This window comes from Nocardia barduliensis, from assembly GCF_013315795.1.
Taxonomy (GTDB): Bacteria; Actinomycetota; Actinomycetes; order Mycobacteriales; family Mycobacteriaceae; genus Nocardia; species Nocardia barduliensis.
On record NZ_JABLTE010000008.1, the window covers coordinates 1 to 55,967 of the forward strand.

Here is a 55,967-nt window from a genome sequence, read left to right on the forward strand (position 1 = left end):
ACGCACCTCCGGTCTAGGCGTCCAGGTGGACCGCTACTCGCTCCAAACGGCTTTCGGTGTAGGAGGCGATCTGGTCCACGACGACGCGCACGCGGGCGGTGTCGTCGGACGCCGCGTTCCAGAACGGCAGCAGGAGCGGGTCGAGGCTGTGCGGGGCGGTCGCCAGCAACCGGTCGGCCACGGCGAGGATGCGTTCGCGCTGGGCGGCCTGCCGCAACCGGTGCGCCGAGTCGGACATCACGTAGCGCAACGCGACGGTCTTCAGCAAGGCCACCTCGGCGGCGACGATGCGCGGCACCTCCAGGTCGGCGGCATAGCGGGACAAGGGTTCCTGGCCCGCCACCTCCCGGGTCGCCATGATCGCGGCGGTGGCGAAGCGGCCGACCAGCTCGCTGGTGAGACGCTTCAGCGCGACCGAGGCGGTGAACGTGCCGTCGTAGCCGGAGGCCGCCGCGACCACCGGCAGTTCCGACAGCCGTTGCGCGGCGGCGATCAGCTCGTCGGCCGCCAGCGAGTGCTGGAACTGCCCCAGCGCCGCGAGCGCGTCCTGTTCGGTGGGGTCGGCCAGCGCGCGTAGATCGATCCGGCCCGCGAGGACGCCGTCCTCGACGTCGTGCACCGAATAGGCGACGTCGTCGGACCAGTCCATGATCTGGCATTCGAGGCTGCGGCGCCGGTCCGGCGCACCCTTGCGGATCCACTCCAGGCGTTCGATGTCGACTTCGTAGGCGCCGAACTTGGTGCCGGGACCCGTTCGCCCCCACGGGTATTTGATCGCCGCGTCCAGTGCGGCGCGGGTGAGGTTGAGGCCCGCGCTGGTGGCGTCGGGTTCGAGCACTTTGGGTTCGAGGCGGGTGAGGATGCGCAGGTTCTGCGCATTGCCCTCGAAACCGCCGTATGCGTCGGCGAAAGTGTCGAGTGCCTTCTCCCCGTTGTGACCGTAGGGCGGGTGGCCGATGTCATGGGCCAGTCCGGCCAGGTCGACCAGGTCCGGGTCGCAGCCGAGGCCGTCTGCGATGCTGCGGCCGATCTGGGCGACTTCCAGGGAATGGGTGAGCCGGGTGCGTGGGGTGTCGCCCTCGCGGGGGCCCATGACCTGTGTTTTGTCGGCCAGCCTGCGCAGGGCCGCGGAGTGCAGCACGCGGGCGCGGTCGCGGGCGAACTCGGTGCGGTGGCCGGTCTCGAACTCACTGCGCGGCGGGCCGAGTCCCGCGGTCTTGGCGCCCTCGACGACGAGGCGTTCGGTGTCGTGATCGGTGTACCGGGCGCTCATCGGTCTCACTGTCCAGCCGTGTAGGCGAAGTCCGCGGAGAAGTGGGTGAGCTGGTACCAGAGCAGGGCGCCGGTCTCCCTTGCGATGCCGTGCGCCTGGGATTCGCGCGTGTAGACGGCGGGGCCGGTCCTGGTCGGCGCGGTCCACGCGGCCAGTCCCTCGTCCCTGGCCATGGTGCGGGTGCGCAGCGAGTGCCAGGGATCGCTGACCAGCACCGCCGAGGACATGTCCCGTGCGCGCATCGCCGTCGCCACGGCCTCGATGCTGCGCAAGGTGTCCGATCCGGTTTCGACGGCCAGGATCTTGTCACCGGGTACGCCGCGCGCTTGCAGGTAGTTCTTGCCCGACGCGGCTTCGGTGAACAGATCGCCCTCCTGCTTGCCGCCCACGGTGATGACCCGAGGCGCGACGCCGGCACGGAACAGCCGGTAGGCCCGGTCGAGTCGCGCTTCGAACACCGAGGACGGCGTTCCGGAGTACTGCGCCGCGCCGAGCACGACGATCGCGTCGGCCTTCGTGTAGTCATCGATGCGCGCTACCTGCCACACCCGAAACGCGGTCCCGCCGACCAGCACCGCCCCCATCACCACCGAACCGATGACCAGTCGCCGTGCCCAGCGCAGCAACCCCGCGCCGAAGCCGTGCGGCCGGGCCGGGTCGGGAGCCGGGTGAGCTCGGGTGCGCATCGTTGGCAAATCCACTCCCCAAGTCTGCCAGTAGCGGCATCACGGACCGGTAACCGTCGGAGCCCGCTCGATACCGGTTGCCGGCTCAGCGCCCCCTGCGACGCCGACGGTTACCAGCCGCGGGCTCGCCAAGCCGGAAGGTCGGGGCGCTCGGCACCTAGCGTGGTGTCGTCACCGTGGCCGGGGTAGACGACGGTGTCGTCGGGGTAACGGTCGAACAACTTCGTGGAGACGTCGGTGATCAGGGAGGTGAAGTCCTCCGGTGCGGTGGTGCGGCCGACGCCGCCGGGGAACAGCGAGTCGCCGGTGAACAGGTGGGTGCGGCCCGCCCCGTCGGTGAGCGCGAGGGTGATCGAGCCCGGCGTGTGGCCGCGCAGGTGGATCACCTCGAAGACGAGGTCGCCGACCGTGACGGTGTCGCCTTCGGCGAGCAGCCGGTCCGGGCGCACCGGCAGCGGGGCGGCGTCGAGCGGATGGGCCGCGGTGGGGGCGCCGGTGGCGGCGGCGGTCTCCCGCAGCGCCATCCAGTGGTCCCGGTGCTGATGCGTGGTGACGATCAACTCGACTCGCCCCGGCGCCTCCTGCTCGAGCAGGGCGGCGATACGCGGCGCCTCGTTGGCTGCGTCGATCAGCAGGGCGGCGCCCGTGGCGGTGCACTGCACCAGGTAACAGTTGTTGTCCATGCCGCCGACGGACATCTTGACGATGCGGGCGCCGGGGACGTCGCGCTGTTGCGGGTTCGAATCCGCTGACACGTGGCCGCTGTACGGGCGATCGATGGTGATCACGAAACGATGCTAGCGAGCTAGATTCGTGCCATGTCATCGCCGCCGCGGATCAGCCTCGCTCGCATGCTCGCGATCAGCGTTCTGCTCGCCGTGTTCGCCCTGGCCGTGGCTCCTGCGGCGGGGGCGGAACCGCCGCTGCGGATGGACACCTACGTGGAGGACCAGGCCGGCGCGCTCGACCAGGGTCAGCGCGACCAAGTGCGCAATGCGGTGAACCAGCTCTACGCCGATCACCAGATCCGGCTGTGGGTCGTGTACGTGCGCGACTTCGACGGCCTCACTCCGCAGGACTGGTCGGCGCGCACCGCATCGATGTCCGGGTTCGGCGGGCGGGATCTCCTGCTGGCCGTCGCCACCGAGGATCGCGCGTATTGGCTGGCGGGTGAGCTGCCCAGCGGCGTGAGCGAGTCCGAGCTCGACGACATCGCGATCCGGGAGGTCGAGCCCGCCCTGCGCGACGGCCGCTGGGCCGATGCCGGGGTCGCGACGGCCGCCGGACTGGACGCGGCCATGCGCGGCGGCGTGGTGAGCGTCCGAGCGCTGCTCGTCCTCGGCCTGCTCGTCGTCCTCGGCGCGGGCGGCCTCGTGTGGTACGCGCGCAAACGGCGGCGGGACCGGGCGGAGGCCGAACTCGGGGCGGCGCGGCAGGTGGACCCGGAGAACACCGCGGCGCTGTCGGCATTGCCGTTGGACGCGCTGCACGCCCGCTCGCGCGAGGCGCTGGTGGAGATCGACAACGCCATCCGCACCAGCGGCGAGGAACTCGACCTCGCCACGGGCGAGTTCGGCGCCACCGCGACGGTCCCCTTCCGCACGGCTCTCGACAACGCGAAAGCCGCTGTCGCCGAAGGGTTCTCGATCCGGCAACGCCTGGACGACGCCATCCGGGAGACAGCGGACGAACAGCGCGCACTGCTGGTCGACCTGATCGGCACGGTGGGGCGCGCCGACCGGGAACTCGACGCGCAGGTCGCCGCCTTCGACGCCATGCGCGATCTGCTGCTCGACGCCCCGGTGCGGCTGGACGCTCTGACCAGGGACATCGTGGACGTCACCGCCCGGGTCCCCGCCTCGGAGGGCGAGCTGAACCGGCTCGCCGCCACCCATCCGGCCAGTGTGCTCGCGCCGATCGAGGACAACGTGCGGATGGCGCGGGAGCGGATCGCGTTCGCGGAGCAGAGCGTCGACGCGGGACGGTCCGCCCTCACCGAGCCGGTCGGTGAGCAGGGCGGCGCGGTCGCCGCCATCCGGTCGGCCGAAGCCGCGATCGGTCAGGCCCGTGCCCTGCTCGACGCGGTCGACAACGCGTCCGGCGCCATCCGGCAGGCCCGCGACGGCCTCCCCGCCGTGCTGGACGAACTGCGCCGCGACATCGCCTACGCGGCCGAACTCTCCGGCTATGGCGGGCCGGAATTGGCGCAGGCCCGCACCACCGCGCAGTCCGCGCTGGACAAGGCGACCGAAGCGGCGGACACCGACCCGCTCAGCGCCTTCCACGACGCGGTCACCGCCGACGCCGACCTCGACCGTGCCGTCGCCGCCGCCACCGACCGCAAAGAGGCCGCCGAGGACCTGCGGCGCAGGCTCGAGCACGCGCTCACCGACGCGGGTGCGCGGATCGGTTCGGCCGCCGACTACCTCGCCACCCGGCGCGGGGGCATCGACGCCGAAGCGCGCACCCGGCTCTCGGAAGCACAGCGCAACCTCGACCAGGCGCGGCGGCTGAGCGCGAGCGACCCCGCCACGGCGCTGCGTCATGCCCAGGCGGCGACTGATCTGGCCGGGCGCGCGCTACAGGCGGCGCAGGCCAGCGTGCGCGCCTGGGAGTCGGCGCGGGGTCCCTCCGGCGGCGTCCACACCGGGGCGGTGCTCGGCGGCATCCTGCTCGAAGGGCTGCTGCGAGGGGCGGCGGGCGGCGGGCGCGGCGGCTGGAGCCCCGGCTCGTTCGGCGGTTCGTCGGGCTCCCGGCGGATCGGCCGCGGCGGACGATTCTGACCGCGGCTTGACCCTGACACCGTGTGAGGCCATAGACCAGGACTCGTCATGTTGAGTATCGGAGACTTCGCCAGGCACGGACAGGTGTCGGTGCGCATGCTGCGCCACTACGACGCGATCGGGCTGCTGCGGCCCGACCGGGTCGACGCCGCCAGCGGTTACCGCTATTACGAGGCGGGACAGCTGGCACGGCTCAATCGCATCGTCGCGCTGAAGGATCTCGGCTTCACCCTCGACCAGGTGCGCCGGATCTTGGACGAGCGGGTGGGCGGCGCCGAACTGCGCGGCATGCTCATGCTCCGCCGCGCCGAGCTCGAGCAGCGCATCACGAGCGACCGCGCCCGCCTGAGCCAGGTCGAGACGAGGCTCCGCGTCATCGAGAAGGAGGGCTTCATGTCTGCCCACGATGTGGTGATCAAATCCGTTCCCGCTGTTCGAGTAGCCGAGTTGTCCGGTGTGGCGGGCGATTTCGAACCCGGTTCGATCGGCCCGGTGATCGGTCCGCTGTTCGAGGACCTGTGCGCTCGGCTGGCGCGTGCGGAGGTCACACCGGTCGGTCCCGGGATCGCGTACTACGAACAGCGCGAGGACGGCACGATCCTCGCCCACGCCGCGATGCCGGTCGACCTCGATCCGGACGGTGGGCACGATTTCGCGGTGGTGGATCTGCCCGCCGTCGAGCGGGCCGCGACCGTGGTTCATCGCGGCAGCATGGAGCTGGTCCTTGAACCCTGGCAGGCGCTCGGACGCTGGATCGATGACAACGGCTACCGCATCGCCGGGCCCAGCCGCGAGGTCACCCTGGTCTATACCGAGGACACCGCGGGCTGGGTCACCGAGTTGCAGGAGCCCGTCCAGCCGAAATGAGACCGGGCCGCGGCGGCGGCTCGTCCGCCACGGCCCGTCCCAGCGGGTTCAGTTCACGCGGACCGCCGACAACGCGGTCAGCTCGGTCCGCACCTCCTGCCGCAGGTCGTCGGTGCGCGCGCCGCCACCGAGCACGCCGACGGTCAGCTCACCCGCGAAGGTGTAGGCCAGATAGGTGACCGCGGCCGACGCGCCAGCGGAAGGGCGAGGATGCGCGGAGAGGTAGACGATCTCGTAATCGGTCGGTTCCAGGCCGGCGGGCATGCGGAACGCGGGAACGACTCCGGTGTTGGTCACCGCGACATGCCCGGCCAGCGAGTGGATCCTGGTGGCGCCGTAGTAATCCGGGAAATGCAGCACGGACTGCTGCACGACGCCTTCGGCCAGATCGTGCGTCAACCGGGCGGAAACGCGCTGTGCGAGTTCGACGACGTTCGCCTCGGGATCCACCTCCGCCGCGAAGGCGGCCATCCCCGCCATATTGGTGCCCGCCGCCGTGGCGACCGGTGGTCGCAGCCGAGTGCGCAGGTCCACCGGGTACAGGCAGCCCAGCGGCGTGGCTCCACCGGCGGCCACGCGTGCGTAGGCCCGCAGCAGCGCCGCGGTGAGCAGGCCGTTCACCGTCACGCCGGTCTTGCGGCCCAGATCCACGATCCTCGCGGTCTCCGCTCGGTCCAACCGCACGCGCGGCGGGCGGGCGAGCGTGCTCGGCGCGGGCTGCGCGCTGTCGGGCGGCACTGTCCTCTCCTCGGGCGGAAGCGGCTTGGTCACGTCCTCGAATCCGGACACCGCGGCTTCGGCGATGCCCCGCGCGGCGACATGCCACTCCAGCGATTGCGGAATCCCTTGCGGGGCAATGCTCGTCGGTCGACCTTCGACAAGGCCGGTGTAGCAGTCCCACAGCCGTGCCAGCAGTTCTACGCAATGTCCCGCGTCGGCGACGCTGTGGTGGGCGAACAGCGTGACGCGCCACTCGTGCGCACCCGCGCCGACCACGTCCAGGTAGGCCAGCTGGACCGCGGGGTCCACGGCGGGGGTGCCGATCGCCGCCACGTCACCCTCCCGCACGAGCGCAGGCACCCATGCGCGCTCGTTCGCCTCCAGCAGATGGCCTTGTCCCGCATCGTCTTCCGCGATCCGGCAGCCGATCACCGGATACGCGCGCCGCAACGCCGCGAATGCCTCCCCCAACGCCGTCACCTCGAGCGCGCCCCGCACCGACACCGACCGGCCCGTGTAGGTGCCGTGCCGCACGAACCGCTGCTCCGACGGCGCCAACGGCCGGATCGGAGCGTCCTCATCCCACAACATTCCGCAAGAGTGCGGCACCACCGGCACGGGTGCAAACCGACCGGGCGGACGGATGCGGAAGACTGCCGGTATGAGTCTCGCGGCACATCTGGAGAAGATCGGTCTGCCTTCGGTGGAGGAACAGCTGACCCACCCCACCGTGGTGGGTATCGCCGAGGGCACGCTGCCCGAACCGGTGTTCCGGTCCTGGTTGGAGCAGGACTATCTGTTCCTGCTCGACTACGTCCGGGTCTTCGCCCGCCTCGCGTGGCAGGCTCCAGCCGCCCATCTGGGCGACCTGGTCGACCTCGCGCACGCCACCTACCACGAGGAACTGTCGCTGCACCGCTCGCTGGCCGCCGAGTTCGGCGCCGACCTCGACGGCGCCGCCAAAGGCGCACCGTGCGCGGCGTACACGGCGTTCCTGCTGGACTCCGCCGCGTCCTACGGCGAGGGCCTCGCCGCCCTCTACCCGTGCATGTGGGGATACTCCACGCTCGGCGCGCGGCTGGCCCAGCGCCCGCCCGCCGAACCGCGCTACCGCCGCTGGGTCGACACCTACGCCGATCCGGGATTCGCCGCACTCACCCGCCGCTGCGCGCAGATGATCGACGAGTCCGGCGCGGATCCGGCACGCGCGGAGGACCTTTTCCGCGAAGGACTGCGGCACGAGCTGGCGTTCTGGGACGTGCCGCTGAATCCTGTTGGCACGGATGGTCATCCCGCACCACAGCCCCGGTGACCTACGCTGACATCGTGAGTCAGGATCACGTGCGGGCGTCCGACGCCGATCGCGAGAAGATGATCGACCAGCTGCGGCAGGCGATGAACGAGGGCAGGCTGACGCTGCCCGAATTCGACGAACGGCTGCAACAGGTGTACGCCGCCAAGACCTACGGCGAGCTGACGCCGCTGCTGTCCGACCTCCCCGCGCATCGGCAATCGCAGCAGGCGCGCACCACCGGCATTCCGCAATGGATCACGATCATGTGGATCCCGTGGGTATTCGTCAACGTGTTGTGCGTGGCGATCTACCTGGCCACCGGCGCGGGCTACTTCTGGCCGTTCTGGGTCGCCGCGCCCTGGGGGTTCGCGCTGCTCATTCCGACCACGATCGGCATCATCACGCGGAAGAAGAGTTGCTGAACAGCGGCGTCCCGCGGCCGCTCGGGACCACGGGACGCCGCGGCGAACTCAGGCGCCGATCAGGTGCTGGGCGAGGTAGCCCTCCACCTTGTCCAGCGCGATGCGCTCCTGGGTCATCGTGTCGCGCTCGCGGATGGTCACGGCCTGGTCGTCGAGCGTCTCGAAGTCGACGGTGATGCAGAACGGCGTGCCGATCTCGTCCTGGCGGCGGTAGCGGCGGCCGATGGCGCCCGCGTCGTCGAACTCGACGTTCCAGTTCTTGCGCAGCCGTGCGGCCAGATCCTTCGCCTTCGGCGTGAGATCGGCGTTGCGCGAGAGCGGAAGCACCGCCGCCTTCACCGGCGCGAGACGGCGATCCAGGCGCAGCACCGTGCGGGTGTCCACGCCGCCCTTGGCGTTGGGCGCCTCGTCCTCGGCGTAGGCGTCGACCAGGAAGGCCATCAGCGAGCGGGTGAGGCCCGCCGCGGGCTCGATGACGTACGGGATGTAGCGCTCGTTGGTGGTCTGGTCGAAGAAGCTCAGCTCGGTGCCGGAGTGCTCGGAGTGCGTCTTCAGGTCGAAGTCGGTGCGGTTGGCGACGCCCTCGAGCTCACCCCACTCGTTGCCCTGGAAGCCGAAGCGGTACTCGATGTCGGTGGTGCCCGCCGAGTAGTGCGAGAGCTTGTCCTTCGGGTGCTCGAACAGCCGCAGGTTCTCCGCGGCGATGCCGAGATCGGTGTACCAGGAGAACCGCGTCTCGATCCAGTACTTGTGCCACTCCACGTCCTCGCCCGGCTTGACGAAGTACTCCATCTCCATCTGCTCGAACTCGCGGGTGCGGAAGATGAAGTTGCCCGGGGTGATCTCGTTGCGGAAGCTCTTGCCGATCTGGGCGATGCCGAACGGCGGCTTCTTGCGCGCGGTCGTCATCACGTTGGCGAAGTTCACGAAGATGCCCTGGGCGGTCTCCGGGCGCAGGTAGTGCAGGCCCTCCTCGGACTCGATCGGGCCGAGGTAGGTCTTGAGCATCATGTTGAAGTCGCGCGGCTCGGTCCAGCGGCCGACGGTGCCGCAGTTCGGGCACGCGAGCAGTTCCATCGAGACCGTGTCCGGGTCGTCGATCTTGTTCTTCAGCGCGTACGCCTCCTGCAGGTGGTCCTGCCGGAAACGGTGGTGACAGTTCAGGCACTCCACCAGCGGGTCGTTGAACACGCCGACGTGGCCGGAGGCCACCCACACCTGGCGGGGCAGGATCACCGACGAGTCGAGGCCGACGACGTCCTCGCGGCTGGTGACCATGGCGCGCCACCACTGCTTCTTGATGTTCTCCTTGAGCTCGACACCCAGCGGACCGTAATCCCACGCCGACTTGGTGCCTCCGTAGATCTCACCGCACGGGTACACCAGACCCCGGCGCTTGGCGAGGTTGGCAACGGTGTCCACCTTCGACTTGGGTGCCACGCGAGAATTCTCCATCCACTGCGAGTCGGATTCTTGTTGCCTCGACACGATAGTTTGGCGTCGACGCTGCGATTGTGCCCAGCCTATCGGCAGGCCCGGCGCCGGTTTCAACCGCACGGTTCGGCGCGCCCGTTTGACATGCGCACCTGTGCATACGCAAACTGGTAATGCTTTCCATTAAGGAGTTGGTGACATGACCGCCGAGACCGCCGCGGCACCGCCGCACAACCCGTATCGGTCGCCCGGCCCGGCGCCGGTCCCCGCACGCACCGTGCTGGAGGACGCGGGTGAGCTGTTGCGGGCGCTGGCAGCGCCGGTACGGATTGCTATCGTGCTGCAGTTGCGCGAGTCGCCGCGTTGCGTCCACGAGTTGGTCGACGCGCTCGGTGTCACGCAACCACTGGTCAGTCAGCATCTGCGTATCCTCAAGGCCGCCGGTGTCGTACACGGTGAGCGTTCGGGTCGCGAGGTGCTCTACGAACTCGTCGACGACCATCTGGCGCACATCGTCGTCGACGCCGTCGCGCACGCCGAGGAAGGGTGATTCGTGCCAGACAACACGGCCGCTCCGCAAAAACCGGTCGGTATCCGCAGCACCAGGCAGCGCAGCGCCATCGCCGCGCTGCTCGGTGATATCGAAGAGTTCCGCTCCGCCCAGGATCTACACGACGAGTTGCGCAAACGTGGCGAGGGCATCGGCCTGACCACGGTCTACCGAACGCTGCAGTCGCTGGCCGACGCGGGCATGGTGGACGTGCTGCGTACCGACTCCGGCGAGTCGGTCTACCGGCAGTGCTCCACCGGCCACCATCACCACCTGGTGTGCAGGCATTGCGGCCGCACCGTGGAGGTGGAGGGCCCGACAGTGGAGGCGTGGGCCGAGGCGATCGCGCACGAGCACGGCTTCACCGAGATCAGCCACACCCTGGAGGTGTTCGGCACCTGCACTTCCTGCGAGACGGCGCGTCGGCGCACCAGCAGGTGATCGAGCCGCTTTCCGGCGGGTCCGGTCGATGCGGCCCCGCAGGGCGGCCGCGCACCGGGTTTCGGTGTCATCGAGACACGCGAAAGCGACCCGGCCGCATGGTGGCCGGGTCGCTCGGGGCGGCGGGCTTCGAGCACCCGCACCGTCCTGCACCGAGGGCGGGCCGCTCTCGTTCGAGGGCGGCTCGCCCAGTGACCGAATTCAGCTGACGGGCACCGCGTTCCGCGCCGGAGCGTGGGCCGGACGACCGCGCAGCGTGCCGATGCCCAGCAGGGTGAGCGCGATCGCGCTCCAGACCAGCAGCACCACCAGCGGGCCGGTCGCGGCGGCGCCGTCGAAGAACGCCACCGAGCGCAGCAGTGACGCGGCGGCTCCGGGCGGCAGCAACTGTCCGACGACGCCCCACGGCTGCGGCAACAGCTCCGGCGCCGACGTGGCCGCCGAGAACGGGTTGCCGATCAGCAGCATGGTGAGCGCGGCGAGGCCGACCCCCGCCGTACCGAGCACGGCCGCGAGGCCCACCACCGAGCCTGCGACCGCGAACGACACCAGACCGGCGACCGAGGCGAGCACCAGGTACGACCCGGGCACCACCGACATCCAGCCCTGAATGATCGCCATGCTCAGCAACCCGCCCGCGACGCCGAAGGTGACCAGACCGATCACCCTGCCGCCGAACGCGGGAATCAACAGTGCCAGCAGCACACCCGCCGCGATGCCGGACATGACCAACGGCAGCACCATCGCGCCGAACGCGGTCCCGCGTGGATCGTCCGAGTCGGCCGCGACCACGTCCTCCACCCGGGCGGCGGGCGCGCCGGAGAGCTGCTGCCCGATCTGGGTGAGCTGCTGTGCGACGGCGGGACTCGCGCCGGAGGCGACCAGCACGCGCGGCGGCCCGTCGCCGGTGATGACGGCCCCGTAGACCTCCCGGTCCTCGATCGCGGCCCGGGCGGCGGCCTCGTCCGCGGGCGTACTGATCTCGAAGGCGCCCGGACTGTGTTCGGCGAGCTTGCCGGTGACCATCGCGGCCTGTGGACCGGTGACGGCCAGCGGCACGTCCCGTGGCGCGATATTGGCGGCCGGCCAGGCGAACGCGATCAGCATCAGCGCCTGGAGCAGTGCGGCGCCCAGACCGAGAGCCAACGCCCGCTGCGTGGTGTTCATGGCCTACTCCTAAAAATCGAATGCTCGTTCTTTTTAGTTGCGCCTACCGTCGCACGCGGCCCGGCGGTTGTCAAGAACGAACATTCGTTTTACTTTGGTAAGCATGCCCCGAGTCAGTGAAGAGCACCTCGAACGCCGCAGGCAACAGATCCTCGACGGCGCGCGGCGCTGCTTCACCCGCAAGGGGTTCCACGAAACGTCCATGCAGGACGTGTTCGCGGAATCCGGGCTCTCCGCCGGTGCGGTGTACCGCTACTTCAAAAGCAAGGACGAACTCGTCACGGCGCTGGCCATGGAGACGACGGTGTCGCTGCGGATCGCCATGGGCCAGGCGATCAACCGCGAGCCGCTGCCCACGCCCGCCGAACTGATGTCCATGATCGCCGAGGAGGTCGTGCGGCGCAGCGGGCCCGACGGGCCGGTGCGGCTGGCGCCGCAAGCGTGGGCGCTCGCGCTGGTGCATCCCGGCGCGGCGGTGATGGTCCGCGAGACGATGAGCGCGATGCGCGCGCTGTGGGTGACCTACGCCGAACGCATGCGCGACAAGGGCTGGCTACCCGAAGACGCCGACGTCGACGCCGTGGCCAAGGCGATCATCGGACTGCTGCCCGGATTCATCCTCCAGCACCTCATCCTCGGCGACCTCGACCCGCAAACGCTGGCGCGCGGCGTGCGCACCCTGCTCCCCTACGGCGAAGACACCGACCCGAACGAGGACTGATCGGGGCGAGCAGCCGCCGGGCCCCATGCGCCGCCGAACTCGGAATCGCCGTGGTCGCCGAAGTCATGCCGCGAAGGTCGCGGGCACTCGCCCAGGCACCCGCACGACTGTCACGACTCCGGCAGGACACGACCTCAGGGCAGCAGGCCCTTCCTGGACCGGCTCGCGTTGGACAGCACGAGCAGCAGCATCGTGGTGAGGGCCTGGTCGTCCAAGCCCGCGGCGGGGAAGGTGTAGCGCAGGATGACGTCGGCGAGGTTGCCGCGGCCGATCACGGTCAGCGAACCGAATTGCAGCGCGTTGTTGCGCTCGGCCACGCGCTTGTGCAACTGCGGCTTCAGCGGCCGGTCCCAGGCCAGCACGCAGGTGAGGCTCAGCACGTCCAAGCCGGGCGCCAGGTTCACCGCGCGCAGCGAGGACAGCGCGCCCTCGTACTCGAAGCCCAGCGAACCCTCCGGGTCGACGCGCACGTCGATGCCGTAACTCGACAGGCAGGCTCCGGCCCGCGCCTGAAGCTCCCGCTCCGGGGTCACCGCTGCGTCCATGTCCGTGCCGCCGTTCACTTGGTGCCGCCGAAACGGCGGTCCCGCGAAGCGTACTGCAGACACGCCTCCCACAGGTTGCGCCGATCGAAGTCGGGGAAAAGCGTGTCCTGGTAGACGAATTCGGCGTAGGCCGACTGCCAGATGAGGAAGTTGGAGCTGCGGAACTCACCCGACGGACGCAGGAACAGGTCCACGTCCGGCATGTCCGGCTCGTCCAGGTATCTCGCCACCGTCGCCTCGGTGACCTTCTCCGGATCGATCTCGCCCGCCGCCACCCGGCGCGCGATCTCCCGTGCCGCGTCGGCGATCTCGGCGCGGCCGCCGTAGTTGACGCACATGGTCAACGTCATCACCGTGTTGTCCTTGGTGAGTTCCTCGGCGATCTCGAGTTCCTTGATCACGCTGCGCCACAGGCGCGGGCGGCGACCCGCCCAGCGCACCCGCACGCCCATCTCGTGCATCTCGTCGCGGCGGCGGCGGATCACGTCACGGTTGAAGCCCATGAGGAAGCGCACCTCCTCGGGGCTGCGCCGCCAGTTCTCGGTGGAGAAGGCATAGGCCGACAGCCACTTCACACCGATCTCGATGCAGCCCTCGACGGTGTCCATCAGCACCGCCTCGCCGCGCTCGTGCCCGGCGGTGCGGGGCAACCCGCGTTCCTGTGCCCAGCGCCCGTTGCCGTCCATCACGAGCGCGACATGCGACGGCACCAATTCCGGCGGCAGTTCGGGCGGCCGAGCTCCCGACGGATGCGGCGAGGGCGGGCGGACGGCGCCCGCGCGCTTCGGCTCGGTCGCGGTAGCGGAGTCTCGGCGGAGGATCACGGCCTCCATCCTGCCTGATCGCCGCCACTGCCCTGCCGCCGCGTTGCTTCCTGATGAATTCCGCGGTTCCCACCGGCGCCGGTGACTTATTCTTTTCCCTAATCGTGATACTGGGGAGGGGTTTCTCGGACGTGACCGATTTACCAGGCACCGGGACCGCGGCGGGATTCCGGGCCACTCGCGAATTACTCGGCCTCCCGGTCCCTTGGTGCGCGCGATTCTTCGCGGTCGCGGAACGCACCGTCGAGCGATGGGAGAAGGGCGCCTTCCAAATCCCCGACAGCGTGGCACGCGAACTCGCCGCCCTCGCGGACGAGACCGAACAGGTGGTGGAGGCGATGGTCGACGCCATCGACGCCGGGGAGATCTCACCCCGCCTGCACACTTATCGAACCAACGACGATTACGCCAAACACGAGCCGGATACCCGCTACCCGGCCACCTGGCATCGCGCGGTGTGCGCGCGCGTCATGATCGAGCTACCTCAGGTAGAACTTCAATTCGTGGAGTAAGCGGCTGACTCGCCTCCGCTCGATTTTCCTGCGGCTGCTTCTCCTGCGGCGCCCCGGACCGCTCGATCAACGGCAGGGTGCGCAGTTGACGTTCCAGATGCCACTGCAAGTGCGCCGCGACCAACCCGCTGGCCTGTCTGCGCACCGCGTCCGGCGTCGTCTCGACGCGCTCCCACTCCCCGCGCAACAACGCGACCAGCAGATCGAGCACGCCGGGGCCAGGTGTCGCCGCGCCTGGCGGACGGCAGTGCACGCACACCGCGCCACCGGCCGCGACATGGAAAGCGCGATGCGGACCCGGCGTCGCGCACTTGGCGCATTCGTCCAAAGCGGGCGCCCAGCCCGCGAAACCCATGGCGCGCAACAGGAACGCGTCCAGGATCAGTTCGTGCGGCCGCTGCTTGGCCGCGATGGCGCGCAAGGCGCTCGCGGTGAGCGCGTGCAGCCGGGGCGCGGGCGCGTGCTCCTCGCCCGCCAGCCGTTCGGCGGTCTCCAGCACGGCGCACGCGGTGGTATACCGCCCGTAGTCGTCGATGATGTCGGCGGCGAACGACTCCATCGTGTGCACCTGGGTGACGGTGTCCAGCGTGCGCCCCGGATACAGCTGCACGTCGATGTAGGAGAACGGCTCCAACCGGGCCCCGAACCTCGACTTGGTGCGCCGCACCCCCTTGGCGACCGCACGGACCAGGCCGTGCTGTCGCGTGAGCAGCGTGACGATGCGATCCGCCTCACCCAGCTTGTGCTGGCGAACCACTACCGCCTCGTCCCGATACAACCGCACGGGGGTCAGCTTAATTGCCGCGCCTGCGGCGCGGCGTGTTCGCGGCCCCATGGTGGCTCGCGTTTGCGCGGCCGCCGCTTGCTCCTTCGTCGCTTGCGCGGCGGCCGCGCAAACGCGAGCCGGGCCGCGAACGGCGCATGCTCGGTCTCGCTTCGCTCGAAAGACGTGGTTGGGGTGAGCTGGGCACGTTGGAATGTGCACTTCCGACACACCGCACGCCGTCCCGCACGGACGCATGGACGCACGGCCGGATAGCACCGGCAGCGGCCCGCGTGATGCGGAAGCGTCGGGCGCGTGGGGTTACCGGGCCAGGAAGTGCCAGCCGAGCCACGCCCACACCAGGACGGCGGTGATCTTCGTTGCTCGGGTGCTGGTCAGGTACTCGATCGTCTCGCTCAGAGACGCGATCAGGTCCCGGCGTAACCAGGTGACCGCGGCCGCGGCCAGCGCGACTGCCAAGAGCAGGCAGAACCCGGCGATGACGATGGCGCGGTCGCTCATCGCGACACCAGCCACCATCCGGCGCCCAGCCAGACCAGCCATCCGGCGAACCGCAGCGGCCACTGTTCGAGCGCCGGATCCAGCAGCGTGGACAAGCTCGGATGTTCTGGGCTCGGCTGGTTCAGGGCCGGTTGCCGCAGCAATGCGTAGACCTCCCAGGCCGACGCCGCCACCAACAGCGCCGCCCACACGGCAACGCCACGCCCGAGCCGGGCGGTGCGCGCAGGCCGCTCGATTCGCACGCGGAAGGCCGGCACCATCGCGCCCAGCGCCGCCACCGCGACGATCGCGGTCGCGGGCCAGCTGAACGGCCGGGTCGCGGCACCGCACACCGCCAGCACGAGACCCACGGTCAGCGTCACGCGCCACCGGAATCGACCTGCTGACCGTGCCGGTTGCTCCGTCATATGCGCAGGATAAGGCCCCGAATGGCCGGAAACGGGCAGGCTGGCGGCGCAACATGAGCAGCTGTCGATCGCCGAGTCGACGCGCCGGGCGCAGGCGAGCCGTCAGCCGCCGCTGCGCAGGAGACCGGAGATCAAGAGCAGCACCGACTGCTGGGTTTGCGCACGCGCGAGGTCTCGGTCGGCGGCGTGCGCGACGATCAGGGCGGCCTCGCTGACCACGCTGACGATCAGCTGGGCCAAGACGGGGACCGGGGCGTCGGCGATCAACCCGGCGGCGCGGGCGCGCTCGAGCTGCGCGGTGATCAGGCCGAGGCCGTGGGCGGACTCGAATTCGCGCCACGCCTGCCAGCCGAGCACCGCCGGGGCATCGGTGAGGCCGATGCGCAGCATCGCGGGGCGCTGGCAGACCTCCAGGAACAGACCGAGCCCTGCCGCCATGCCTGCCATCACGTCATCGGGATCGACCGCGGCGATGGCCTTTTCGATCTCCTCGGTGGTTTCGACTTCGATCTGCTCCAGCACCGCCAGGAACAATCCCCGTTTGTCGCCGTAGTGGTGGTGCAGCGCCCCGCGGGTGACGCCGGCCTCGGTGACCAGTTCCTCGGCCGAGGTTCCCGCGAAGCCGCGCTCGGTGAACAGGCGGCGGCCCGCCTGTTCGAGCGCGGCTCTGGTTGCGCGAGAGCGGTCTTCCTGGCTACGGCGTGGCATGCAGCCGAGTGAACTCCAGAATCGATTCGGCGAGCAACTCGGGCTGATCTTCCGAACTGAAGGTGTAGGAGTCGTCGATCAGTTTCAGCGTCGCGTTCGGCAGATCCCGGGCCAGTCGTTCGGCGGACGACACCGGGAAGATCCGATCTTCGCGCGCCCAGGCCAGCAGCACCGGGATGTCGACGTCGGCGAAGTGGCGCGCGGCCTCCATTGTGTACCGGCGGTGCACCGATTTCAGGAAGCGCCGCAGGTCTTTGCGGATCGCGGCGGAATTGCGGCTCGGCAGCAGGTAGGAGTCGACGATCTCCGGCGGTATGGGCCTTTTGGTGAGCCAGCCGAAAGCCAGCGGCAATCGATGCAGCGCCCGGACGCGCAGCACCTCGGTCAGCGGGCGGATCGACCCGGGCACCTTCGCCAACAGCGGAAGCGCCGTGAACGGCTGCGGCAGGAAGTGCTCGTAGCTGTCCACCGAGGCGAGCACGACGCGGCCGATCCTGGACCGATCGCGAGTGAGCAATACCTGGGTGATCGCGCCGCCGGTGTCGTTGGCGACCACGGTGACGTCGGTGAGGTCGAGACGCTCGAGGAACGCGGCGATCAGGTCCGCCACGCCGACCGGGGTCAGCTCCGCGTCCGGAACCGGGATCTCGTGTGCGCCGAGCGGCCAGTCCGGCGCGAGGCAACGGTATCCGGCCGCGGCGACGGCGGGCACGACATCGCGCCAGATGTCCGCGTTGACGAGCAGCCCGTGCACGAAGACGACCGGAGCGCCCTCCCCGGTCTCGTGGTAGCGAATGCGGCCACCGGGCAGCTCCACCTCGTGGGTGCGCCCGAGTGAAGTGCTTGTTGCCATAGGTCCTCCCAGTCCCGAACGGATACCTCCAGCCTTACATACATACGGTATGTATGTCTACAGGCATCCGTCCCGACCAGGAGTCAGCGGATCACCGCATCGACTATGACGTCGTTCCGGACGACGTAGTAGCCGGAGAACACCCGTATCGACCCATCGGTCTGGCGGGCCGACAGCTCGATGTGCACGGTGTCCCCGCTCTGCCCGGTGATCCGCACCGCCTCGTGCTCGGTCGTCGACAGACCTGCCACGAAGTGCTCGTAGTTGGTGTCCAGGTTCCGGCCACCCAACTCCCACGCACGGCCGTAGTCCCGCCGATTGATGGCGTCGAAGTACGCCGTCACGACCTTCGCCGGACCGGTCGCCGGGGCCGTCGTGGTCGTCGTCGTGGGGCGCGCGCTGCTGCGCGACGGCGTAGTGGTGCGGGCGCCCGTGCGCGACGGCGTGGCCGTGGCGGTACGGGCGCCCGTGGTCATCAGCGCCGGTCCGGACCCGACGGCCGACGCTTTCCGATCGGCCGCCGAGTCGTCGCCGGGGGCCACGACCAGCACCACCGCCACCACCGCGGCGGCGGCGAGCAGTACTCCCCCCGCGATGACGGCGGGGTTGCGCGGCGGCGGGGCACTCTCGACCGGCGGCCTCGGATTCCGCGCCAAGGCGGCCGACCTCGCGCCGCACCTGGTGCAGAATCGCCCCGCTCCGCCGACCGGTTCGTGCCCACAGCTCCAGCACACCCCCGCGCCGCACGCGGTGCAGTGCCGTTGCCGCCCACCGGACAGCGGTTCCCGGCATCTCCAGCAGTTCGCCATCTATGACCCCCGCATCGCGCGATGCTCAGCCGAGGACGACCTTGACCGCGATTTCCAGCGCGCTCACCACCGCGGCGAGCGAGGCGATGCCTGCGACCGACCGCCCGACGGCGTGCAGGAAACCCGAGAGCACCAGCCGGTTCGGTCGTTCCTTCGCCGCCTCGGCCACCGCCTGCCGCGTCGTTTCCTCGACCAGCTGCCGGTCCGGCAATTCCGCGTCGTACCGGCTGATCCGATCGAGCAGATCGTGCAGGGCGGAACGCAATTCCGCCACGGTCTGCGGAACCGGAATCGCGGCCGCCCCGGCGGTGTTCGACACCGTGCCGTCACGGCCCGCGACGACGGACCCGGTCAGGTTCGCGCTCCCACCGATGGAAACTCCGGTATTGCTGCCGACATTCTTGTTCATTCGCTTTCCCTTCTGCGCAGTGGATTGATTCTCGAGGGTTCGGCGGGTGCGGAAGCGGCCCGCGCGGAAACGCCGCCGATGGCGGAATTCAGCAGATTGGCGTCGCCGTTGATCGTCACGCTGCTGTTGATGATCTGCTCGCCGCGGCGAATCAGTTCGTCCGGATCGATATTTCGCTCGGTCAGGAACTGGGCCAGTGTCTCGAAGATTTTCTTCTCGACCGTCTTGGTGAACATCTCCTGGTCGAGCAGCTGGAAATAGCGGTGGTAGCGGATCGAGCGGCCACGCCGGTCGATCCGCAGATCGCCGGCCTCCTCACGGATGCTGATGAGCGCTCCGTGATCGAACGTGAACACCTGGCCGACCTCACTCACCTGGCGGGCGTACTTGCGTTCCCTGCGGAAATCGCCGAGCAGTTGCCGGATGGCGTCCGGCACCGCGTGCCAGTAGGTCCGGGGCAGACGCAGCAGGCTGCGCCCGCCGACGCGCAGCACCTGCGACGGCCGCGGGCGCAGCAGCAGATCATCGATCTCGTGGTACACCTGCCGCAGCGGCGGCAGAGCGCAGTAGTTCGCCTCCACGAACAGCGATGTCGAGCTGACGGCGAGGCGAACGAACGCGGTCCACACCGCCTCCCCGCCCCAGCCGACGAACTCCGCGGTCAGATAGGGCCGCGCCCGGTCTTCCGGTGACGTCATCAGGGACTCGATCGTCGTCTCCGGCACCCGATCCACGGGCCTTCCTGCGGGATCCGGCAGGAATCGCTCGTCGTGGTGGATGTCCCCGCCGTTGACGAACAGCCGGTTGTAGACGTTCAGTCCACGCATGTCGAGTTGCGCGATCTCCTTGCGGAGGCGTTCGTTCAACTCGACCGCGGTGAACGGCCGGACCGGCTCCTGATCCGGTCTCGGCTTGGTGATGTCCAGCGCCATCGACCAGGCCGAAAGCGGCCACCCGTGGCCGAGGAACGGCTGGTAGCCGTGATACGCCGTCACATTGCCGTCGGAATAGGCCGCGACGTGCTCGATCTGCTGCCGGACCGAGGGCTTCCGCGGTGCCGGAGCCGACGAGGAGCGAAACGTGCCGCGGCGCAGGGAATTCGCCGTCCCGCCCCAGCGTGCGACGCACCCTTCGCCCCACACGGCGAGCCAACCGACGAGGAGGGCGCCCAGCGACAGCGGCGAGAACAAGCGGAAGGGATCGAGGATCAGGAGCAGGCCCAGCAGCCCGGCGTCGAGGTCGGCCGCGGCGATCTGATTCCCGATGACGACGACCATCGTCGCGATCATCACCAGGTTGCGGGCGAGCTGCCGCTCCCGTGCGGCGACCGCGTGCTTCGCCACCGCGACGAGATCGACGCCCGGCGACCGGGCCACCGACCGCAACGGTTCCTCGAGCACCTTCTCGACGACCTCGGATGCCAGCGCACTGTCGAAATGAACCGCGGCGCAGAGATAACGGGTGGCTTCTTCCCGGCGCATCGCGCCGGTTTCGGTCTGCCGCGACGATTCCCCGGACTCCGTTCCGCGCAACCGCGCACCACAGTTCCCGCAGAACGCGGCGCCTGCGGGATTCGACTCTTCACATTCTGGGCATCGCACAGGACGAGCCAAGCATTCGGTCAGCATCCGGTCTACGAAAATGCCTGCGCTGTACCAACTCTGATTGCCACCTCGCCGCACGAGGAAAATTCACACCTGCGCACGATCTTTTGAGCAAGATCTTGCACGGCGGGCAATCGAGTTCCCACACGAACCCGCGGATGCGCGCAGCCACATTATGGACGCTTGACCAGGTGCCCGCTACGGTTGTTCGAAAGCGAACGACAGGGAGTTCACATGACAGTGTCCGATCCGACCCGGCTGCCGCCCGGCACCCGCGAACTGGGGCTGGCCGAACTGGCGGCCGCGATCGCGGACGGCGCGATCAGTTCGGCCGCGGCGGTCGGCGGCGCACTGGACCGGATCGACGCGGCACAGGGCACACTGAACGCCTTCCGCATCGTGCGCCGGGAACGCGCGCTGGCGGAGGCCGCCGACGCCGACCGGCGGTTGGCCGCCGGGGAACGACTGCCGCTGCTCGGCGTGCCCGTGGCGGTGAAGGACGACACCGATATCGCGGGCGAGCCGACCGCGTTCGGGTGCGGCGGCGAGTTCGCGCCGAAGACCGAGGACGCCGAATCGGTCCGTCGCCTGCGCGCGGCGGGCGCGGTGATCGTCGGGAAGACCAATACCTGCGAACTCGGGCAGTGGCCGTTCACCAGCGCCGCCTGGTTCGGCCACACCCGCAATCCTTGGGACCGCACCAGGACGCCGGGCGGCTCCTCCGGCGGAGCCTCGGCGGCCGTCGCGGCCGGACTGGTCCCCGCGGCGCTGGGTTCCGACGGCGCGGGCTCCATCCGCATCCCCGCCGCGTGGACGAACCTGGTCGGCATCAAACCCCAGCGCGGGCGGATCTCCACCTGGCCGGAGGCCGAGGCGTTCTACGGGCTCACCGTGAACGGGCCGCTGGCGCGCACCGTCGCGGACGCGGCGCTGCTGCTGGACGCCGCGGCCGGGCCGCACCCCGGCGACCTGCACACACCGGACCCGATCACCGCCTCGGACGCCGTCGGCCGTGACCCTGGCCGGTTGCGCATCGCCCTGTCGCTGCGCATCCCGTTCACCGCGACCAGAACCGCGCTGGACCCCGAGGTCGAGCAAGCGGTGCGGCGCACCGCCGACACGCTGCGCGGCCTCGGGCACACCGTCACCGTGGCCGACCTGCACTACGGCATCATGATCGGCGCCTCGTTCCTGCCGCGTTCGCTCGCCGGGATCCGGCGGGTGTACCACCAAACGCCCGGCCTCCAGGTCGATCCCCGTACCGCCGCCAACGCCCGAATCGGGCGCGTGCTCGACGGACCCGCCCTCTACGCCGCACGGCAACTGGAACCTCTGCTACACAGGCGGATCGGCCACTTCTTCCGCGACTACGACGTCGTCCTCGCGCCGACCACCGCGACTCCACCGCCGCGCGCCGAGGAGATCGACGGCATCGGCGTCAACGCCACCAACAACCTGATCACCGCCGCCTGCCCCTACACCTGGCCGTGGAACGTCCTGGGCTGGCCGAGCGTCAACGTCCCCGCCGGTTTCACCGACTCCGGCCTCCCCGTCGGCGCTCAATTGATGGGCACCGCGAACTCCGAACCTTTGCTGATCTCGTTGGCCGCCCAACTCGAATCCGAGCTCCAATGGCAGCGCCACCGTCCCACGCCGTGGTGGTGAACGAACCCGGTACGAACACGCCGGTCTCGCTCGCCCGAAGGTCCATAGCGCTCGGCCGGGTCGAAACCCACACCGGTCAGATCGACCGGCGACTATCGCGGTTGCGGCGGCTCCAGATAAAGGCGTTCGTTCGGCAATCGCGGTAATCCGGCTGGGTCGCCGGGGATCACGGTCACCGCGTCCGGGTAGTGGTAGGCGCGCCAGTCCTGTATGAAGCGGGACGCTGCGGATGTGCAGGCGGCGAAATTCAGGCGGAGGTCGTGGAATTGGATCGACAGGTGCACGTCGTCCTCATCCGGGCGCGGCGACAGCTGCGGGTCCATGGTGTCACCGCCTGCGGTGCGGTTGGCAAGCTCGGATCGACTCGATGACGACCATGCCGGACGGGCGGAAGGTGTCGCGTGGGGGTGTCACCCAGACGCGGAATCCCGCTTGGCGCGCGCCTGGTGAGGGCAATGCGATCTGCGCACCGAAGCGTGCTACCGAGACGTTGAGCCGGAACAACTCGGCGAACAACCTGATCTCGTCCGGCACGTCCGGCACGATCAGGAACGTCCATCGTTTCGAGCGCGGATGCGAGACGATCGGACCGGGTCGCACGCCCAGAGAGTGCATACGCGCTTTGACCGCAGCGCCGAGCTGATGCGGCATGGTGATCGCGCCTACTCGGCCCGCAGGCACGACGATACTTCCGAGTTCGGGTTGCACTCTGGCGGGTAGCCCGCAGGTCTCGCGATAAAAGCGGCACCGCGTCAACGGCGTATCGGCCTGCACCGGCGACAACACCTGAGTGTCCTCCAACCCCATCCCCGCATCTCCCCGCTCGTGGTGTGATGAGCACCCGGCGCCGAGGAGCACGCGCCATCGATCAGCCGCTCACAGCCGATCGATGTGCCGTTGGGCGCAACGGCATCGACCCGGCACCGGATGCAAGATCAGCATCCAGCGACGAGGCGACGTAATACAGGAACGCAGCAGGCATTTTGGTCCTACTCTTCCGGTATTCGACACGTCGAGGTGAGGGGTGGGGCCAGCGATGATCGACAAGTGGACCGGCGCTGACGTTCTGGCGCTTCGTACGGCTATGCGGCTCACACAGGAGGAGTTCGCAGCGGTCTGCGGACGTGCGGTGCGCACGATCGGAAAATGGGAACAGCAGGGCAGTCGAGCCGCACTGAGCCCGCGTGCCTCGGATGCCATGGACACGGTGCTGGAAGGTCTCAGTCCCGAGCAGGGGTACAGGTTCTACAACGAGAGTGCATCGGTCACGCACACGATCGCGACCTTCTCCCCATCGACCCGCCTACACTCGTCTCTGAATGCCGAACTGAGGACGTGGGTCGAGATGAACCGACGTGAATTGCTTCGCCTGTTCGGTGGGGTTTCTGGCGGATTGCCTGCCGTCGCCGCAATGCTGGCGGGCCTGGATCCGGACGAACAGCAACGAGTCGGTGAAGTCCTCGTCCAACCTGGCAGAGTTGATAGCGCCACCATCGGCCACATCGAGTCCGCGATGAATATCGCATTGTCACAGGAGGACCTTTACGGCCCGTACGCCGTACTTCCAATGGTTTCCGCCCAGCTGGCCATCGCGTCCGCTCTACTGCGGGAAGCGCCGGACCAGTTGCGGCCCCGCCTGCTGACCGTCCACAGCCAGCTCGCGGAGATGGTTGGGTGGATGCGTTTCGATATGCGCGACTTCGATTCCGCGAAGTCGAGTTACGAGCAGGCCCGCGAATCCGCCCACGCGGCAGGCAATGACGCGCTGGTGACTCTAGTCCTTTGCAACATGAGCTACCTCGCCATTTGGCGTGGCTCTCCGCGCACGGGGATCGATCACGCGGTGGCTGCTCAGAACTGGGCACGATCGGTGGACGATGGCCTGCTTCGCTCGTATGCCGATGTCATTGCGGCATTTGCCTACGCCGGTACCGGCGGCCATCAGGCATGTATCGCAGCGCTCGATGCCGCCGACACCGTTCTCGACGATGCTGCCACAGTGGAGAACTCCATCGCCTACTTCCATGGGCCAGGGCTGTCGCTGTCGTTCCGAAGCGACTGCATGTACCGGCTCGGACGCGCCGCCGAGGCACAGCAGGCAGCCGAATCGTCGCTCGCTCTCATCGGCGACGACTTCACCCGCAATCGTGCAGTAGCCTACGTCGATCTGGCGCACGCCCACATTGCGGCACGGGAGATCGATGAAGCCGCTCAGGTCGTCGGCAAGGCAGCCGGTCTAGCAGTGTCGTGCCGTTCCGACCGGCTCATCGGAATAATTTTCGATGCGCGAGCAGACCTCGGCCCGTGGTCGGATGCGCTGTGCGTGCGCGAACTCGACCAGTTGCTAGCAGACTACGAACTCCTTAACTCCCGGATGTAGATGTCGAACTCCGGTGATACGAACGCCGGTGTGTCTTGCCGCCCTACGAAGCGCCATCCACCGACCGCACGGTAGAACGCATGTGTGTCTTCCGCCTGCGGCTGGACTGCCAGCGTCGCCCGCTGCTCGGGTCTGCTACCGAGCAGGATGTCCAACAGTCGGCGGCCGATACCGTGTCGCCGCTCCGACTCCTGAACGGCGAGATCGATCACTGCGAAGGTCCTACCCGGCCATTCGCGCGTGACGTCCGGGGATACCGGTTGCTGGAACCCGTCCCACCAACCGGTGCTGGTGCTCAGAGTGGTTCCATACACGAATCCCACCAGGCGCTCGCGAGATTCCGCGAGGGTGATACCGAAGCCCGGCTTGGTGATCATGTCGCTGAGCATCTCTCGATGCCGCTGCGACTCGGTCTCCGGCCAAACGAACGGGGGTGCGGAAAATGCTGCGTCATACAGCTCGCAGATCGCATCGAAGTGGTGCCGTGCGTCGTCGGCGGTTCCGAGCCGGACCTCTGTCGCGTCGTTCATGGACCCGACCATAGGTTCGACCTGACGAGCATGGGCCGAGAACTCTGACCCGGACGTCGATCCCGATGGCCGCCAACGACCGAATCGGTCAGAAACCCAACTTGCCCAACTGCTTGGGATCCCGCTGCCAATCTTTCGCCACCTTCACGTGCAGGTTCAAATAGATGCGGGTGCCGAGGATGTGCTCGATCTGTTTGCGGGCGTTGGTGCCGACTTCCTTCAGGCGCGAGCCGCCCTTGCCGATGACGATGGCCTTCTGGCTGGGGCGCTCGACGTAGAGCAGGGCGTGGACGTCGAGCATGTCCTCGCGCTCCTCGTACGGCAGGACCTCTTCTATGACGACGGCCAGCGAGTGCGGCAGTTCGTCGCGGACGCCTTCGAGCGCGGCCTCGCGGATGAGCTCGGCCATCAGCGTTTCCTCGGGCTCGTCGGTGAGCTCGCCGTCGGGGTAGAACGCCGGGCCCTCCGGCATCTTCGAGGCGATGACGTCGACCAGAACCTCTACCTGCTCGCCCTTGACCGCCGACACCGGCACCACGTCGGCGTCCGGGCCGAGCAGCTGGGAGACGGCGAGCAGTTGCTCGGCGACCTGGTCGCGGCTCACCTTGTCGATCTTGGTGACCACGCCGAGCAGCGTCGTCTTCGGCGCCATCTGCCTGATCTGCTGCACGATCCAACGGTCGCCCGGACCGATCTTCTCGTCGGCCGGGATACACAGCGCGATCACGTCGACTTCCGAATACGTATCGCGCACAAGGTCATTGAGGCGCTGCCCGAGCAGGGTGCGCGGGCGATGCAAACCGGGGGTGTCGACCAGGATCAACTGGGCGTGCTCGCGGTGCACGATGCCGCGAATGGTGTGCCTGGTGGTCTGCGGGCGCGACGAGGTGATCGCGATCTTCGCGCCGACCAGCGCGTTGGTCAACGTCGACTTGCCGGTGTTCGGCCGTCCGACGAAACAGACGAAGCCGGAACGGAATTCGTCTTTCTCCCGCGCGTCAGCCACCGCGCACCTCGCCCGCGTCGGCGCTCACCGCGTCCACCGCGTCCGCGGAGTCGTCGACGATCTCGAACACCGCGCCGTCGCGGTCGGTGAAGATGATCCGCGCCTCGGCCGAGACCTCCCGCACCGCGGCCACCCCGAAGTCGGACAATCGCCCGCCGACCACCACGGCCGCCTCGAATCCCTCCGCGCCGCTGGACAACGCGGCGGCCACCGCGGCTTGCAGCGCCGTCAGCCGCAGCGCGGTCAGCGTGACCTCGCCCGCGGCGTAGGTGCGGCCGTCGGTGTCACGGATCGCCGCTCCGCTCGCCCCGCCGGTGCGGCCCAGCGCGCCGCGGGCCAGCACGACCAGTTTGTTGTCCTCGGCGTCCAGTTCGGTCATTCGGTGTCTCCGTCCTCGTCGCGATCGGCCGGCGTCTCCCGTTCCGATCCGTTGGCCTTGCGCTTGCCATTGGGATTGTCGCCGTTGGTCTTTCCGGCGGGGACCTTCTCGCGCGCTTTGCGCACCACCACGGTGTTCACCCGCATCCGGCCCCGCGCGTCCGCTCCCCCTTCACCGCGCAGCACCAGCCCGTGAACCTCGATCTTCGACCCGGGCAGCGGCACCCGGCCCAGCTCGTGGGCGAGCAGGCCGCCCACGGTGTCCACGTCCTCCAGCTCGATCTCCAGCCCGTACAGCTCGCCGAGGTCTTCCACCGGCAGCCGGGCCGAGACGCGATAGCGGCCGTCGCCGAGATCCTCGATCGGCGGGGTCTCGTCGGTGTCGTACTCGTCGGCGATCTCACCGACGATCTCCTCGAGCACGTCCTCGATGGTCACCAGGCCCGCGATACCGCCGTACTCGTCCACCAGCAGCGCCATGTGGTTGCGCCGCAGCTGCATCTCGTCCAGCAGGCTGTCCAGCGGTTTGGAGTCGGGCATGAACACCGCGGGCCGCATCACGTCGCGCACCCGCACCTTGCGGCTGCGATCGGCATACGGCACAAGGTCTTTGAGGTAGACCACGCCCAGGATATCGTCCACGTTCTCGCCGATCACCGGGATCCTGGAATGCCCGGAACGCACCGCGAGCGACATCGCCTGCGCGGCGGTCTTGTCCGCCTCGATCCAGACCATCTCGGTGCGCGGCACCATCACCGCGCGCGCCGGTGTGTCACCGAGTTCGAAGACCGACTGGATCATGCGCCGTTCGTCGTCGGCCACCACGCCGCGCTCACCGGCCATCTCGACCACCTCGCGCAGCTCGATCTCGGAGGCGAAGGGTCCGTTGCGGAAACCCTTACCCGGGGTGATCGCGTTGCCGAGCAGAATCAGCAGCCTGCTCAGCGGACCGAGCAGCGCGCCGATGAGTTGCAGCGGCAGCGCCGCGGCCAGCGCGATCGAGTACGCGTGCTGACGGCCCAGCGTGCGCGGGCCGACGCCGACCACCACATAGGACACCAGCGCCATCACCAGCGCGGTGACCAGCAGCGCCCAGTTCCGCTCCCAGACCGTCATCAGACCGGCGGCCAGCAGCACCGTCGCGCCGATCTCGCACAGGATGCGCAACAGCACCATGAGGTTCACGTAGCGGGCCCGGTCGGCGACGATCCGGCTCAGCCGCACCGCACCGGGCCGGTCGGCGCGCACCAAGTCCTCCACGCGGGCGGGCGAAATGGTGTTCAGCGCGGAATCCACACCGGCGAACACCCCGCCCAGCGAGACGAGCAGGACCGCGAGCAGAACCAGGGTCAGGGAATTCACGCGGAACCCAGGGAGTCACCCGGTGTGGTGAAGCCCGCCTTGCCCAGCAGCCGTGCGTCACGCTCGGCGAGTTCGGCGCGCCGCCGCGCCTCGCGCAGGCTCTCGTACCACTCCTCGAGCAGCCGGGCCTGCAACGCGAACATCTCCTTCTCCTCCTCCGGCTCGGCGTGGTCGTAGCCGAGCAGGTGGAGCACGCCGTGCACGGTGAGCAGGGCGAGTTCGTGGTCCAGCGGGTGCCCCGCCTTGCGCGCCTGTCCGGCGGCGAACTCCGGGCACAACACGATGTCGCCGAGCATGGACGGGCCCGGTTCCGGGCTGTCGGGGCGTCCGCCCGGCTCGAGCTCGTCCATCGGGAAGGACATGACGTCGGTCGGACCGGGTAGGTCCATCCAGCGCATGTGCAGGTCGGCCATGGTGTCGAGATCGACGAGCACCATCGACAGCTCCGCGGCCGGGTGCACGTCCATCCGGGCGATCACGAACCGCGCGACGCTGACCAGCTCTTCTTCGGGCACGTCGATACCCGACTCGTTGGCGATCTCGATGCTCACCCGAACAGACTACGATCCCGGCGATCGCGTCGCCGGAGCGGAGCCCCGCCCGGCGAAACGAGTTACCGCCGGTCCGCCCGGCTCGCCGCGCGGCGCTGCGCCCGGTTGCCGCCGTAATGCGGGGCGACCGGCGACCGCGTCTCGGATTCGAAGCGGTCGTAAGCGTCGACGATGTCCGAGACCAAACGGTGGCGGACCACGTCGCTACTGGTCAGCTCCGCGAAGTGGATGTCCTCGATCTCGGTGAGGATCTCGCTTGCGGCGCGGAGACCCGACCGCGCGCCGGTCGGCAGGTCGACCTGGGTGACGTCACCGGTCACCACGATCTTCGATCCGAACCCGAGCCGGGTGAGGAACATCTTCATCTGCTCGGCGGTGGTGTTCTGCGCCTCGTCGAGAATGATGAACGAGTCGTTCAGCGTTCGGCCGCGCATGTATGCCAGCGGCGCCACCTCGATGACACCGGCCGCCATCAGCTTGGGAATGGCCTCCGGGTCCATCATGTCGTGCAGCGCGTCGTAGAGCGGGCGCAGGTACGGGTCGATCTTCTCGTTCAGCGTGCCCGGCAGGAAGCCCAGCCGCTCCCCCGCCTCGACCGCCGGACGGGTGAGAATGATCCGGTTGACCGACTTGGACTGCAGCGCCTGGACCGCCTTGGCCATGGCCAGATAGGTCTTGCCGGTACCGGCCGGGCCGATGCCGAACACGATGGTGTTGGCGTCGATCGCGTCGACGTAGCGCTTCTGGTTCAGCGTCTTGGGCCGGATGGTCTTGCCCCGCCGGGACAGGATGTCCAGGCTGAGCACCTCGGCGGGAGACTCGCTGGAGCCCTCGGTGAGCATCGAAACGGTGTGCCGCACCGCCTCCGGGGTCACCACGCGGTTGCGGCCGGTGAGCGCGACCAACTGCTCGATGACCCGCTCGGCGAGCGCGACGTCGGCCGCCTTGCCGGTGAGGGTGACGGAATTGCCGCGGACGTGGATGTCCGCATCGAGCAGCGATTCCAGTTCACGAAGGTTCTGGTCGGCCGAACCCAGGAAGGGGAACACGGATTCGGGAGCGAGTTCGATACTCGAGCGCACGGTGCGCGCTGCGGGACCCGAACCGTTGTCGCCGGCGCCGATGCCCGCCGCTGTGCTGGCCGGGTCGCCGATCTCACCTTGTGTTCTCAAAAGTGGCTACAGCCTGCTTTCCGGTCTCGACTGCTGTGTTGAGACGAGTTTAACGCGCCCCACCGACACGGCCCAGTGGATAAGACGCCGATCGGAGCGGCGACCACCGCGAAACTCTCACCAGCGGGTAGTCAGGGCGCCCAGAGCGCCCAGCGCGACCGCCGCCGCGGTGGAGGTGCGCAGCACAGTCGGGCCGAGCAGCGTCACGTCCGCGCCCGCCTCCGCCAAGGCGGTGAGTTCCGTGTCGTCCAGCCCGCCTTCCGGACCGACCACGAGGACGATCGCGGTGGCGTTCGCGAAGGGCAGGTCGATGAAGCGGGCGGTGCCGGACTCGTGCAGCGCCGCGACCACCGCGCCGTCGGCCTTCGCCGCGCGGACCAGCTCCAGTAGATCCTTGGTGCGGTGCAGGTCGGCGACCTCGGGGATGTAGGCCCGGCGGGACTGCCTGGCGGCCGCGCGGGCCGCGGCCCGCCATTTGTCGACCCCTTTGGCCGCTTTGCCCTCCCAGTTCGCGACGCAGCGCGCCGCCTGCCACGGGATGACGGTGTCCGCACCCGCCTCGGTCATCAGCTCGACCGCGAGTTCCGAGCGGTCCGATTTCGGCAACGCCTGCACGACGGTGACCGGCGGCGCCTGCGGGGCCGCCAGCACCCGGTTGCGCACCGTGAGTTCGAGCCGGTCGCGGTGCGCGACGACGACTTCCGATTCGGCGAGCACACCGCGCCCGTCGGAGAGCGTGATCGGCTCGCCGACCCGGATACGGCGCACCGTGGCGGCGTGCCTGCCCTCCGGGCCGTCGAGCACCGCGACCGCACCCGGTGCGGGCACCTCGTCGAGGTAGAAGACCGTCGCGGCCACCTAGCGCCCGCTGAACGAGGCGCGCAACCGCGCGAACAGACCGCTGTTGTGCTCGGACTGCGCCGACATCACCTCGGCGCGCTCGCGCTCCCGCATTCCCTTGTACTTGCGCAGCAACTCGGTCTGCTTGCTGTCCAGCTTGGCCGGGATCACGATGTCCAGGTGCGCGAGCAAGTCGCCGCGCGCGCCGGAACGCAGCCGCGGCATGCCGTGCCCGCGCAGCACCGAGATCTCGCCGGGCTGGGTGCCCGGGGGGATGGTCAGCTCGGTCGGGCCGTCGAGGATGGTGTCGATCACCACGGTGGTGCCCAGCGCCGCGTCGACCATCGGCACCCGGATGGTGCAGTGCAGGTCGTCACCGTCGCGGACGAACACGTCGTGCGGCTGCTCCACGATCTCGACGTACAGGTCACCGGCGTGGCCGCCACCCGGGCCGACCTCGCCCTGCGCGGCCAGCCGCACCCGCATGCCGTTCGCGACACCGGCCGGAATCGGCGCGGCGATCTCGCGGCGCGCCCGCACCCGGCCGTCGCCGCCGCACTTGTGGCACGGGTCCGGGATGGTCTCGCCCGCGCCGCGGCAGGTCGGACAGGGGCGCGAGGTCAGCACCTGGCCGAGGAAGGACCGCTGCACCGACTGGACCTCGCCCGCGCCGCTGCAGGTCTCGCAGCGCACCGGCTTGGAATTGCCGTTGGTGCCGGAGCCCTGGCAGATGTCGCACAGGATCGCGGTGTCCACGGTCAGGTGCTTGGTGACGCCCACCGCGCACTCGGCCAGGCTCAGCCGGGTGCGGATCAGCGAATCGGCGCCCGGCTGGACCCGCCCGCGCGGCTTGCGCGCGCCGGCCGTGCCGCTCATACCGCCGAAGAACGCCTCGAAGACGTCGCCGAGCCCGCCGAAGCCCGCCCCGTTGAAGCCGGCTCCGCCGCCGCCCGATTCCAGCGGGTCGCCGCCCATGTCGACGATGCGCCGCTTCTCCGGATCCGACAGCACCTCGTAGGCGGCCGACACTTCCTTGAACTTGGCCTGCGCCGCCTCGTCGGGGTTGACGTCGGGGTGGAGCTCACGCGCCAGCTTGCGGTAGGCCCGCTTGATCTCCTGATCGGTCGCGTTCTTCGCGACGCCGAGCAGTCCGTAGTAGTCCCGTGCCACTTTGAGTCTCTAGTCCTTGGTCGTTCTCGACGGTGCCGCCGGTGCCGCGCCGCGTACGAAGCGCGCCGACAACAGCATTAGTCTCGTGCACTCAACTTTATCCGCCCGAAGGGTCGAGCGTAGCAGTGGCATGGCCGACCGGGTTTCCGGTCAGCGCTCGGCGAGGACCTCGCCGATGTAGCGGGCGACGGCCGCCACCGAGGCGATCGTGCCCGGGTAATCCATCCTGGTCGGGCCGAGCACCCCCATACCGCCGAGCACCGCACCCGCCGCGCCGTAGCCGGTCGACACCACCGAGGTGCCGCGCATCTGCTCGACCTGCGTCTCCTCGCCGATGCGCACCGTCACCGTGCCCGGCTGCTGCGCCGCGGCGAGCAACTTGAGCACGATCACCTGCTCCTCCAGCGCCTCCAGGACCGCGCGCAGCGAACCGGGGAAACCGAAGTCCGCGGCGTTGCGCGTCAGGTTGGCGGTGCCGCCGAGCACCAACCGCTCCTCCGGGTGCTCCACCAGTGTCTCCACCAGCACCGTGGACACCCGCACCAGCACGTCGCGCAGCCGCACCGGCGCGCGCTCGGGCAGTTCCGCGACCGCCGCCGAGGCCGAGGCCAACCGCTTGCCGTCCATCGCGCCGCCGAGCATGCCGCGCAGCGCGGCCAGGTCCTCGTCATCGATCACCGCGCCGAGGTCCACCAGACGCTGGTCGACCCGGCCGGTATCGGTGATCACCACCAGCAGCAGACGCGCGGGATTGAGGGCGACCACCTCGATGTGCCGCACCGTGGACGCCGACACCGTCGGGTACTGCACCACCGCGACCTGCCTGGTCAGCTGGGCCAGCAAGCGGACGCCGCGGCGCAGGACGTCGTCGAGGTCGACACCCGATTCCAGGAACTCCATGATCGCCCTGCGCTCCGCGGGCGACAGCGGCTTCACTTCGGCGATCCGGTCCACGAACTGCCGATAGCCTTTGTCGGTCGGGATGCGGCCGGAACTGGTGTGCGGTTGGGTGATGTATCCCTCGGCCTCGAGCACCGCCATGTCGTTGCGCACCGTCGCGCTGGAAACACCCAGGTTGTGCCGCTCGACCAGGGTCTTCGACCCGATGGGTTCCTTGGTCGCGACATAGTCCGCGACGATCGCGCGCAGGACCTCGAAGCGCCGATCCTCGGTGCTCGACATCGGCCGCACCTCCTCGCTCTGGTCTCCGGTCGCGCCGTACCCGGCGCCCCGCGCCCACCACGCGACGCAGGCGAATCCCGGTTCGTCTGTTTATGCAGTCTAATTGTCGAAAGCCGAACCGCTTGCCCGCAACGCCTCCCGGTGACGACGGGCAGCCTCAGTCCTGCACGAAGTCCAGCAGATCGGCGTCGAACGCCTTCTCGAAGTCGCCGCACAGGCCGTGCGGAGCGCCGGGATACACCTTCAGCTGTGCCCGCGGTAGCAACTCCGCCGTCTTGGCGGCCGCCGCGGCGAACGGCACGATCTGGTCGTCGTCACCGTGTGCCACCAGCACCGGGATGTCGATGCCCGGCAGTTCGGCGGTGAAATCGGTCTCGGAGAACGCCTCGACGCAATCCAGCGCGCCTTTGAGCCCCACCTGCATGCCCATCAGCCAGAAGTGGTCACGCAGCCCCTGGGAGACGTTCGATCCCGGGCGGTTGGCGCCGAAGAACGGGACCGCCAGGTCCTTCCAGAACTGCGACCGATCGGCGGCCACGCCCGCCCGGATGTCGTCGAACGCCGCGATCGGCGTCCCTTCCGGATTGGCGTCGGTCCGCAGCATCAACGGCGGCACCGCGCCCAGCAGCACGGCCTTGGCGACCCGCGAAGTGCCGTGCCTGGACAGGTACCTGGTCACCTCCCCGCCGCCGGTCGAGTGCCCGACCAGGATCGCGTCGGTGACGTCCAGCTCGTTCAGCACCGCCGCCAGATCGTCGGCGTAGTGGTCCATGTCGTGCCCGTCCCACACGTCGCCGGAGCGGCCGTGCGCGCGCCGGTCGTGCGCGATGGCGCGGTAGCCGTTGCTCGCGACCAGGTTCATCTGGTTGTGCCAGGCGTCCCCGTTCAGCGGCCAGCCGTGGCTGAACACCACGGGACGCCCCGAACCCCAGTCCTTGTAGTAGATCTCGACGCCATCGGTGGTGGTGATCGTCGGCATGATGGTTCCCTTCGATCCGGATGGAATGGACTACGGCAAGCCGGGCGCCGCGGGAGCGTGCTCGCCGAGGAATCGCAATGCGGTGTCGGCGACCGCGCGCCGGCCGTGATCGGCGGGCATGGAGTGGCCGCGATCGGCGAAGACCACGCGTTCGGTCACCGCCTCGCCGCGGTGCTGAATCCGGTGGTCCGAGCGCACGGTGGCTTCCGCAACAGCGTATGACGAGCAACCGCCGGAGGAACGATTATCAGTACACGAGCCTGGGCTCGAGCGCACGGCCCGACGCACCGAATCGCACGTCATGGACCTGAACGACCTGCACGACTTCAGCTGGCACGGTGACGGCGCGTCGACCTGCCTGCCCGTGCCGCTCGATCAACTCGGCCTGCCCGCCGAGCTGATCAGGCCGTGACCAGGGCGCAGGACAGCCCGAACGACCGGCTGGTGGCCGGCCACATCGCCCAGCTGACCGCCGACGCCGACGCGCTCAGCGCCGACCCGGCGGCCGCGCTGTCCGGCTGCGCCAGCATCGAATTGATCCGGGGGCTGCTTTCGGCGGGCAGCGACGACGCCAACGGCTCCGCCGTCCCGACCGACTTCCTGCTGTCCCAGCTCCGCGCCTACGTCCGGCGCAACCTGGCCGACCGTGACCTCGGCGCACAACAGATCGCCAAGGCGCACAACATGTCGGTCCGCCAGCTGTAGTAAGTCTGATTTCGCGCCGCCTACGGACTCTCGCCGCGGGAATGGCGCAGGATCACCCGCACGGCGGGTGAGCCGTAGCGGTCAGCCGCGCTCGCTGGTTCTCGCGTGCTTGCCCGCGAGGGCGTCGAGCCCGAGCATCGCCAGCAGCGACTCGCAGTCGGTGGCGTTCTGCGCGTAGCTGGCCACGGTGCGTGCGGCGACGGCGCACTGGCGCGCATTCTCCGCTTTCTCCGCCGCTCGCGCTTCCGCGAATTCGCCCGGTTCATGGATAAGGGTGATGTGCCGTGCCGACGCCATGAGTCTCCTTGGGGGTTGGTCGCAGACTACGCGGCCGCTCGGCGGCGCGTAACGGAAACGGTCGCGTAGGTCGCGGAATCGCCGCACCCGCCCGGCCGCGATCGGCTCCTCCGGCCGGACGCACGATCGCCTTCGGCGCCGGTTGGGCGGGTGCGGTCTCGGGCAGCTCGCGCCCGAATCGCCAGGTCCGGCCGCGTCGTTGTCGCATGCCGGGGTCAGCCGAGCAGTTCGCGGACGACGCCGTCGGCGAGCAGACGGCCGCAGTCGGTGAGGACGAGCCGATCGTCCTCCGAACGCACGGCGAGGCCGTCGGTGACCACGCGATCGACCGCGGGGGTCGCGGAAGGCGCCAGATCGGCCAGCGGCAGGCCGCTGCGCAACCGGACCGCGAGCATGACCCGCTCCAGGTAGCGCTCGTCCGCGCCGAGCGCCTCCCAACCCGCGGCGGGCAACCCGCCCGCGCCGACTCGATCCGCGTACCGCGCGGGGTGCTTCACGTTCCACCACCGCACCCCGCCGACGTGACTGTGCGCGCCCGGTCCGGCGCCGAGCCAGTCGCCGCCGTCCCAGTAGCCGAGGTTGTGCCTGCAGACCGCGGCCTCGTCCGCCGCCCAGTTCGACACCTCGTACCAGCCGAGCCCCGCCGCACGCAGGCGCGCATCGATGCGCTCGTAGCGGGCGGCCAGCACGTCGTCGTCGGGGGCGGGCAGTTCGCCGCGGCGCACCCGCCGGGCCAGCGCGGTGCCGTCCTCCACGATCAGCGAGTAGGCCGAGACGTGGTCGACGCCCGCGCCGAGCACCGCGTCCAGGCTGGCGTCCAGGTCGGCATCCCGCTCACCCGGCGTCCCGTAGATCAGGTCCAGGTTGACGTGGTCGAATCCGGCGGCGCGCGCCTCCCGCGCGGCGGCCACCGCGCGGCCCGGAGTGTGCGTGCGGTCGAGCACCCGCAGTACGTGCTGAGCGGCGGACTGCATGCCAAGCGACACCCTGGTGAACCCGGCCGCCCGGATGCGCTCGAAGAATTCCGGCGAGGTGGATTCCGGATTGGATTCCGTGGTCACCTCGGCCCCGGCGGCGAGGGTGAACTCGGCGCGCACGGCGTCCAGCACCGCGGCCAGCCCGTCGCCGCCCAGTAGCGAGGGCGTCCCTCCGCCGACGAAAACGGTGGCCACCTCCGGCGTGGTGCTCGGCAACGCGGCGAACTTCCGCGCTGCGGTGGCCAACTCGCCCCGCAGCGCGTCCAGCCACGACTGCGGCGACGCCGACGTGCCGAGTTCTCCCGCGGTGTAGGTGTTGAAGTCGCAGTAGCCGCAGCGCGTAGCGCAGAACGGCACGTGCACGTAGATCCCGAACGGCCCGCCGCCGAAATCGTTCAGCACCGGCGCGGAGGTGTCGGTGCAGGCAGGCGCGGCGGGAGAACTCACCTGTCCAGTGTGACCGCCGCCGGTTGCGCGCCGACGCCCGGGACTGCGCGGCCGCCATCGGCCAACCCTCGAATCGCCGTTTGCGCTCGAGTCGAGCGGCGAACCCGCCGCCGTGGTCGTCGGTTCCGGACTCGACGACCTCTCGGCGGCGGCGCGGGCCAACGGAGCTTCAGTCGGCCACGACGGGGGTGTTCTGGTTGGCGGTGAGCAACCAGCGCCCCTCCTCCTTCGACATCACGTACATCGGGGTGCCCTCGCTGTCCAAGACACCCTCCGGAGTGAAATAGCGCTGGCGCACCTTGACCGCGACCACGTCGGGCCGGATGAACAGAACGTGCTCGACCTCGTAGGTCGCGGTGCCGTGCGCGCTCGACCCCGGCAGCACCTGGGCGGTGAACTCGGCGATGGCGGCCCGTCCGAAGAGGCGTTTGCCGTGCCCGGTGGTCCAGATCGCGTCCTCGCGGAACAGCGCCGCGAATTCGTCGACGAGTTCGTTCTGCTGGACGTGCTGGACTCGGGCGACGACCGCGTGAACGGCCTCGATCTCGGCGGCGGCGCCGGCGACTGTGTTACTCATGGCGCCGAGCGTGCTACCTCGACCGCGCTCGAGGTCAAGCCGAGTGCGGAGCGTCACTGCCGCCATGGCTGCCGCATCACCCGCCTGGTTCGGCGTCCGCACTATGACTGCCGTCACAAACCTGGACCGGAGTCCAGGGGATTTCCCGCCAAATCGCGGGAAATACTGGATGCGGGCTCGGAAGGCCCTCGCTGACATGGCACAATGGGCCGCATGCGCGCTTTCGGAGTACGACTTGTGGCACGTCGCCACGTCGACTACAAGCGCGTCTGCAGCGCCTGCTGTCTGTCCGGTTCCCTCCGGTAGTTCAGCGCGCCCCGATCCCGGATCCCCGGCGATCCCGACTTCATCGGCCCGCTGACACCGCAGGCGTGAGTCAGCCCCTCGCGCCCTCAGCAGGATGTACCACCCACCCAGCAGGAGCGACCCCATGACGTCGAGCACCGACGCCGGTCCGACCGATCAGCCCACGCCCGAATCCCAGCCGGGACCCCGCGCGCGTCCGGAACGCCCGGCTTCCGAGCGCCGCGTCCGCCCGGACCGCCCGCGTCCCGAGGCGGCGGCCACGGGACCGCGCGTGCGCACCGGCAAGCCCGTGCGCCGCAAGGCCGAGGGCCAGTGGGCGCTGGGCTACCGCGAGCCGCTGAACCCGAACGAGCAGTCCAAGAAGGACGACAACCCGCTCAACGTCCGCGCCCGGATCGAGAACATCTACGCCAAGACCGGGTTCGACGGCATCGACAAGGGCGATCTGCGCGGACGGTTCCGCTGGTGGGGTCTGTACACCCAGCGCGAGCAGGGCTACGACGGCACCTGGACCGGCGACGAGAACATCGACTTGCTCGAGGCGAAGTACTTCATGATGCGCGTCCGTTGCGACGGCGGCGCGCTGAACGTGGCCCAGCTGCGCACGCTCGGCCAGATCTCCACCGAGTTCGCCCGCGACACCGCCGATCTGTCCGATCGCGAGAACGTGCAGTACCACTGGATCGAGGTGGAGAACGTTCCCGAGATCTGGAAGCGGATCGAGGCGGTCGGCCTGAAGACCACCGAGGCGTGCGGCGACTGCCCGCGCGTGGTGCTCGGATCGCCGCTGGCCGGCGAGTCGCTGAACGAGGTCATCGACCCCACCCCCGCGATCGACGAGATCGTGCGCCGCTACATCGGCAAGAAGGAGTACTCCAACCTGCCGCGCAAGTTCAAGACCGCGATCTCCGGCCAGCAGGACGTGGTGCACGAGATCAACGACGTGGCCTTCGTGGGTGTCGTGCACCCCGAGCACGGCCCCGGTCTGGACCTGTGGGTCGGCGGCGGCCTGTCCACCAACCCCATGCTCGCCAAGCGGGTGGGCGTGTGGGTGCCGCTGGATGAGGTGCCCGACGTCTGGGAGGCCGTCGTCTCGGTGTTCCGCGACTACGGCTACCGCCGCCTGCGCACCAAGGCGCGCCTGAAGTTCCTGATCAAGGACTGGGGCATCGAGAAGTTCCGCCAGGTGCTGGAAGACGAGTACCTGAAGCGCAAGCTGATCGACGGCCCCGCGCCGGAGCAGCCGACCAAGCCGATCGACCACGTGGGCGTGCAGCGGTTGCGCAACGGGCTCAACGCCGTCGGCTTCTCCCCCATCGCGGGCCGGGTGTCGGGCACCGTCCTGACCCAGGTCGCCGACGCGGTCGAGCGGATCGGCTCCGATCGCATCCGGTTCACCCCGTATCAGAAACTGATCGTGCTCGATGTTCCCGACGACAAGGTCGACGCGCTGATCGACGAGCTGGAACCCCTCGGCTTGCAGGCGCGGCCCTCGCTGTGGCGGCGCAACCTGATGGCCTGCACCGGCATCGAATTCTGCAAGCTCTCCTTCGCCGAGACGCGCAAGCGGTCCCAGGCGCTGGTGCCGGAGCTGGAAGAGCGGCTGGCGGATCTGAACGCGCAGCTGGACGTTCCGATCACCATCAACATCAACGGTTGCCCGAACTCCTGCGCCCGCTCGCAGATCGCCGACATCGGCTTCAAGGGCCAGCTGGTCGACGACGGCGCCGGGAATCAGGTGGAAGGCTTCCAGGTTCACCTGGGCGGCAGCCTCGGTTTCGACAGCGCTTTCGGACGCAAACTGCGCCAGCACAAAGTGACCACCCAGGAGCTCGGCGACTACATCGACCGGGTGGTGCGCAATTTCGTCAAGCAGCGCACCGACGGCGAACGGTTCGCCCAGTGGGCAGTCCGCGCCGACGAGGCCGACCTGAGATGAATGTCGACGGGAGATCAACTGTGACAACCGAACTCGTGGAAAAGCTGTCCGAGGACGAGCTGCGCGCCATCGCCGCGCGCGGCGCCGCCGAACTGGAGGGCGCCTCGGCGACCGAACTCCTGCGGTGGACCGAGGACACCTTCGGCACGAACTACATCGTGGCCTCCAACATGCAGGACGGGGTGCTGGTGCACCTGGCCGCGGGCATCCGCGCCGGCGTGGACGTGCTGTTCCTGGACACCGGCTACCACTTCGCCGAGACCATCGGCACCCGGGACGCGGTGGAGGCCGTGTACGGGGTGAACGTGATCAACGTGCGGCCGGAGAACACGGTGGCCGAACAGGATCAGCTGCTGGGCAAGGATCTGTTCGCCCGCGAGCCGAACGAGTGCTGCCGGTTGCGCAAGGTCGTCCCGTTGCAGAAGTCGCTCGCCGGGTACAACGCCTGGGTGACCGGCATCCGGCGGGTGGAGGCGCCGACCAGGGCGAACGCGCCGCTGATCTCGTTCGACGAGGCTTTCGGGCTGGTGAAGATCAATCCGATCGCGCCGTGGTCCGACGACGAGATGCAGGACTACATCGAAAAGCACGGCATCCTCGTCAATCCGCTGGTGGAAGAGGGCTATCCGTCGATCGGCTGCGCGCCGTGCACCAGGAAGCCGGCGCCGGGTTCGGATCCGCGAAGCGGTCGCTGGGCCGGCCTCGCCAAGACCGAATGCGGTTTGCACACCGCATGACCGAGTCAGGGCCCGAAGGAGGCAGCCTGCGTAACCACGTAGGGCCTCTCGGGCATGCGAAAAAGGACACAGCATGACCGAAACCATCCAACGTTCGTTCGGTATCACCGATTTCGACACCCTCGCCGCGTTGGAGTCCGAGGCGATCCACATCTTCCGCGAGGTGGCGGGCGAGTTCGAGCGGCCGGTGATCCTGTTCTCCGGCGGCAAGGACTCCACCGTGCTGCTGCATCTGGCGCTCAAGGCGTTCTGGCCCGCGCCGCTGCCGTTCGCGCTGCTGCACGTGGACACCGGGCACAACCTGCCCGAGGTGCTGGCGTTCCGGGACAAGGTCGTCGAGCGCTACGGCCTGCGTCTGCACGTGGCGAAGGTGGAGGACTACCTCGCCGACGGCAGGCTCACCGAGCGCCCGGACGGAATCCGCAACCCGCTGCAAACCGTCCCGCTGCTGGACGCGATCAGCGAGCACCGGTTCGACGCCGTCTTCGGCGGCGGCCGCCGTGACGAGGAGCGTTCGCGCGCCAAAGAGCGGATCTTCTCGCTGCGCAACGCCTTCGGCCAGTGGGACCCGAAGCGGCAGCGTCCCGAGCTGTGGAACCTCTACAACGGGCGCCACGCGCCCGGTGAGCACGTGCGCGTGTTCCCGCTGAGCAACTGGACCGAGCTGGACATCTGGCGCTACATCGCCCGCGAGGACATCGATCTGGCGAGCATCTACTACGCGCACGAGCGTCCGGTGTACCTGCGCGACGGCATGTGGATGACGCCCGGCGTATGGGGCGGCCCGCGCGACGGCGAGGTGCTCGAGACCCGGTCGGTGCGCTACCGCACCGTGGGCGACGGATCCTCCACCGGCGCGATTCTCTCCGACGCCGCCGACAACGCGGCGATCCTCGCCGAGGTCGCCGCGTCCCGACTGACCGAGCGCGGTGCGACCCGCGGAGACGACCGGGTATCCGAAGCCGCGATGGAAGACCGTAAACGAGAGGGTTATTTCTGACATGTCCGACCTATTGAGGCTGGCCACCGCCGGTTCTGTCGACGACGGCAAGTCCACCCTGGTCGGACGCCTGCTCTACGACACGAAATCCGTTCTGGCCGACCAGATCGACGCTGTCACCCGCGCGTCGGTGGACAAAGGTCTCGCCACCCCGGATCTCTCGCTGCTCGTGGACGGGTTGCGCGCGGAACGCGAACAGGGCATCACCATCGATGTCGCCTATCGCTACTTCGCCACTCCGCGCCGCTCTTTCGTGCTCGCGGACACCCCCGGGCACGTGCAGTACACCCGTAACACCGTGTCCGGCGCGTCCACCGCGCAGCTGGTGATCCTGCTGGTCGACGCGCGCAAGGGCGTCATCGAGCAGACCCGCAGGCATGCCGCCGTCCTCGCGCTGCTCGGCGTGCCGAAACTGGTCCTCGCGGTGAACAAGATCGACCTGGTGGACGACGCGGCCGGTGTGTTCGCCGCCATCTCCGCGGAGTTCAGCGAACTCACCGGCACCCTCGGCTGGTCGAGCGAGGACGTGCTGGAGATCCCGGTCTCGGCGCTGCACGGCGACAACATCGCCACCCGGTCGGACAAGACCCCCTATTACGACGGCCCCTCGCTGATCGAGCACCTGGAATCGGTGCCGGTAGACGCCGACAGCACCGGCGATCATGCCCTGGGCCTGCGGTTCCCGGTGCAGTACGTGATCCGGCCGCGCACCCCGGAACATCCGGACTACCGGGGCTACGCCGGGCAGATCGCGGCGGGTGCGGTGGCTCCCGGCGACGAGGTCGTGGTGCTGCCCTCGGGCGTCCGCACGACCGTCGAGCGGATCGACACCCCCGACGGCGAGCTCGCGGTGGCGCAGACCGGGCGCAGCGTCACCTTGATCCTGGCCGACGACGTCGACGTCTCCCGCGGCGACATCATCGCCTCGGCCGCCGACGCGCCGGAGCCGGTCGACGCGTTCGACGCCACCGTGTGCTGGCTGGGCGACAAGCCGTTGCGGCCCGGCGCGCGGTTGCTGCTCAAGCACGGCACCCGGACCACCCAGGCGATCGTCGGCGCGCTGCTGGAGCGCTTCGACGAGCAGCGCCTTGCGGCCGATCCGAATCCGGAGTCGCTGGAGCTCAACGACATCGGCCGTATTTCGGTGCGGGTCGCCGAGCCGATCGCGGCCGACGACTACCGGGTGAACCGGCACACCGGCAGTTTCCTGCTGATCGACCCGGCCGGTGGCAACACGCTGGCGGCCGGCCTGGTCGGCGACGTGCTGACCGCCGTCGAGGTCGGCACCGGAGCCTGACATGGCCGTGTCGCGAGCCTTTTTCGGCGCCTCGCCGAGTTCGCGTGCGAGCGCGCCGGCGGGTCGCTCGGGCTCCACGATCTCCGGAGCCGCCCAGCGCGAGAGCGCGGCGCTGATCGCGGTAGCCCACGGCAGTCGTGATCCGCGGTCGGCGGCGACCGTCGCGGAGGTGGTCGGCGCCGTCTCGGCCGCGCGGCCCGACCTCGAAGTCCGGACAGCGTTCCTCGATCTCACCGCTCCTTCGGTCGAACAGGTCGTGGATGCCGTCGCCGCCGACGGCCATACGCACGCGGTGGTGACTCCGCTGCTGCTGGGCAGCGCCTTCCACGCCAGGGTGGACCTGCCCGGCCTGCTCGCCGCGGCCCGCGCCCGCCGGCCCGGCCTGCGCCTGACCCAGGCAGATGTGCTCGGCGCGGACGCCGCGCTGATCGGTGCGCTGCGCGACCGTGTGTTCGCCGCTGCGGGCGGGCGTACTTCGGCGGACCGACGCGTCGGCGTCGCGGTGGCGGCGGTCGGCTCGTCGTCGGCCGCGGCCAATGCCAGGACCGCCGATGTGGCCACCCGGCTCGCCGCCCGCACCGGCTGGCGCACCGAGATCTGCTTCGCGACCACCGAGCCCTCGGTGACCGAGGCGATCTCGCGGCTGCAAGCCCGCGGCGCGGATCATGTGCTGGTGGCCCCGTGGTTCCTCGCACCCGGTCTGCTCACCGATCGCCTGGCCCACGCGGCGCCACAGGCGATCCACGCCGATGTACTCGGCGCGCATCCAGCGCTCACCGAGGTCATCCTCGATCGGTATCACGCGGCTGTCGAGGAGACGCGCGCGCTCTCGGCCTGACCGTCACAGGGACGAGAACGCGCAGGCCGCCGCTGATCCGCCACGCCGGCAGTGTCGCGTCCGTCGACCACAACGTAATGGACGGTCTGCGTAACTTTCACCGTATCGCGGACCGCTTCTCCGTTGAATGACGATGTGCCAGTGCATTTATCGCCATTCTTCCGATTTCCGGCGATCCGGCCGCCGCAGCGCGCGATGTGGGCGGCGGCGAATTATAGTAGTCGATACACGAGAGGTATTGCCCCAGGTGGGAATAGGGCATCCGTCGTGTGGGGGCGACGGCAAGCGCCGAATCCGCGAGAAGGTCTCATCACGCGCGTGATCCGGTGTCCACGGCGAAACCCTCCAGTCAGCGGTAGCCGGAGCAGCGCAGAATAGAGGGCCATGCCCAGGGACGAGTGGGGTCTGAGCGGGTTGCACGCGGTCACCGGGTGGCTGCTCGAGCATCTGCTGGAGCGGCCGCAGGGGCGCAATCGCAAGCTACCGGTCATTGTCGCGCTCGGCCCGCGTGACACCGGTAAGACAGAGCTGTTGCGCGCGATGAAGGCTCGATGCGAGCTGGTTCCGCATGGCTACCTCGATTTCGAAAGCGGGGAGCGGGAGCCGCGAGAGGCGCTCGGGAAGTTGGCCTTCGAGCTCAGCAAACGCTGGGGCCAATTCGGCAGGCTGGCTTTCCCGCAGCTGTCGGTGTGCCTGCTCGTGGTGGGCAGCACACTGCACACGCACGCCGACGATCGCCGGGAAGCGCTGCGCCAACTGCGCCGTGTCCTGCTGGATTCCCGGCCGATCGAGCGCAATCGCGCGAGCGTCGTCGACCTGGTGGCGTTGACCGGAACCGCGGGAGGGCTGCCCCCTTGGACGGCCGCGGCCGTCGACGTGCTGCTGCGAGGCCTGGGCCGGTTGGACCGTAGGCGGTTGCTGCGCGGCGTGCCGCGTGCGCCGGGCTCGCAGGCCGGGCCCGAGGATGCGCTCATCGACCTGGCGATGTGGGCACACGGCAACGGCACGGATGCCGATGGCGACGCCGACCTCCGTGCCGAGGCCGACGCGCTGTTCTGCGAGGCGTTCCTCAATGACCTCCGGCGGGCCTACACCGGGTCAGCGGCATCGCGGCGAACGCTGAATTGCCTTGTGCTGCTCGACAATGTCCATACTCCGGCCGGACGAAAGTTCCTGCTCGCGCTACAGCAGGCGCGGCGCAGGGCCGGCACGACGTTCGATCCGATGGTGGTGATCGCGGCCAGCCGGACCTGGATCCCGTACTGGAGCGACAGTTGGCACCGGCCCGGTGGATATCGGTTCGACCGTGACGAGGAGCGTCCGCCCGAGCATCGGACCGGGACGCTGAGTTTCCCCGCGCCACGCAGGCCGTCGGACATCGAGAGCGATTGGCCGCGGGATCCCGCGGCGGAGTGTCCGTGGAGTCCGTGGTACCTGCTGGATCTGAGCAGGCTCACGGCGAAGGACATCGCGCAATTGGCGGCGGATCGCCACCTCTACGACACCCCGCGAATCGGCGATTTCGTGCGCCACTTGACGGCGGGACATCCAGGTGGCAGCGCCGAGGTTCTCGCCGTGCTGGCCCGGGCCGACTATCGGGCGCGGCTGGCGGCGGCCCGCCGGGTGCTCGACCAGCCGCGCTCGCGGCGACCCGACGCCGAGACCGGCGATTCCCGGCGGACCGTGCACGAGGACATGCTCGAGCGATTTCTGCGGGACTTCGCGGTGTTGCCGGACCGGCGCGATCTGGTCACCGCCAGCGCCGCCCGCAACGTCGACATGCTGTATCGGCCCGAGGTGCTCGACTCCGAGGTGCCCAACGGGGAGGGGCTGCTGGAGGCGCTGCGCGACCACTTGTGGATCCGGGAACGGGACGGCGCGCCGACGGAGCTGGAGATCCATCCTTGGTTGCGCCGCATCCTGCTGCGTGAACTGGCCGCTCGTGACGAAAGCGATCCCCGGGACTGGACGCGGACACATGCGCTCTGCCGGGAGGTCTACCGCCGCGGCGGGCAGGAGGTCGCCGTGTGTTATCACGAACTGGCGCTGGGGAACCTCACCGCCGTCGTCGACTACCTGGGTCGGCCGTTCGCTCGCGACGACGACGAGATCGATGTGCCGAGCGCGCGAATCTGGTTGACCGAGCTGGATCTGATCACGTCGGCGCCGAATCGCTTGGACGCCGATCGGGCGCCGATCGATCAGGTTCGCGACCTCGTGCGCGGCAGCGGATTCGGCAGGGACGACGCGTTGGCCTGGCTGGTCGCCGGCCTGTGGGTGCGCAGCGATCCGCTCGGTGATCCGGAGCAGACGTTGAACGAAACCATCGCCGGCCAGTTCCGGGAGTTGGCCCGGGGCCGTGGCCCCGGATCTGTCCTATTGCACGAACGCGCGGGGAGGTACCGGTGAGTGGTCCGATCGAGGTGCCCCAGGCACGACGGCGGCGGTGGGTGTTGGTCGCCGGGATGGTCTTCGCGGTGGCCGTCGTCCTCGTCGCCGCGCTGGTCGTAGTGCCCGCCGTGGTGGAGTGGACCAAACGCTGCGGTGACGGTGTCTCGCGAGTCGGTCCGCACGACGAATGCGTCGGACTGACCGACGGCAGCGTGGTATTCGCGCCGGAGCTGGCCGATATCGAAGAGCGGATCCGCAGAGAGAACAGCGATGTCATCGAACGAAACACCGACTATGTGAGTGTCGTGGTGCTGCTGCCGATAACGGTCCGCGAGGACGATGTGGTCTCCGCGGCGTGGGTTCGCCACCACTTGGAGGGCGCGCACTTGGCCCAGCTCGCGGCCAACAAGGAGAGGCGCACGGGAAACACACCGTTGATCCGACTGCTGCTGGCGAACGCGGGTAGCGGGCTGGCTCAGTGGCGTGCGGCGCTCGATGAGCTCGAGCAGCGTCGTGTCGAGGAACGCATCGTGGCCGTGACCGGTATCGGTCTAAGTGTCGACAATGCGGTGCACGCGATGCAACGGCTGGCACAGTTGCCGATGCCGATGATCGGATCCACGGTGACCGCGCATCCACTGGCAGGCGTCAGCGGCTTTCTGCGCGTCGCGCCGACCAATGCCGCGCTGGCGCAAGCGGCCGCGAACTATGCCGTCGGCTCGGGCGCGAAAAGCGCCGTCCTGGTGCGGGACCGAAATCCGCACGATCACTATTCGGTGACGCTCGGTGACGAATTCGCGAAGTACTTCGGAGACAGATTCACTGTTCACACGGAGCCGTACAATTCGCTGAATCCCGGCGTGGACAACACCTTTCTCCACATGATGCCCAACATCTGCCATGCCGCACCCGACGTGATCTTCTTCGCCGGACGGGCGCGGCATGCGACGACGTTCATCCAGGCATTGGCTGCGCGGAATTGCCAGGACAAGCCGATCAAAGTGCTCACCGGTGACGATATGGCCTTCTCCCCGATTCCCGACCAGGCGGTGGGCACGGCGTTGTCCACCGGTGTTTCGGTGTTCTATACCGAGCTGGCGCACCCGCAGGCGTGGAACGGGGCTCCCCCGAATGTGTTCGACCGGTATTCGATCGAGCAATTCGGCGACAAGTGCGAAGGGGAGGTCTGTTACCGCCGGTTGTCGCCTGACCTGCTGGACGACGCCGTCGCGATCATCGCCTACGACTCGGTGCTGACGGCGGTACAGGCCATTCGTCGCGCCGCGGGAAATGAGGGACACAAGGTGACAGCAGGGGAGGTCTTGCAGACACTGCCCCGGCTGCGCGACCAGACTGCGGTGCTCGGAGCCAGCGGCATCATGTCGTTCGACGAGTCCGGGAACCCGGTCAACAAGCCGGTCGCCATGCTGAGACTGCTTCCCGATCAGCCACCGCAATTCGAGGGGCTGGCCTGGCCCGGCAAATGAGCCGGACGGTACCGGAGCCTCGTCGCACGGCCCTGTGGTGACCGCACGGACCACGAATCTCCGGGCTGTCGCGGCTCAGCCGAGCAGGTCGTCGACTATGGCGCGGGCGGTGGCGACGCCCCACTCGTCCCCCATCTGACGGGCGGTGTGCGCGGCGGCGATCACCGCGTCGAGTTCGAACGCGACCGCGTCGGCGGCGCGGCCGCCTAGATGCCCCTGCTCCTGGGCGCGGCGGATCTGCTCGACCAGGAAGGTCAGCCAGTCGCGGCGGTCCTCGGCGATGGCGTCGCGCACCGGTCCCGGCTTGCTGTCGAACTCGGCGAGGGTCGCGACGCGGAAGCATCCGCCGGGAAATGCCGGGCAAATCACCTGATCGAACCAGCGCTCGACCAGGGCGCGCAGGCGCGGTAGCCCGGCGGGCTCGCTCAGGCTCGGCGTGATGACCGCGTCGATGAACACCTGCCGCGCGGATTTCACCGCCGCGAGCTGCAAGCTCTCCTTGCTGCCGAAGAGTGTCGCGATGCCGCTCTTGCTGAGGCCGAGATCGGTGGCCAGCCGGCCGATACTGAGACCGCCGAGCCCTTCGACGGACGCGACCTCGGCGGCGCGGCGGGCGATCGACGCCCGCGCTCTGGCGCCTTTGGCCAAGCGCTGATCGGTTTCCCGCGGCCGGTTCGGGCGGACGGTCTCGGTCATGACGTCATTCTCCCACTCCGCTGTTGCACATACGAACGTATGGTCGTATTTTAAGTGAACGAACGATCGTGCGTTTTGTTTCCCTGCTTCGAAGGACTTTCCATGACCGACGCGTCCGTGCGGCTCGACAGCCCGCCGACCGCGACCGCGGCTACTCGCACCTTGCTGATCGCCTGCGGCGCGGCATTCATCGCCTTCCTCGACCTCTCGGTCGTCAATATCGCCTTCCCCTCGATCGCCCGTGACTACCCCGGCACCGCTACTACCACGCTGACCTGGGTCGTCAGCGGATACGCGGTCGCTTTCGCCGCGCTGCTCACCCCGGCGGGACGTTTCGCCGACGCGCTCGGGCGCCGCAGGCTGTTCCTCGGCGCGCTGGCCGGTTTCGCCGTCACCTCCCTGCTGTGCGGGCTCGCGCCGACCGCGGGCTGGCTCATCGCGGGCCGGATACTGCAAGGCGCGACAGCGGCGCTGATGGTTCCGTCGGCTCTCGGCCTGGTGCTCGCCGTCACGCCGCGCGAGAAAATCGGCGCGGCCATCGGGGCGTGGTCGGCCGCGGGCGGGTTCGCCGCCGTGGTCGGCCCCGCGCTCGGCGGCGCGCTGGTCGAGGCATGGGACTGGCGCGCGGTTTTCGTGCTCAACGTGCCGGTGGCGCTGCTGCTCATCGCGGCGGCGGCGCGCATACCGGCGGACGGGCGCGCTTCGGGCGGCGCACTGCCGGACCCGATCGGCACCATCGCGGTGGCACTCGGTCTCGGCGGGCTGGTCGCCGGCGTCACCGAGGGGCAGCGCTGGGGCTGGACCTCGGCGGGGACGCTGGCCGCCCTGATCGGCGGCGGGCTGCTGGTCGTCGTCGCGCTCGCGCGTTCGGTGCGCCACCACGATCCCGCCATCGCCGTGGAACTCTGGCGTAGCGGGTCCTACGCGCTGGCCAACGCGACCTCGTTCGTCTTCGGCGCCGCCATGTTCGCCTGGTTGCTGTCGGGGCCGCTGTTCCTGGACGCGATCTGGGGCTACTCGGTGCTCGGCTCGGCGGGGGCGATGACCGTCGGCGCGGTGGCCTCGATGGTGACGGCGACCGTCGCGGGGCGGATCGGTTCACTCGCGATCAGGCGATGGCTCGGCGTGCTCGGTGCGCTGATGTTCGTGGCGTGCACGGTGTGGATGAGCACGGACGCCTTCGGGTCCACCCCCGCCCTGTGGTCGGCCTGGATTCCGGCCGGCGTGCTCGGCGGGGGCGGCATCGGGTTCGTCGTCACCGTGCTCGGCACCGCCGCCGCCAGTTCCCTACCGCCGCAACGGTTCGCCGCAGGCACCGGCATGAATCTGACGGCGCGGCAAGTGGGCGGCGCGCTCGGCGTGGCCGTCCTCGCCGCCGTGTTCGCGGCCCGGCCGGACGACCCGCTCGCCGCGTTCCACACCCTCTTCGCCGTATGCGCGGGCATCGCCGCCGTGGCCGCCTGCCTGGCCGCTCTGCCTGCCCGCACCCCGTCCTTCTCCATCGACAGTTAGGAAACGCCGTGAGCGACAACGCCATCCGCACCGAAGCCAACGACCCCCTGCTGCTGCCTCCTGCCGAACAGCGACGCCTGCTCGCCGACGCCCCGTGGCAGCGCTACGCGGTGCTCGGCGACTCGATCGCGCAGGGCGTCGGCGACCCGAGCCCCGGTTACGAACCGGTGGGCTGGGCCGACCGCGTCGCCGCCGTGCTCACCGCGGTGCGCCCTGGCCTTGCCTACCTCAACACCGGCCGGATCGGCGCCACCTCCGCCCAGGTCCTCGCCGAGCAGTTGCCCTCCGTGCTCGAATTCCGGCCCGACCTCGTGCATCTCAGCTGCGGCGGCAACGATCTATTCCTGCCCGGCGGTGACCTCGCCGAGCTGCGGGCCAACCTGGACACGCTGTTCGGGACGCTGGCGCGCACGGGAGCGCAGGTCGTCACCTTCACGCTGGCCGACGTCTGGGAAGTCGAGCGCATGGCGCCGATGCGCCCGATGCGCGAGCGGATGGCCGCGCTCAACGACCTGGTCCGTGAGCTGGCCGCCCGCTACGACGCGCTGCTGCTCGACCTCTGGGACCACCCGCTGCGCCTGCGCCCCGATCTGATGAGTGCCGACCTCATCCACTTCAGCATGAGCGGTCACGCGGTCCTCGCCTCGGACATGGTGCGCATGCTGGCCGATCGCGTTCCCGCGCCGCGCTGACCGGACAGCTGTGGTGGAGGCGTCGGCGGTGGCGTCTCCACGGCCACCCGCTGCGCCTGCGCCCCGATTGCCGAGCGCCGACCTCGTCCCACTTCAGCATGAGCGGCCACGTGGTCCTGGCCTCGGACACACCTCTGCCCGGTGGGCGACGCGCAGCGGGCGCGGATAGACCAGCGCAACGCAGCGACGAGCCCGCTGACGTGACCACGCACAGCCGCGGAAGGAATCGTCACTCGGCAGGGCCGGACCGGTCGCCTCGTCCGTAGCGTTCGACCAGCTCGGCGCCGAGGCGGCCGGTCCGTATCGTCACTCGGCAGGGCCGGACCGGTCGCCTTGTCCGTAGCGTTCGACCAGCTCGGCGCCGAGGCGGGCCAGTTCCGCGCGGACTTCGGCAGGACCGAGCACGTCGATGGAGCCGCCCCAACCGGCCAGCTGCTGGGCGAGCATCCAGGCGGTCGGGGCGGTGACGCGGACGCGGACGCGACCGTCGTCGGCGGGGCCGTCCACGACGCAGTTGCGGCCCTGCTGGTCGCGCAGAATCGGCAGCAGCCGTTCGGGGATCGTGACGGTGGCGGCGATGGTCGCGCGCCGCCGCTCCATCTCCTCGACCACCTGCTCCCAAGCGGCGGCGAGATCGAAATCGTCCGGGCGGTGGGCCGGTTCGTCGGTGATCGACGCCTCGGATATCCGATCGACGCGGAAGGTGCGCTGCCCGCGCTCGGTTCCGGCGACCAGATACCAGACGGCGTCCTTGTCCACCAGTCCCCACGGATCCACGAGACGCTCGGAGCGCTCGCCGGTGCGGTTCGCGTAGCGCAGCCGCACTTTGTTGCGCTGCACGACAGCTCGTTGCAGCAACGACACCACGGGCGGCAGCTCGCGATCGGTCGCGCCCCAGCGCGCCGGGTCGATCACCACCGCGTCGGCGGCCGCCTCCGCGTCGCCACGGAAGGTCTGCGGCAGCGCCCTGACCAGCTTGCGCAGCGCCGATCTGGCCTCCGGCACCGCACCGGCGGAGGGACCTGCCAGCAGGAACAGCGCGCGCGCCTCCCCCGCCGTCAGCCCGCTCAGGTCGGTGCGCGCACCGCCCACCAGCGACCATCCGCCACCGCGTCCCGGCTGCGGATACACCGGCACCCCCGCGGCCGAGAGGGCCTCCAGGTCCCGGCGCGCCGTTGCCACCGAGGTCTCGAGTTCCGCGGCGACCTGCGCGGCCGTGACCCGTCCACGTGTCTGCATCATCAGCAGGATCGCCACCAACCGGTCCGCTCGCATGTGCACAATTCTGCCGGTAAAAGTGATCATTCGGTGCGCACTTTGAGTCGGATGATGGTTACACAACCCAGGAGAGAACAACCCGAAGGAGAACCACCATGCTGCGCGGAATGGCGACGAGCACCTTTTACGCCGACGACCTCGAGGCCGCCAAGGACTGGTACACCCAGTTCTTCGGCATCGAGCCCTACTATCAGGTCGCAGGCGGCTACTACGAGTTCCGCATCGGCGACTACCAGCACGAATTCGGCATCGTGAACCGCGCCTACGCACCGGCGGGCGCGCGCAACGCCCCCGGCGGCGCGATCCTCAACTGGCACGTGGACGACCTGCAGGCGACGTTCGACCGGCTGCTGGAACTCGGCGCGACCGTCTACGAACCCATCACGCCCCGGGGAGATGATGGGAGCTTCGTCACCGCCGCCGTGGTCGACCCGTTCGGGAACGTCCTCGGTGTCATGTCGAACCCGCACTACCTCGAGATCCTCGCCAAGACCGGTCCCGCGTAAGAGTTCGGGGGCGTGGCGTCGGGGAAAGCCCTGGCGCCACGGCACACAGCGGAGGCCAGGCCCTTGACGCCACGCGCCCACGCGTCACGCGCGAACTCCGGTCACCTCGTCAGCGGAACCAGCGCTCCAGGACGGTGGCGACGCCGTCGTCGAGAACGTGGCCGGTCACTTCGTCGGCGAGGTCACGAACATCGGCGGGCGCATTGGCCATGGCGACCGAATGCGCTGCCCAGCGCAGCATCTCCCGATCGTTGTAGCCGTCGCCGATGGCCAGCGTCGCTTCGTCGGGGACACCGAGTGCGATGCGCAACTGCTCCAGTGCCCACCCCTTGGACACGCCTTGCCGCGAAACGGTGACCCACGGCCCGTATTCGCCGTGGACCCAGCTCGCCCCCGGCACGCGCAGCGAACGCAGCGCGAGCAACATCTCCTCCAGCGAACCTTCCGGCCACCAGCCGTTCAGCCGCGGCGTCGGTTCGCTGCTCAATACGTGGTGATCGACGAGAAGGTATTCGCCGAGGGAGTATTCGCCAGGACCGGCCCCGGTGGCCCAGGTGCCGATGCCTACCTTCTCCACGGCGAAGATCATCGCGGGGAACAGCGCACGCAAAGCGGTGATCGCGGGTGCGGGATCGAAGGATTGGATCGCGACCGGCTCCCCTCGGGCCACGTCGATCTGCACCGCGCCGTTCGAGCACAGCGCATGTCCCTCGCATAGACCGAGTTCGGTGAGTACGGGGCGGGTTGTGAGCAGCGTTCGCCCGGTCGTCACCACGACATGCGCACCCGCTGCCACGGCCGCGCTCACCGACGCGACCACCCGCCGACTGATCGGTGTTCCCGTATCCAGCAGCGTCCCGTCCACATCCAGCGCGATCAGCTGGGGACCCCCGGAGGCCATCAACCCATTGTGCCGCGATGACGCGGCACCCGTCCGCAAATCCGCAACCGTGAGACCCACACGCGTGGCGAAGGATGCACCGTCTCGACTGCCGTTGCCGTCGCTGCCATCACCGCTACCGACCGCGGGCTCCGCCTCCTGCGCCACCCGCGCCTCCTGCGCCACCCGCGCCTCCGGCACCACCTGCGGACGACCCGCCTACCGAGCCGGAACGGCCCCGCGACCCGCCGGACGATGAAGTGCCGGAGTGGTTTCCACTCGAGTGACCGCCAGTAGATGAGGCACCCCCCGGGCGTCCACCCGATGCGGAGCCACCGGTCGAGGACGATCCGCCTGTCGAAGAATTGCCGGACGCCCCGCCCGACGACGAACCATGGTTCGAAGAATTGCCAGCCGAACCACCCGACGACGAACCGTGCGTCGAGGAGTTGCCAGCCGAACCACCCGACGACGAACCATGGTTCGAAGAATTCCCAGCCGAACCACCCGACGACGAACCGCCGGTGGACCCGTGCGAGTCATCGGACGAACCGGCCGTGGAGGGGTCACTGGTCGAGCCGTCGGTCGACGCGGTTCCACCGCTGGAACTACCGCCGGAGGATGCGCCGCTGGATGAGGTTCCATTGGTATCTCCGGACGATCCGCCGGTATCCGATCCCCCGGAAGAGGAATTTCCTGACGAATTCGTGCCGGATGAGCCGCCGGAATCGCCCGATGCCGTACCGGAACCCGGCGAATCGGACGCCCCGGTGGACGGGCTACCCGCGGAGTTCCCCGGCGCAGTCGCACCGGAACCCTGGCCGGGCTCCCCGGGCGTCGAACCATTCTGAGGCGCGGGGGCGGTCGAGCCCGGCGTCCCGACCGGCGGCGTCCCCGCGCCGGGATGGGGCGCCTGGCCCGGAGCGGGCGGCTGCCTCGGCGCACCGGTCCCGGGCAGCGGCAGACCCGGCTGGCCGGGAGCGGGCGGCTGCGCGATGTCGCCGGGCACAGGGCGAACGACCGCGCCGAACGGCAGCGGATTCACGAAGTAGGCGGGATCGGCGTATCCCCGATGACGCGATCCGCCCGGGACGCAACAGTTTCGCGGGTCCCGGTGTGAGCCGAGCTGCGACTCGGCCATCGAAGGACCGTAACCGGCGCTGCGCGGAGCCGGTGTGATGAATCGGGTGTATGCGGAGGTCCGTGGCGAGAGGAACGCGGGCAGCGCCCGGCCCGAGTACCGGGAGGTCGCGGATATCCGAACCCAGGCGTCGGCGAGACGCTCGCTGCCGACGTCGACCAGCAGACTCTCGCTCGGCGCCGCGAGATCCGGGAGACGCTCGAGCATCGGCGACAACTCCGGCACGGTGGGACCGCCGAACACGGTGACCGCCGACATCGCGACCGCGGAAACCACCGCCGCACTGGAGAACACCGCGACGCGAGGCGCACCGGGACCCCCGCCCGACGCACCGAGCGCCATGGTGCGGGCCGCCATGAGGGCGGCGCCCGCGGCGACGGTCTGACCGGGGTCGGACGAGATCACCACCGGACGGCCGAGTTCAGCGAGCGTCCGCGCCACCTCGGCGGGGCGTGACGCGCCACCCACCAGCAGGATGCAGCCGATATCGGACAGGGTGACATCCGCCGCACGCACGCACTCGCGGACCAGTTGCAGCGAGTCCTGCACGTGGGTGACGCGCAAGCCATCGATGTCCACGATCGACCTCATCGACAGCCCCGCGGATTCGGACGACACATCGGGGGCGTATCGCGCGATCATCGATCCGAGCGGCCTGCCGCCGAAATCGTAGGAGCGCATCGGCTTGCCGATCATCGGATGGTTGTCCCAGCCGGGGCCGACGCGCACGATACTCACGTCGAGACTGGTGCCGCCGAGGTCGTAGATCAGCACGAAGCCGGTCCGCAGCGGGCCGTGCTCGTGCTCCAGCCACTCCGCGGCCGCGACGGGTTCGGGGACCAGGAGCACGTCGCCCGCTCCGGATAGTTCCAGTGCCTGGCGCAACAACGCGACCTGTTTGTCGGAATACGTTGCCGGATAGGTGGTCACGACGCCCGCCTCCGCCGCGTCCGGCTCGGCCGCGCGCAGCTCGTTGACCACCGCCGCGACGAGATTGGCCGGTGACCAGATGCGGCCACCGACGATCACCGTGTCCGGGTCCCGTCCCAGGTCCGCGAAATCCGTGACCGCCATGCTGAATTGCGGAATACCGCCGATGCGCAGTCCACCCGCGCTGTCGAAGGTCACCGCGGTGCGCCGAGAGCGCACCGCCGGGCGTGGTCGTTCCGCGGTCACCGACGCCGTCACGGAGTTCACTGCACCGATGCTGAAACCCAGACCTGTAGTCATTCGCTATCCCGTCAACGCACCGTGACCACGTCCATCACATGGATTCCCCTGTGGCCGCGGTCGTCTTCCAAACAGCCACTACAGGTTAGCTGTTTCGCGTCTGTATGGATGCGCGATTGATACGAAAAGTTCGACCGAACGCCATCATCGTCCGAATTGCCAGGCAGACACGGTTCTACTCGCATGTTCAGCCCGCTCGACACCGCCAAACATACTGAGCATTTGCCTATTCCGCTAACATACAGCGATCTCGCAATTCCCCGCACAACCAGACTCGCGGCCGGTTTACCCCTTCGGGAACACACCTCGCGACGGACCTTCACCGGTCGGTCACCGCATAGTTGCCCAAGCGCCCATTCGAGACGGCGGCTAGTTCGCATCACACTGATGACACATCAACTAGAAGTCCGATTCGCGCCAGCACCCTTGTCCGCGCCCGAGTTGACTCGACCGCGGATCCCACCACGGAGGTGCGATCCCGTAAGCGGAAAGGGAATGTGCACGATGGCAACACGATTCGCCGAACAGGTCGTCCTGATCACCGGAGCGACCTCGGGGGTGGGCAAAGCGGTGGCGATGCGGGTCGCGAGCGAAGGCGCCGCGGTGGTGCTCGGCGCGCGGAGCAAGGACGCGGGCGACCAGATGGCCGCGGACATCCGCGCCGCCGGTGGCCGCGCGCTGTTCGTGCCGACCGATGTCACGGTGGAACAGGACGTGGCCCGGCTGACCGAGGCCGCCGTGTCCGAATTCGGGCGCCTGAACGCGGCATTCAACAACGCGGGCGCCGTGAACGCCTTCGGCCCGATCGCGGAGATCGATGAGGCGGGCTGGCGCGCCGATCTGGAACTCAATCTCACCAGCGTGTTCTACGGGCTGCGGTATCAGGTTCCGGCGCTGGCGGCCTCCGGCGGCGGCGCGATCCTGAACAACGCGTCGAACCTCGGTGTGGTCGGCATGGGCTCGGTCGCGCCGTACGTGGCCGCCAAGCACGGCGTCGTCGGCTTGACCAGGGCCGTGGCGCTCGAGGCCGCCGACCGGGGCGTCCGGGTCAACGCGCTGGTCTCGGGAGCGGTCGACACGCCCGCGTTCCGGAACTCGATGGGCGCGACGCCCGAAGGGGTGGCCGCCATCGCGGCGCTGCACCCGGTGGGCCGCATCGCCGCGGCCGAGGAAATCGCCTCGTTCTGCGCGTACCTGCTCAGTGGTGAAGCCAGTTTCGTCACGGGCGCCGCGCTGGCCATCGACGGCGGTTTCACCGCGCGCTGAACTCCGGCACGTGCGACCGCCTCGGGATACCGGTGCGACCGGCGTATCCCGAGGCGGGTTCGTCAGGCGCGGGCCAGTAAGCGGCGGACTCGGCCAGGGCGCGCCGCCGCCGCTCCCGCGGCACGGATCGCGGGCTGGCGCAGCCGCACCAGCCGGTCGAACTCGGCGGCGCTCCCGGCGGGTGCGGGCAGGCGGCCCGCGTTGAAGTCCGCGGCCAACTGCCGCACCGTCTCCTGCGC

At 69.3% G+C, this 55,967-nt stretch carries 59 protein-coding genes and 1 pseudogene (1 of these 60 running past the window's edge); 22 read left to right on the top strand and 38 right to left on the bottom strand.

Features of this window, described 5'->3' with window-relative positions; all coding sequences use genetic code 11:
- Positions 1-13: 13 nt before the first annotated feature.
- The 3 genes from HOV91_RS05600 to HOV91_RS05610 all read right to left on the bottom strand — a co-directional run bounded on the left by HOV91_RS05600 (position 14) and on the right by HOV91_RS05610 (position 2,747).
- Positions 14-1,273, bottom strand: coding sequence for a deoxyguanosinetriphosphate triphosphohydrolase (locus HOV91_RS05600; protein WP_174184369.1), 1,260 nt, complete (start codon positions 1,271-1,273; stop codon positions 14-16).
- 5 nt (positions 1,274-1,278) lie between these two features.
- Positions 1,279-1,959 carry a YdcF family protein gene (locus HOV91_RS05605; protein ID WP_174184471.1) on the bottom strand — a complete coding sequence of 227 codons (681 nt, stop codon included), beginning with the start codon at positions 1,957-1,959 and terminating at the stop codon, positions 1,279-1,281.
- A 110-nt stretch (positions 1,960-2,069) separates the two neighbouring features.
- Positions 2,070-2,747, bottom strand: a complete 678-nt coding sequence (locus HOV91_RS05610) for an MBL fold metallo-hydrolase (protein WP_312884480.1) — start codon at positions 2,745-2,747, stop codon at positions 2,070-2,072.
- 30 nt (positions 2,748-2,777) lie between these two features.
- Here HOV91_RS05610 and HOV91_RS05615 point away from each other — a divergent pair, with 30 nt between their 5' ends.
- Positions 2,778-4,742, top strand: coding sequence for a TPM domain-containing protein (locus HOV91_RS05615; RefSeq protein WP_174184370.1), 1,965 nt, complete (start codon positions 2,778-2,780; stop codon positions 4,740-4,742).
- Positions 4,743-4,790: 48 nt separating this feature from the next.
- Positions 4,791-5,609, top strand: a complete 819-nt coding sequence (locus tag HOV91_RS05620) for a MerR family transcriptional regulator (protein WP_174184371.1) — start codon at positions 4,791-4,793, stop codon at positions 5,607-5,609.
- 48 nt (positions 5,610-5,657) lie between these two features.
- On the opposite strand, the gene HOV91_RS05625 is transcribed toward HOV91_RS05620, so the two are convergent.
- A complete protein-coding gene (locus HOV91_RS05625) occupies positions 5,658-6,920 on the bottom strand; it encodes a phthiocerol/phthiodiolone dimycocerosyl transferase family protein (RefSeq protein WP_174184372.1) in 1,263 nt (420 codons plus the stop codon).
- 70 nt (positions 6,921-6,990) lie between these two features.
- Between HOV91_RS05625 and HOV91_RS05630 the strand changes: the two genes are divergently transcribed.
- Positions 6,991-7,641, top strand: a complete 651-nt coding sequence (locus HOV91_RS05630) for a TenA family protein (RefSeq protein ID WP_174184373.1) — start codon at positions 6,991-6,993, stop codon at positions 7,639-7,641.
- A gap of 14 nt (positions 7,642-7,655) precedes the next feature.
- Positions 7,656-8,045 (top strand): DUF1707 domain-containing protein, encoded by a 390-nt coding sequence (locus HOV91_RS05635; protein WP_312884481.1) that lies wholly within the window; start codon positions 7,656-7,658, stop codon positions 8,043-8,045.
- Between the two features lie 48 nt (positions 8,046-8,093).
- Here HOV91_RS05635 and HOV91_RS05640 read toward each other — a convergent pair whose 3' ends face one another.
- Entirely contained in the window at positions 8,094-9,485 is a 1,392-nt protein-coding gene (locus HOV91_RS05640; protein WP_312884482.1) for a glycine--tRNA ligase, read from the bottom strand.
- A 193-nt stretch (positions 9,486-9,678) separates the two neighbouring features.
- On the opposite strand from HOV91_RS05640, the gene HOV91_RS05645 reads away from it, so the two are divergent.
- Both HOV91_RS05645 and HOV91_RS05650 read left to right on the top strand, forming a co-directional pair.
- Complete coding sequence (locus HOV91_RS05645; protein WP_043688763.1) at positions 9,679-10,029, top strand: ArsR/SmtB family transcription factor; 351 nt, start codon at positions 9,679-9,681, stop codon at positions 10,027-10,029.
- Between the two features lie 3 nt (positions 10,030-10,032).
- Positions 10,033-10,470, top strand: coding sequence for a Fur family transcriptional regulator (locus HOV91_RS05650; RefSeq protein WP_174184375.1), 438 nt, complete (start codon positions 10,033-10,035; stop codon positions 10,468-10,470).
- Positions 10,471-10,671: 201 nt separating this feature from the next.
- Here HOV91_RS05650 and HOV91_RS05655 read toward each other — a convergent pair whose 3' ends face one another.
- Positions 10,672-11,637, bottom strand: coding sequence for a hypothetical protein (locus HOV91_RS05655; protein ID WP_174184376.1), 966 nt, complete (start codon positions 11,635-11,637; stop codon positions 10,672-10,674).
- A 103-nt stretch (positions 11,638-11,740) separates the two neighbouring features.
- On the opposite strand from HOV91_RS05655, the gene HOV91_RS05660 reads away from it, so the two are divergent.
- Complete coding sequence (locus HOV91_RS05660) at positions 11,741-12,358, top strand: TetR/AcrR family transcriptional regulator (protein ID WP_174184377.1); 618 nt, start codon at positions 11,741-11,743, stop codon at positions 12,356-12,358.
- A 134-nt stretch (positions 12,359-12,492) separates the two neighbouring features.
- Here HOV91_RS05660 and HOV91_RS05665 read toward each other — a convergent pair whose 3' ends face one another.
- The gene (locus tag HOV91_RS05665) at positions 12,493-12,903 is read right to left on the bottom strand and encodes a YbjN domain-containing protein (RefSeq protein ID WP_174184378.1); all 411 of its coding nucleotides are present in this window, start codon (positions 12,901-12,903) and stop codon (positions 12,493-12,495) included.
- 14 nt (positions 12,904-12,917) lie between these two features.
- The gene (locus HOV91_RS05670) at positions 12,918-13,736 is read right to left on the bottom strand and encodes an isoprenyl transferase (protein ID WP_217439674.1); all 819 of its coding nucleotides are present in this window, start codon (positions 13,734-13,736) and stop codon (positions 12,918-12,920) included.
- Between the two features lie 122 nt (positions 13,737-13,858).
- Here HOV91_RS05670 and HOV91_RS05675 point away from each other — a divergent pair, with 122 nt between their 5' ends.
- Entirely contained in the window at positions 13,859-14,239 is a 381-nt protein-coding gene (locus HOV91_RS05675) for an Aca2/YdiL-like domain-containing protein (RefSeq protein ID WP_174184380.1), read from the top strand.
- On the opposite strand, the gene recO is transcribed toward HOV91_RS05675, so the two are convergent.
- The 9 genes and pseudogenes from recO to HOV91_RS41005 form a co-directional block, all read right to left on the bottom strand.
- Positions 14,196-15,023 carry a DNA repair protein RecO gene (recO, locus tag HOV91_RS05680; protein WP_312884483.1) on the bottom strand — a complete coding sequence of 276 codons (828 nt, stop codon included), beginning with the start codon at positions 15,021-15,023 and terminating at the stop codon, positions 14,196-14,198. The genes HOV91_RS05675 and recO overlap by 44 nt on opposite strands.
- Before the next feature lie 300 nt (positions 15,024-15,323).
- A complete protein-coding gene (locus HOV91_RS05685; protein WP_174184381.1) occupies positions 15,324-15,524 on the bottom strand; it encodes a DUF6186 family protein in 201 nt (66 codons plus the stop codon).
- Positions 15,521-15,931: a hypothetical protein gene (locus HOV91_RS05690; RefSeq protein WP_174184382.1), complete on the bottom strand. Its 411-nt coding sequence runs from the start codon at positions 15,929-15,931 to the stop codon at positions 15,521-15,523. Before HOV91_RS05690 ends, HOV91_RS05685 begins: the two co-directional genes overlap by 4 nt.
- Before the next feature lie 102 nt (positions 15,932-16,033).
- Entirely contained in the window at positions 16,034-16,639 is a 606-nt protein-coding gene (locus HOV91_RS05695) for a TetR/AcrR family transcriptional regulator (protein ID WP_174184383.1), read from the bottom strand.
- A complete protein-coding gene (locus HOV91_RS05700) occupies positions 16,626-17,492 on the bottom strand; it encodes an alpha/beta fold hydrolase (protein WP_174184384.1) in 867 nt (288 codons plus the stop codon). Before HOV91_RS05700 ends, HOV91_RS05695 begins: the two co-directional genes overlap by 14 nt.
- Positions 17,493-17,575: 83 nt before the next feature.
- On the bottom strand, positions 17,576-18,148 hold the full coding sequence (locus tag HOV91_RS05705) for a hypothetical protein (protein ID WP_174184385.1): 573 nt from the start codon (positions 18,146-18,148) through the stop codon (positions 17,576-17,578).
- 178 nt (positions 18,149-18,326) lie between these two features.
- Complete coding sequence (locus HOV91_RS05710; protein WP_174184386.1) at positions 18,327-18,710, bottom strand: DUF5955 family protein; 384 nt, start codon at positions 18,708-18,710, stop codon at positions 18,327-18,329.
- Positions 18,707-20,242 carry an AbeC-like domain-containing protein gene (locus HOV91_RS05715; RefSeq protein ID WP_174184387.1) on the bottom strand — a complete coding sequence of 512 codons (1,536 nt, stop codon included), beginning with the start codon at positions 20,240-20,242 and terminating at the stop codon, positions 18,707-18,709. Before HOV91_RS05715 ends, HOV91_RS05710 begins: the two co-directional genes overlap by 4 nt.
- A gap of 3 nt (positions 20,243-20,245) precedes the next feature.
- Positions 20,246-20,338: pseudogene (locus HOV91_RS41005) on the bottom strand (zinc-ribbon domain-containing protein); the annotation flags it as partial.
- A gap of 210 nt (positions 20,339-20,548) precedes the next feature.
- On the opposite strand from HOV91_RS41005, the gene HOV91_RS05720 reads away from it, so the two are divergent.
- Entirely contained in the window at positions 20,549-21,979 is a 1,431-nt protein-coding gene (locus tag HOV91_RS05720; protein WP_174184388.1) for an amidase, read from the top strand.
- Between the two features lie 92 nt (positions 21,980-22,071).
- On the opposite strand, the gene HOV91_RS05725 is transcribed toward HOV91_RS05720, so the two are convergent.
- Positions 22,072-22,302, bottom strand: a complete 231-nt coding sequence (locus tag HOV91_RS05725; protein WP_174184389.1) for a hypothetical protein — start codon at positions 22,300-22,302, stop codon at positions 22,072-22,074.
- 4 nt (positions 22,303-22,306) lie between these two features.
- Positions 22,307-22,786 (bottom strand): DNA-directed RNA polymerase subunit beta, encoded by a 480-nt coding sequence (locus tag HOV91_RS05730; protein ID WP_174184390.1) that lies wholly within the window; start codon positions 22,784-22,786, stop codon positions 22,307-22,309.
- Between the two features lie 229 nt (positions 22,787-23,015).
- On the opposite strand from HOV91_RS05730, the gene HOV91_RS05735 reads away from it, so the two are divergent.
- Positions 23,016-24,359, top strand: coding sequence for a helix-turn-helix domain-containing protein (locus HOV91_RS05735; RefSeq protein ID WP_174184391.1), 1,344 nt, complete (start codon positions 23,016-23,018; stop codon positions 24,357-24,359).
- On the opposite strand, the gene HOV91_RS05740 is transcribed toward HOV91_RS05735, so the two are convergent.
- From HOV91_RS05740 to HOV91_RS05790, 11 genes are all read right to left on the bottom strand, one after another.
- Positions 24,332-24,889, bottom strand: coding sequence for a GNAT family N-acetyltransferase (locus HOV91_RS05740; protein ID WP_174184392.1), 558 nt, complete (start codon positions 24,887-24,889; stop codon positions 24,332-24,334). The genes HOV91_RS05735 and HOV91_RS05740 overlap by 28 nt on opposite strands.
- 88 nt (positions 24,890-24,977) lie before the next feature.
- Positions 24,978-25,895: a GTPase Era gene (gene era, locus HOV91_RS05745; protein WP_174184393.1), complete on the bottom strand. Its 918-nt coding sequence runs from the start codon at positions 25,893-25,895 to the stop codon at positions 24,978-24,980.
- Positions 25,888-26,274 carry a cytidine deaminase-like protein gene (locus HOV91_RS05750; RefSeq protein WP_174184394.1) on the bottom strand — a complete coding sequence of 129 codons (387 nt, stop codon included), beginning with the start codon at positions 26,272-26,274 and terminating at the stop codon, positions 25,888-25,890. The genes era and HOV91_RS05750 overlap by 8 nt, the downstream gene beginning before the upstream one ends.
- Positions 26,271-27,635: a hemolysin family protein gene (locus HOV91_RS05755; protein ID WP_174184395.1), complete on the bottom strand. Its 1,365-nt coding sequence runs from the start codon at positions 27,633-27,635 to the stop codon at positions 26,271-26,273. The genes HOV91_RS05750 and HOV91_RS05755 overlap by 4 nt, the downstream gene beginning before the upstream one ends.
- Entirely contained in the window at positions 27,632-28,186 is a 555-nt protein-coding gene (gene ybeY / locus HOV91_RS05760; protein WP_174184396.1) for an rRNA maturation RNase YbeY, read from the bottom strand. Before ybeY ends, HOV91_RS05755 begins: the two co-directional genes overlap by 4 nt.
- Before the next feature lie 62 nt (positions 28,187-28,248).
- Positions 28,249-29,310, bottom strand: a complete 1,062-nt coding sequence (locus HOV91_RS05765; protein ID WP_174184474.1) for a PhoH family protein — start codon at positions 29,308-29,310, stop codon at positions 28,249-28,251.
- Positions 29,311-29,475: 165 nt separating this feature from the next.
- Positions 29,476-30,216 (bottom strand): 16S rRNA (uracil(1498)-N(3))-methyltransferase, encoded by a 741-nt coding sequence (locus tag HOV91_RS05770; protein WP_174184397.1) that lies wholly within the window; start codon positions 30,214-30,216, stop codon positions 29,476-29,478.
- The gene (gene dnaJ, locus HOV91_RS05775) at positions 30,217-31,368 is read right to left on the bottom strand and encodes a molecular chaperone DnaJ (RefSeq protein WP_174184398.1); all 1,152 of its coding nucleotides are present in this window, start codon (positions 31,366-31,368) and stop codon (positions 30,217-30,219) included.
- A 150-nt stretch (positions 31,369-31,518) separates the two neighbouring features.
- Complete coding sequence (hrcA, locus tag HOV91_RS05780; RefSeq protein ID WP_174184399.1) at positions 31,519-32,550, bottom strand: heat-inducible transcriptional repressor HrcA; 1,032 nt, start codon at positions 32,548-32,550, stop codon at positions 31,519-31,521.
- Positions 32,551-32,707: 157 nt separating this feature from the next.
- Positions 32,708-33,529 (bottom strand): alpha/beta fold hydrolase, encoded by an 822-nt coding sequence (locus HOV91_RS05785; RefSeq protein WP_174184400.1) that lies wholly within the window; start codon positions 33,527-33,529, stop codon positions 32,708-32,710.
- Between the two features lie 30 nt (positions 33,530-33,559).
- Positions 33,560-33,727: a hypothetical protein gene (locus HOV91_RS05790; protein ID WP_174184401.1), complete on the bottom strand. Its 168-nt coding sequence runs from the start codon at positions 33,725-33,727 to the stop codon at positions 33,560-33,562.
- Positions 33,728-33,937: 210 nt separating this feature from the next.
- On the opposite strand from HOV91_RS05790, the gene HOV91_RS05795 reads away from it, so the two are divergent.
- On the top strand, positions 33,938-34,234 hold the full coding sequence (locus HOV91_RS05795) for a hypothetical protein (RefSeq protein ID WP_174184402.1): 297 nt from the start codon (positions 33,938-33,940) through the stop codon (positions 34,232-34,234).
- Between the two features lie 81 nt (positions 34,235-34,315).
- Here the strand turns inward: HOV91_RS05795 and HOV91_RS05800 are convergent, their stop codons facing one another.
- From HOV91_RS05800 to HOV91_RS05810, 3 genes are all read right to left on the bottom strand, one after another.
- Positions 34,316-34,531 carry a hypothetical protein gene (locus HOV91_RS05800; RefSeq protein WP_174184403.1) on the bottom strand — a complete coding sequence of 72 codons (216 nt, stop codon included), beginning with the start codon at positions 34,529-34,531 and terminating at the stop codon, positions 34,316-34,318.
- Positions 34,532-34,746: 215 nt separating this feature from the next.
- Positions 34,747-35,955, bottom strand: coding sequence for a radical SAM family heme chaperone HemW (hemW, locus tag HOV91_RS05805; RefSeq protein ID WP_174184404.1), 1,209 nt, complete (start codon positions 35,953-35,955; stop codon positions 34,747-34,749).
- Between the two features lie 169 nt (positions 35,956-36,124).
- A complete protein-coding gene (locus HOV91_RS05810; protein WP_174184405.1) occupies positions 36,125-36,532 on the bottom strand; it encodes an SgcJ/EcaC family oxidoreductase in 408 nt (135 codons plus the stop codon).
- Between the two features lie 430 nt (positions 36,533-36,962).
- On the opposite strand from HOV91_RS05810, the gene HOV91_RS05815 reads away from it, so the two are divergent.
- The 7 genes from HOV91_RS05815 (at position 36,963) to HOV91_RS40465 (ending at position 46,527) form a co-directional block, all read left to right on the top strand.
- Positions 36,963-38,777 (top strand): nitrite/sulfite reductase, encoded by a 1,815-nt coding sequence (locus tag HOV91_RS05815; RefSeq protein ID WP_246349868.1) that lies wholly within the window; start codon positions 36,963-36,965, stop codon positions 38,775-38,777.
- Entirely contained in the window at positions 38,774-39,514 is a 741-nt protein-coding gene (locus HOV91_RS05820) for a phosphoadenylyl-sulfate reductase (protein WP_174184406.1), read from the top strand. Before HOV91_RS05815 ends, HOV91_RS05820 begins: the two co-directional genes overlap by 4 nt.
- 73 nt (positions 39,515-39,587) lie before the next feature.
- Positions 39,588-40,514: a sulfate adenylyltransferase subunit CysD gene (gene cysD, locus HOV91_RS05825; RefSeq protein WP_174184407.1), complete on the top strand. Its 927-nt coding sequence runs from the start codon at positions 39,588-39,590 to the stop codon at positions 40,512-40,514.
- Position 40,515: 1 nt separating this feature from the next.
- Entirely contained in the window at positions 40,516-41,811 is a 1,296-nt protein-coding gene (locus tag HOV91_RS05830) for a sulfate adenylyltransferase subunit 1 (RefSeq protein ID WP_174184408.1), read from the top strand.
- Between the two features lies 1 nt (position 41,812).
- A complete protein-coding gene (locus tag HOV91_RS05835; protein ID WP_174184409.1) occupies positions 41,813-42,649 on the top strand; it encodes a sirohydrochlorin chelatase in 837 nt (278 codons plus the stop codon).
- 384 nt (positions 42,650-43,033) lie between these two features.
- Complete coding sequence (locus tag HOV91_RS05840; RefSeq protein WP_174184410.1) at positions 43,034-45,058, top strand: hypothetical protein; 2,025 nt, start codon at positions 43,034-43,036, stop codon at positions 45,056-45,058.
- Positions 45,055-46,527, top strand: coding sequence for an ABC transporter substrate-binding protein (locus HOV91_RS40465; protein WP_174184411.1), 1,473 nt, complete (start codon positions 45,055-45,057; stop codon positions 46,525-46,527). Before HOV91_RS05840 ends, HOV91_RS40465 begins: the two co-directional genes overlap by 4 nt.
- Positions 46,528-46,602: 75 nt before the next feature.
- Here HOV91_RS40465 and HOV91_RS05850 read toward each other — a convergent pair whose 3' ends face one another.
- Positions 46,603-47,223: a TetR/AcrR family transcriptional regulator gene (locus tag HOV91_RS05850; RefSeq protein WP_174184412.1), complete on the bottom strand. Its 621-nt coding sequence runs from the start codon at positions 47,221-47,223 to the stop codon at positions 46,603-46,605.
- Between the two features lie 102 nt (positions 47,224-47,325).
- Here HOV91_RS05850 and HOV91_RS05855 point away from each other — a divergent pair, with 102 nt between their 5' ends.
- The gene (locus HOV91_RS05855; protein WP_174184413.1) at positions 47,326-48,735 is read left to right on the top strand and encodes an MFS transporter; all 1,410 of its coding nucleotides are present in this window, start codon (positions 47,326-47,328) and stop codon (positions 48,733-48,735) included.
- A gap of 8 nt (positions 48,736-48,743) precedes the next feature.
- Positions 48,744-49,427, top strand: coding sequence for an SGNH/GDSL hydrolase family protein (locus HOV91_RS05860; protein WP_312884484.1), 684 nt, complete (start codon positions 48,744-48,746; stop codon positions 49,425-49,427).
- Between the two features lie 306 nt (positions 49,428-49,733).
- Here the strand turns inward: HOV91_RS05860 and HOV91_RS05865 are convergent, their stop codons facing one another.
- Entirely contained in the window at positions 49,734-50,702 is a 969-nt protein-coding gene (locus HOV91_RS05865; protein WP_174184415.1) for a helix-turn-helix transcriptional regulator, read from the bottom strand.
- A 98-nt stretch (positions 50,703-50,800) separates the two neighbouring features.
- Here HOV91_RS05865 and HOV91_RS05870 point away from each other — a divergent pair, with 98 nt between their 5' ends.
- Entirely contained in the window at positions 50,801-51,211 is a 411-nt protein-coding gene (locus HOV91_RS05870; protein ID WP_174184416.1) for a VOC family protein, read from the top strand.
- Between the two features lie 109 nt (positions 51,212-51,320).
- Here the strand turns inward: HOV91_RS05870 and HOV91_RS05875 are convergent, their stop codons facing one another.
- Positions 51,321-52,112 (bottom strand): HAD family hydrolase, encoded by a 792-nt coding sequence (locus tag HOV91_RS05875; protein ID WP_174184417.1) that lies wholly within the window; start codon positions 52,110-52,112, stop codon positions 51,321-51,323.
- Between the two features lie 115 nt (positions 52,113-52,227).
- A complete protein-coding gene (locus tag HOV91_RS05880; RefSeq protein ID WP_174184418.1) occupies positions 52,228-54,429 on the bottom strand; it encodes an Hsp70 family protein in 2,202 nt (733 codons plus the stop codon).
- A 537-nt stretch (positions 54,430-54,966) separates the two neighbouring features.
- On the opposite strand from HOV91_RS05880, the gene HOV91_RS05885 reads away from it, so the two are divergent.
- Positions 54,967-55,728: an SDR family NAD(P)-dependent oxidoreductase gene (locus HOV91_RS05885; protein ID WP_174184419.1), complete on the top strand. Its 762-nt coding sequence runs from the start codon at positions 54,967-54,969 to the stop codon at positions 55,726-55,728.
- 62 nt (positions 55,729-55,790) lie between these two features.
- Here HOV91_RS05885 and HOV91_RS05890 read toward each other — a convergent pair whose 3' ends face one another.
- Positions 55,791-55,967: the final stretch of an FAD-dependent oxidoreductase gene (locus HOV91_RS05890; protein WP_174184420.1), read on the bottom strand. 1,413 nt of this gene lie beyond the right edge of the window; 177 of the gene's 1,590 nt are visible here — the last part of the coding sequence; its start codon lies off the right edge, out of view; the stop codon is at positions 55,791-55,793.

Excerpts from the sequence above, each read along its gene's own strand:
- HOV91_RS05600 (WP_174184369.1), bottom strand. The coding sequence starts at position 1,273 with ATGAGCGCCCGGTACACCGATCACGACACCGAACGCCTCGTCGTCGAG.
- HOV91_RS05605 (WP_174184471.1), bottom strand. The coding sequence starts at position 1,959 with ATGCGCACCCGAGCTCACCCGGCTCCCGACCCGGCCCGGCCGCACGGC.
- HOV91_RS05615 (WP_174184370.1), top strand. The coding sequence starts at position 2,778 with ATGTCATCGCCGCCGCGGATCAGCCTCGCTCGCATGCTCGCGATCAGC.
- HOV91_RS05620 (WP_174184371.1), top strand. The coding sequence starts at position 4,791 with ATGTTGAGTATCGGAGACTTCGCCAGGCACGGACAGGTGTCGGTGCGC.
- HOV91_RS05625 (WP_174184372.1), bottom strand. The coding sequence starts at position 6,920 with ATGTTGTGGGATGAGGACGCTCCGATCCGGCCGTTGGCGCCGTCGGAG.
- HOV91_RS05630 (WP_174184373.1), top strand. The coding sequence starts at position 6,991 with ATGAGTCTCGCGGCACATCTGGAGAAGATCGGTCTGCCTTCGGTGGAG.
- HOV91_RS05645 (WP_043688763.1), top strand. The coding sequence starts at position 9,679 with ATGACCGCCGAGACCGCCGCGGCACCGCCGCACAACCCGTATCGGTCG.
- HOV91_RS05655 (WP_174184376.1), bottom strand. The coding sequence starts at position 11,637 with ATGAACACCACGCAGCGGGCGTTGGCTCTCGGTCTGGGCGCCGCACTG.
- HOV91_RS05660 (WP_174184377.1), top strand. The coding sequence starts at position 11,741 with ATGCCCCGAGTCAGTGAAGAGCACCTCGAACGCCGCAGGCAACAGATC.
- HOV91_RS05665 (WP_174184378.1), bottom strand. The coding sequence starts at position 12,903 with ATGGACGCAGCGGTGACCCCGGAGCGGGAGCTTCAGGCGCGGGCCGGA.
- HOV91_RS05670 (WP_217439674.1), bottom strand. The coding sequence starts at position 13,736 with ATGGAGGCCGTGATCCTCCGCCGAGACTCCGCTACCGCGACCGAGCCG.
- HOV91_RS05685 (WP_174184381.1), bottom strand. The coding sequence starts at position 15,524 with ATGAGCGACCGCGCCATCGTCATCGCCGGGTTCTGCCTGCTCTTGGCA.
- HOV91_RS05690 (WP_174184382.1), bottom strand. The coding sequence starts at position 15,931 with ATGACGGAGCAACCGGCACGGTCAGCAGGTCGATTCCGGTGGCGCGTG.
- HOV91_RS05695 (WP_174184383.1), bottom strand. The coding sequence starts at position 16,639 with ATGCCACGCCGTAGCCAGGAAGACCGCTCTCGCGCAACCAGAGCCGCG.
- HOV91_RS05700 (WP_174184384.1), bottom strand. The coding sequence starts at position 17,492 with ATGGCAACAAGCACTTCACTCGGGCGCACCCACGAGGTGGAGCTGCCC.
- HOV91_RS05710 (WP_174184386.1), bottom strand. The coding sequence starts at position 18,710 with ATGAACAAGAATGTCGGCAGCAATACCGGAGTTTCCATCGGTGGGAGC.
- HOV91_RS05720 (WP_174184388.1), top strand. The coding sequence starts at position 20,549 with ATGACAGTGTCCGATCCGACCCGGCTGCCGCCCGGCACCCGCGAACTG.
- HOV91_RS05725 (WP_174184389.1), bottom strand. The coding sequence starts at position 22,302 with ATGGACCCGCAGCTGTCGCCGCGCCCGGATGAGGACGACGTGCACCTG.
- HOV91_RS05730 (WP_174184390.1), bottom strand. The coding sequence starts at position 22,786 with ATGGGGTTGGAGGACACTCAGGTGTTGTCGCCGGTGCAGGCCGATACG.
- HOV91_RS05735 (WP_174184391.1), top strand. The coding sequence starts at position 23,016 with ATGATCGACAAGTGGACCGGCGCTGACGTTCTGGCGCTTCGTACGGCT.
- HOV91_RS05740 (WP_174184392.1), bottom strand. The coding sequence starts at position 24,889 with ATGAACGACGCGACAGAGGTCCGGCTCGGAACCGCCGACGACGCACGG.
- HOV91_RS05750 (WP_174184394.1), bottom strand. The coding sequence starts at position 26,274 with ATGACCGAACTGGACGCCGAGGACAACAAACTGGTCGTGCTGGCCCGC.
- hrcA (WP_174184399.1), bottom strand. The coding sequence starts at position 32,550 with ATGTCGAGCACCGAGGATCGGCGCTTCGAGGTCCTGCGCGCGATCGTC.
- HOV91_RS05785 (WP_174184400.1), bottom strand. The coding sequence starts at position 33,529 with ATGCCGACGATCACCACCACCGATGGCGTCGAGATCTACTACAAGGAC.
- HOV91_RS05800 (WP_174184403.1), bottom strand. The coding sequence starts at position 34,531 with ATGGCGTCGGCACGGCACATCACCCTTATCCATGAACCGGGCGAATTC.
- HOV91_RS05810 (WP_174184405.1), bottom strand. The coding sequence starts at position 36,532 with ATGAGTAACACAGTCGCCGGCGCCGCCGCCGAGATCGAGGCCGTTCAC.
- HOV91_RS05815 (WP_246349868.1), top strand. The coding sequence starts at position 36,963 with ATGACGTCGAGCACCGACGCCGGTCCGACCGATCAGCCCACGCCCGAA.
- HOV91_RS05820 (WP_174184406.1), top strand. The coding sequence starts at position 38,774 with ATGAATGTCGACGGGAGATCAACTGTGACAACCGAACTCGTGGAAAAG.
- cysD (WP_174184407.1), top strand. The coding sequence starts at position 39,588 with ATGACCGAAACCATCCAACGTTCGTTCGGTATCACCGATTTCGACACC.
- HOV91_RS05830 (WP_174184408.1), top strand. The coding sequence starts at position 40,516 with ATGTCCGACCTATTGAGGCTGGCCACCGCCGGTTCTGTCGACGACGGC.
- HOV91_RS05835 (WP_174184409.1), top strand. The coding sequence starts at position 41,813 with ATGGCCGTGTCGCGAGCCTTTTTCGGCGCCTCGCCGAGTTCGCGTGCG.
- HOV91_RS05840 (WP_174184410.1), top strand. The coding sequence starts at position 43,034 with ATGCCCAGGGACGAGTGGGGTCTGAGCGGGTTGCACGCGGTCACCGGG.
- HOV91_RS05850 (WP_174184412.1), bottom strand. The coding sequence starts at position 47,223 with ATGACCGAGACCGTCCGCCCGAACCGGCCGCGGGAAACCGATCAGCGC.
- HOV91_RS05855 (WP_174184413.1), top strand. The coding sequence starts at position 47,326 with ATGACCGACGCGTCCGTGCGGCTCGACAGCCCGCCGACCGCGACCGCG.
- HOV91_RS05865 (WP_174184415.1), bottom strand. The coding sequence starts at position 50,702 with ATGCGAGCGGACCGGTTGGTGGCGATCCTGCTGATGATGCAGACACGT.
- HOV91_RS05870 (WP_174184416.1), top strand. The coding sequence starts at position 50,801 with ATGCTGCGCGGAATGGCGACGAGCACCTTTTACGCCGACGACCTCGAG.
- HOV91_RS05875 (WP_174184417.1), bottom strand. The coding sequence starts at position 52,112 with ATGGCCTCCGGGGGTCCCCAGCTGATCGCGCTGGATGTGGACGGGACG.
- HOV91_RS05885 (WP_174184419.1), top strand. The coding sequence starts at position 54,967 with ATGGCAACACGATTCGCCGAACAGGTCGTCCTGATCACCGGAGCGACC.